This window comes from Aeromicrobium terrae, assembly GCF_008039565.1.
Lineage (GTDB): Bacteria > Actinomycetota > Actinomycetes > Propionibacteriales > Nocardioidaceae > Aeromicrobium > Aeromicrobium terrae.
In genome coordinates this window covers 1-44,375 of sequence record NZ_VDUX01000010.1, presented here as the reverse complement: position 1 = coordinate 44,375, position 44,375 = coordinate 1, and the positions used below count along the sequence as shown (strand labels likewise).

At 70.7% G+C, this 44,375-nt stretch carries 48 protein-coding genes and 1 riboswitch; of the genes, 27 read left to right on the top strand and 21 right to left on the bottom strand.

The window, feature by feature from the left end:
• Positions 1-464 precede the first annotated feature (464 nt).
• Positions 465-1,556 (bottom strand): inositol-3-phosphate synthase, encoded by a 1,092-nt coding sequence (locus FHP06_RS15710; RefSeq protein ID WP_147687831.1) that lies wholly within the window; start codon positions 1,554-1,556, stop codon positions 465-467.
• Positions 1,557-1,579: 23 nt separating this feature from the next.
• A complete protein-coding gene (locus tag FHP06_RS15705) occupies positions 1,580-2,179 on the bottom strand; it encodes a PadR family transcriptional regulator (protein WP_147687829.1) in 600 nt (199 codons plus the stop codon).
• 195 nt (positions 2,180-2,374) lie between these two features.
• Here FHP06_RS15705 and FHP06_RS15700 point away from each other — a divergent pair, with 195 nt between their 5' ends.
• On the top strand, positions 2,375-4,657 hold the full coding sequence (locus tag FHP06_RS15700; RefSeq protein WP_147687827.1) for a transglycosylase domain-containing protein: 2,283 nt from the start codon (positions 2,375-2,377) through the stop codon (positions 4,655-4,657).
• Here the strand turns inward: FHP06_RS15700 and FHP06_RS15695 are convergent.
• Both FHP06_RS15695 and FHP06_RS15690 read right to left on the bottom strand, forming a co-directional pair.
• Positions 4,644-5,681, bottom strand: coding sequence for an alanine racemase (locus FHP06_RS15695; RefSeq protein WP_147687825.1), 1,038 nt, complete (start codon positions 5,679-5,681; stop codon positions 4,644-4,646). The two genes, FHP06_RS15700 and FHP06_RS15695, sit on opposite strands and share 14 nt — an antisense overlap.
• A complete protein-coding gene (locus FHP06_RS15690) occupies positions 5,678-6,799 on the bottom strand; it encodes a lipid II:glycine glycyltransferase FemX (RefSeq protein ID WP_230973547.1) in 1,122 nt (373 codons plus the stop codon). The genes FHP06_RS15695 and FHP06_RS15690 overlap by 4 nt, the downstream gene beginning before the upstream one ends.
• A 45-nt stretch (positions 6,800-6,844) precedes the next feature.
• On the opposite strand from FHP06_RS15690, the gene FHP06_RS15685 reads away from it, so the two are divergent.
• Positions 6,845-7,735 carry a siderophore-interacting protein gene (locus FHP06_RS15685; protein WP_147687823.1) on the top strand — a complete coding sequence of 297 codons (891 nt, stop codon included), beginning with the start codon at positions 6,845-6,847 and terminating at the stop codon, positions 7,733-7,735.
• A 97-nt stretch (positions 7,736-7,832) separates the two neighbouring features.
• Positions 7,833-8,189, top strand: a complete 357-nt coding sequence (locus FHP06_RS15680) for a cupin domain-containing protein (protein WP_147687821.1) — start codon at positions 7,833-7,835, stop codon at positions 8,187-8,189.
• A 4-nt stretch (positions 8,190-8,193) separates the two neighbouring features.
• Here FHP06_RS15680 and FHP06_RS15675 read toward each other — a convergent pair whose 3' ends face one another.
• Positions 8,194-8,655 (bottom strand): HNH endonuclease, encoded by a 462-nt coding sequence (locus FHP06_RS15675; RefSeq protein WP_147687819.1) that lies wholly within the window; start codon positions 8,653-8,655, stop codon positions 8,194-8,196.
• Between the two features lie 85 nt (positions 8,656-8,740).
• Here FHP06_RS15675 and FHP06_RS16085 point away from each other — a divergent pair, with 85 nt between their 5' ends.
• Positions 8,741-8,881 carry a hypothetical protein gene (locus FHP06_RS16085; protein ID WP_187271975.1) on the top strand — a complete coding sequence of 47 codons (141 nt, stop codon included), beginning with the start codon at positions 8,741-8,743 and terminating at the stop codon, positions 8,879-8,881.
• Here the strand turns inward: FHP06_RS16085 and FHP06_RS15670 are convergent.
• Together FHP06_RS15670 and FHP06_RS15665 are read right to left on the bottom strand one after the other, a co-directional pair.
• Entirely contained in the window at positions 8,865-9,161 is a 297-nt protein-coding gene (locus tag FHP06_RS15670; protein ID WP_147687817.1) for a hypothetical protein, read from the bottom strand. The two genes, FHP06_RS16085 and FHP06_RS15670, sit on opposite strands and share 17 nt — an antisense overlap.
• Entirely contained in the window at positions 9,158-9,607 is a 450-nt protein-coding gene (locus tag FHP06_RS15665) for a MarR family winged helix-turn-helix transcriptional regulator (RefSeq protein ID WP_147687815.1), read from the bottom strand. Before FHP06_RS15665 ends, FHP06_RS15670 begins: the two co-directional genes overlap by 4 nt.
• Positions 9,608-9,688: 81 nt before the next feature.
• On the opposite strand from FHP06_RS15665, the gene FHP06_RS15660 reads away from it, so the two are divergent.
• From FHP06_RS15660 to FHP06_RS15615, 10 genes are all read left to right on the top strand, one after another.
• Entirely contained in the window at positions 9,689-11,293 is a 1,605-nt protein-coding gene (locus FHP06_RS15660) for a circularly permuted type 2 ATP-grasp protein (RefSeq protein WP_230973546.1), read from the top strand.
• Positions 11,287-12,213, top strand: coding sequence for an alpha-E domain-containing protein (locus FHP06_RS15655; RefSeq protein ID WP_147687813.1), 927 nt, complete (start codon positions 11,287-11,289; stop codon positions 12,211-12,213). Before FHP06_RS15660 ends, FHP06_RS15655 begins: the two co-directional genes overlap by 7 nt.
• Positions 12,213-13,046, top strand: a complete 834-nt coding sequence (locus FHP06_RS15650) for a transglutaminase family protein (RefSeq protein ID WP_222706513.1) — start codon at positions 12,213-12,215, stop codon at positions 13,044-13,046. The genes FHP06_RS15655 and FHP06_RS15650 overlap by 1 nt, the downstream gene beginning before the upstream one ends.
• 1 nt (position 13,047) lies before the next feature.
• Positions 13,048-14,115: an L-glyceraldehyde 3-phosphate reductase gene (gene mgrA / locus FHP06_RS15645; RefSeq protein WP_147687811.1), complete on the top strand. Its 1,068-nt coding sequence runs from the start codon at positions 13,048-13,050 to the stop codon at positions 14,113-14,115.
• A gap of 173 nt (positions 14,116-14,288) precedes the next feature.
• A complete protein-coding gene (locus FHP06_RS15640; protein WP_147687809.1) occupies positions 14,289-14,786 on the top strand; it encodes a DinB family protein in 498 nt (165 codons plus the stop codon).
• Between the two features lie 113 nt (positions 14,787-14,899).
• Positions 14,900-15,190: a 30S ribosomal protein S6 gene (gene rpsF / locus FHP06_RS15635; protein ID WP_147687835.1), complete on the top strand. Its 291-nt coding sequence runs from the start codon at positions 14,900-14,902 to the stop codon at positions 15,188-15,190.
• Positions 15,191-15,289: 99 nt separating this feature from the next.
• Complete coding sequence (locus FHP06_RS15630; protein ID WP_147687807.1) at positions 15,290-15,811, top strand: single-stranded DNA-binding protein; 522 nt, start codon at positions 15,290-15,292, stop codon at positions 15,809-15,811.
• 74 nt (positions 15,812-15,885) lie between these two features.
• Positions 15,886-16,122 carry a 30S ribosomal protein S18 gene (rpsR, locus tag FHP06_RS15625; RefSeq protein ID WP_147687806.1) on the top strand — a complete coding sequence of 79 codons (237 nt, stop codon included), beginning with the start codon at positions 15,886-15,888 and terminating at the stop codon, positions 16,120-16,122.
• 11 nt (positions 16,123-16,133) lie between these two features.
• Positions 16,134-16,580 carry a 50S ribosomal protein L9 gene (gene rplI, locus FHP06_RS15620; RefSeq protein ID WP_147687804.1) on the top strand — a complete coding sequence of 149 codons (447 nt, stop codon included), beginning with the start codon at positions 16,134-16,136 and terminating at the stop codon, positions 16,578-16,580.
• Between the two features lie 70 nt (positions 16,581-16,650).
• Complete coding sequence (locus FHP06_RS15615) at positions 16,651-18,357, top strand: ABC transporter family substrate-binding protein (protein WP_147687802.1); 1,707 nt, start codon at positions 16,651-16,653, stop codon at positions 18,355-18,357.
• Here FHP06_RS15615 and FHP06_RS15610 read toward each other — a convergent pair.
• The gene (locus tag FHP06_RS15610; protein ID WP_147687800.1) at positions 18,338-19,039 is read right to left on the bottom strand and encodes an alpha/beta hydrolase family protein; all 702 of its coding nucleotides are present in this window, start codon (positions 19,037-19,039) and stop codon (positions 18,338-18,340) included. The two genes, FHP06_RS15615 and FHP06_RS15610, sit on opposite strands and share 20 nt — an antisense overlap.
• 377 nt (positions 19,040-19,416) lie before the next feature.
• On the opposite strand from FHP06_RS15610, the gene dnaB reads away from it, so the two are divergent.
• From dnaB to FHP06_RS15595, 3 genes are all read left to right on the top strand, one after another.
• On the top strand, positions 19,417-20,832 hold the full coding sequence (gene dnaB / locus FHP06_RS15605) for a replicative DNA helicase (protein ID WP_230973545.1): 1,416 nt from the start codon (positions 19,417-19,419) through the stop codon (positions 20,830-20,832).
• A gap of 82 nt (positions 20,833-20,914) precedes the next feature.
• Positions 20,915-21,910 (top strand): RNA polymerase subunit sigma-70, encoded by a 996-nt coding sequence (locus FHP06_RS15600; RefSeq protein ID WP_147687796.1) that lies wholly within the window; start codon positions 20,915-20,917, stop codon positions 21,908-21,910.
• Positions 21,907-22,359, top strand: a complete 453-nt coding sequence (locus FHP06_RS15595) for a DUF6069 family protein (protein WP_187271973.1) — start codon at positions 21,907-21,909, stop codon at positions 22,357-22,359. The genes FHP06_RS15600 and FHP06_RS15595 overlap by 4 nt, the downstream gene beginning before the upstream one ends.
• Here the strand turns inward: FHP06_RS15595 and FHP06_RS15590 are convergent.
• Positions 22,278-23,318, bottom strand: coding sequence for a DNA polymerase IV (locus FHP06_RS15590; protein ID WP_147687794.1), 1,041 nt, complete (start codon positions 23,316-23,318; stop codon positions 22,278-22,280). The genes FHP06_RS15595 and FHP06_RS15590 overlap by 82 nt on opposite strands.
• A complete protein-coding gene (locus FHP06_RS15585) occupies positions 23,315-24,829 on the bottom strand; it encodes a hypothetical protein (protein WP_222706512.1) in 1,515 nt (504 codons plus the stop codon). Before FHP06_RS15585 ends, FHP06_RS15590 begins: the two co-directional genes overlap by 4 nt.
• Positions 24,830-24,833: 4 nt before the next feature.
• Between FHP06_RS15585 and FHP06_RS15580 the strand changes: the two genes are divergently transcribed.
• Genes FHP06_RS15580 through FHP06_RS15570 form a run of 3 tightly spaced genes read left to right on the top strand, consistent with a single transcriptional unit; the run spans position 24,834 to position 27,695 of the window.
• Positions 24,834-25,490, top strand: coding sequence for a DedA family protein (locus tag FHP06_RS15580; protein ID WP_230973544.1), 657 nt, complete (start codon positions 24,834-24,836; stop codon positions 25,488-25,490).
• Between the two features lie 24 nt (positions 25,491-25,514).
• On the top strand, positions 25,515-26,969 hold the full coding sequence (locus FHP06_RS15575; protein ID WP_147687790.1) for an NAD-dependent succinate-semialdehyde dehydrogenase: 1,455 nt from the start codon (positions 25,515-25,517) through the stop codon (positions 26,967-26,969).
• A 27-nt stretch (positions 26,970-26,996) separates the two neighbouring features.
• Positions 26,997-27,695, top strand: a complete 699-nt coding sequence (locus tag FHP06_RS15570; RefSeq protein ID WP_147687788.1) for a hypothetical protein — start codon at positions 26,997-26,999, stop codon at positions 27,693-27,695.
• Between the two features lie 167 nt (positions 27,696-27,862).
• On the opposite strand, the gene FHP06_RS15565 is transcribed toward FHP06_RS15570, so the two are convergent.
• Entirely contained in the window at positions 27,863-29,857 is a 1,995-nt protein-coding gene (locus FHP06_RS15565) for an ABC transporter ATP-binding protein (RefSeq protein ID WP_230973543.1), read from the bottom strand.
• Positions 29,858-29,955: 98 nt separating this feature from the next.
• On the opposite strand from FHP06_RS15565, the gene FHP06_RS15560 reads away from it, so the two are divergent.
• Positions 29,956-30,927: an NAD-dependent epimerase/dehydratase family protein gene (locus FHP06_RS15560; protein WP_147687784.1), complete on the top strand. Its 972-nt coding sequence runs from the start codon at positions 29,956-29,958 to the stop codon at positions 30,925-30,927.
• Between the two features lie 105 nt (positions 30,928-31,032).
• On the opposite strand, the gene FHP06_RS15555 is transcribed toward FHP06_RS15560, so the two are convergent.
• From FHP06_RS15555 to FHP06_RS15540, 4 genes are read right to left on the bottom strand one after another with little or no spacing between them, the layout of a single operon-like run.
• Positions 31,033-33,165 carry a heavy metal translocating P-type ATPase gene (locus FHP06_RS15555; protein WP_147687782.1) on the bottom strand — a complete coding sequence of 711 codons (2,133 nt, stop codon included), beginning with the start codon at positions 33,163-33,165 and terminating at the stop codon, positions 31,033-31,035.
• Positions 33,162-33,374, bottom strand: coding sequence for a heavy-metal-associated domain-containing protein (locus FHP06_RS15550; RefSeq protein WP_147687780.1), 213 nt, complete (start codon positions 33,372-33,374; stop codon positions 33,162-33,164). Before FHP06_RS15550 ends, FHP06_RS15555 begins: the two co-directional genes overlap by 4 nt.
• Positions 33,375-33,429: 55 nt before the next feature.
• The gene (locus FHP06_RS15545) at positions 33,430-33,723 is read right to left on the bottom strand and encodes a metal-sensitive transcriptional regulator (RefSeq protein ID WP_147687778.1); all 294 of its coding nucleotides are present in this window, start codon (positions 33,721-33,723) and stop codon (positions 33,430-33,432) included.
• Positions 33,720-34,235 carry a DUF305 domain-containing protein gene (locus FHP06_RS15540; RefSeq protein ID WP_147687776.1) on the bottom strand — a complete coding sequence of 172 codons (516 nt, stop codon included), beginning with the start codon at positions 34,233-34,235 and terminating at the stop codon, positions 33,720-33,722. The genes FHP06_RS15545 and FHP06_RS15540 overlap by 4 nt, the downstream gene beginning before the upstream one ends.
• A gap of 57 nt (positions 34,236-34,292) precedes the next feature.
• Here FHP06_RS15540 and FHP06_RS15535 point away from each other — a divergent pair, with 57 nt between their 5' ends.
• Positions 34,293-34,685: a PaaI family thioesterase gene (locus tag FHP06_RS15535; protein WP_147687774.1), complete on the top strand. Its 393-nt coding sequence runs from the start codon at positions 34,293-34,295 to the stop codon at positions 34,683-34,685.
• Positions 34,682-35,071 carry a RidA family protein gene (locus tag FHP06_RS15530; RefSeq protein ID WP_147687773.1) on the top strand — a complete coding sequence of 130 codons (390 nt, stop codon included), beginning with the start codon at positions 34,682-34,684 and terminating at the stop codon, positions 35,069-35,071. Before FHP06_RS15535 ends, FHP06_RS15530 begins: the two co-directional genes overlap by 4 nt.
• A gap of 120 nt (positions 35,072-35,191) precedes the next feature.
• Here FHP06_RS15530 and FHP06_RS15525 read toward each other — a convergent pair whose 3' ends face one another.
• Positions 35,192-35,584, bottom strand: a complete 393-nt coding sequence (locus tag FHP06_RS15525; protein WP_147687771.1) for a DUF1801 domain-containing protein — start codon at positions 35,582-35,584, stop codon at positions 35,192-35,194.
• 16 nt (positions 35,585-35,600) lie between these two features.
• Positions 35,601-35,689, top strand: a riboswitch (ZMP/ZTP riboswitch).
• Between the two features lie 39 nt (positions 35,690-35,728).
• Here FHP06_RS15525 and serA point away from each other — a divergent pair.
• Positions 35,729-36,973 (top strand): phosphoglycerate dehydrogenase, encoded by a 1,245-nt coding sequence (serA, locus tag FHP06_RS15520; protein ID WP_147687768.1) that lies wholly within the window; start codon positions 35,729-35,731, stop codon positions 36,971-36,973.
• 3 nt (positions 36,974-36,976) lie between these two features.
• Here the strand turns inward: serA and FHP06_RS15515 are convergent, their stop codons facing one another.
• From FHP06_RS15515 to FHP06_RS15495, 5 genes are all read right to left on the bottom strand, one after another.
• On the bottom strand, positions 36,977-37,603 hold the full coding sequence (locus tag FHP06_RS15515) for a DUF4389 domain-containing protein (protein ID WP_147687766.1): 627 nt from the start codon (positions 37,601-37,603) through the stop codon (positions 36,977-36,979).
• A gap of 41 nt (positions 37,604-37,644) precedes the next feature.
• Entirely contained in the window at positions 37,645-38,856 is a 1,212-nt protein-coding gene (locus tag FHP06_RS15510; RefSeq protein ID WP_147687764.1) for a hypothetical protein, read from the bottom strand.
• Entirely contained in the window at positions 38,843-39,652 is an 810-nt protein-coding gene (locus tag FHP06_RS15505; RefSeq protein ID WP_147687762.1) for an NAD-dependent protein deacetylase, read from the bottom strand. The genes FHP06_RS15510 and FHP06_RS15505 overlap by 14 nt, the downstream gene beginning before the upstream one ends.
• Positions 39,653-39,668: 16 nt before the next feature.
• Positions 39,669-40,199, bottom strand: coding sequence for a DUF1697 domain-containing protein (locus tag FHP06_RS15500; protein WP_147687760.1), 531 nt, complete (start codon positions 40,197-40,199; stop codon positions 39,669-39,671).
• Between the two features lie 127 nt (positions 40,200-40,326).
• Positions 40,327-40,908 carry a TetR/AcrR family transcriptional regulator gene (locus FHP06_RS15495; RefSeq protein WP_187271972.1) on the bottom strand — a complete coding sequence of 194 codons (582 nt, stop codon included), beginning with the start codon at positions 40,906-40,908 and terminating at the stop codon, positions 40,327-40,329.
• 48 nt (positions 40,909-40,956) lie between these two features.
• Here FHP06_RS15495 and FHP06_RS15490 point away from each other — a divergent pair, with 48 nt between their 5' ends.
• The 3 genes from FHP06_RS15490 (at position 40,957) to FHP06_RS15480 (ending at position 44,111) form a co-directional block, all read left to right on the top strand.
• Complete coding sequence (locus FHP06_RS15490) at positions 40,957-41,361, top strand: SCP2 sterol-binding domain-containing protein (RefSeq protein WP_147687756.1); 405 nt, start codon at positions 40,957-40,959, stop codon at positions 41,359-41,361.
• 88 nt (positions 41,362-41,449) lie between these two features.
• Positions 41,450-42,697 carry a cytochrome P450 gene (locus FHP06_RS15485; RefSeq protein ID WP_147687754.1) on the top strand — a complete coding sequence of 416 codons (1,248 nt, stop codon included), beginning with the start codon at positions 41,450-41,452 and terminating at the stop codon, positions 42,695-42,697.
• A gap of 13 nt (positions 42,698-42,710) precedes the next feature.
• Positions 42,711-44,111, top strand: a complete 1,401-nt coding sequence (locus FHP06_RS15480) for an aldehyde dehydrogenase family protein (protein ID WP_147687752.1) — start codon at positions 42,711-42,713, stop codon at positions 44,109-44,111.
• The last annotated feature ends 264 nt before the right edge of the window (positions 44,112-44,375 follow it).

Here is a 44,375-nt window from a genome sequence, read left to right as displayed (position 1 = left end):
CAGACGGCAGTGTCCATGCGGAGTCGTGATCGTGGCGGCTGGCGTCGCTTCGGTCGCAGAGCTCCCTCCCGGGCCTCCGGCCCTAGCGACCGTGGGGTCGGGTCACGCTCGAGTCGCCCGGGGGTGTTCGTGGTCGCGACCGCGGGTCGGTCATGCTCGAGTCGCCCGGGGGTGTTCGTGGTCGCGACCGCGGGTCGGGTCACGCTCGAGCCGCCCGGGGGTGTTCGTGGTCGCTAGCGGCGGAGCCGCGGGAGGGAGCGCCAGCGACCGAAGCGACAGACGGCAGTGTCCATGCGGAGTCGTGATCGTGGCGGCTGGCGTCGCTTCGGTCGCAGAGCTCCCTCCCGGGCCTCCGGCCCTAGCGACCGTGGGGTCGGGTCACGCTCGAGTCGCCCGGGGGTGTGTGGACGAACGACAGCGGCCGGATCCCAAAGGATCCGGCCGCCGTCAGTGGAGGGTGGTGCTCAGCGCTCTTCCTCGCCGCGGATGAACGCCTCGAGCTTGGCGCGACCGAGGTCGTCGGGGCGCTGCTCCGGCGGGGACTTCATCAGGTAGGACGAGGCGCTCAGGAGGGCGCCGCCGATGCCACGGTCCTTGGCGATCTTCGCCGCACGGATGGCGTCGATGATGATGCCGGCCGAGTTCGGGGAGTCCCAGACCTCGAGCTTGTACTCCAGGTTCAGCGGGACGTCGCCGAACGCGCGACCCTCGAGGCGGACGTACGCCCACTTGCGGTCGTCGAGCCACGCGACGTAGTCCGACGGGCCGATGTGCACGTTCTTGTCCTCGACCTTGCCGGCGAGCGAGCCGGTGAGGTTGGACGTGACGGCCTGGGTCTTCGAGACCTTCTTGGACTCCAGACGCTCACGCTCGAGCATGTTCTTGAAGTCCATGTTGCCGCCGACGTTCAGCTGGTAGGTGCGGTCGAGCGAGACGCCGCGGTCCTCGAACAGCTTGGCCAGCACGCGGTGCGTGATGGTGGCGCCGACCTGGCTCTTGATGTCGTCGCCGATGATCGGGACGCCGGCGTCCTCGAACTTCTTGGACCACTCCGGGTCGGAGGCGATGAACACGGGCAGGGCGTTGACGAAGGCGACGCCCGCGTCGATGGCGCACTGCGCGTAGAACTTGTCGGCCTCCTCCGAGCCCACGGGCAGGTACGAGACCAGCACGTCGGCCTGGGTGTCCTTGAGCACCTGCACGACGTCGACGGCCGGGGCGTCGGACTCCTCGATGGTCTGCAGGTAGTACTTGCCGAGACCGTCGAGCGTGTGTCCGCGCTGCACGGTGACGCCGAGCGGCGGGACGTCGGCGATCTTGATGGTGTTGTTCTCGCTGGCGGTGGTCGCCTCGGAGAGGTCGAAGCCGACCTTCTTCGCGTCGACGTCGAACGCTGCGACGAACTCGATGTCCTTGACGTGGTAGTCGCCGAACTGGACGTGCATGAGACCCGGGACGGTGCCCTCGGGGTCAGCGTCCCGGTAGTACTCGACTCCCTGGATCAGCGACGTGGCGCAGTTGCCCACGCCCACGATGGCTACACGTACCGAACCCATGGGTTCTCCTCCACTGGTGATCTTCATTGGTTAGCTGTCTTGTCGTTCTCTGTCGTGCCGGCTGCGAGCTCGTCCCCGTAACCCCCCGAGCGCTCACGGTCGATGAGCTCGGTCAGCCAGCGCACCTCGCGCTCGACCGACTCCAACCCGTGCCGCTGCAGCTCCAGCGTGTAGGAGTCCGCACGCTCACGACCCTTGAGGGCCGAGGCACGCACGTTCTCCAAGCGCTCCTCGAGGCGGCTGCGCCGGCCTTCGAGGATGCGGACTCGTGTCGGCGCGTCGGTGCGCGCGAAGAACGCGAACCGCACGCCGAAGTTCTCGTCGTCCCAGGTGGAAGGACCCGACTCCTCCATGATCCCGGCGAAGTGCTCCTTGCCCTCGGCGGTCAGCCGGTACACGATCCGGTTGCGGCGACCGCGGACGGCGACGTTCGTGTCCTCGTCGGCGACGATGAAGCCTTCCTTCACCAGCGCCTTGAGGCAGGGGTAGAGCGTGCCGTAGGACAGGACGCGTCCCCAGCCGAGCAGGGCGATCAGCTGCTTGCGCAGCTCATAACCGTGCATGGGGGCGTCGTGCAGCAGCCCGAGGACTGCCAGCTCGAGAGCCGCTCCGCGCCGTGTCATGATGGTCCTTGCTGCCGTGGGATGACGATTCGGTATATCGAAACGATACATCGTGTCGTCACGTGGACGCCACACCCTGTTTCCGTGGCGCTCGTCACGATCCCCGCGGGCGACTGAGGATGCTCTCAGGTTCGCCCGTCAAACTGCGATGATGCCGGGGCGACTTCTCGCCGGACCGACACGAAGGAAACGACCTTGACCCAGAACACGACCGCGGGGCCTCTGGGTGCCCTGAAGCGGTTCGCCGCGAAGGTCTCGGGCCACGGCCCCTGGTGGCAGAAGACGATCCGCTGGGTCGCACTCCTGGGCGTCTCCGGATCGCTCGTCGGCGCGCTCACGTTCTTCCTGCTCTACCAGTTCATCGACATCCCGAACCCGAACGCCGCCTTCCAGACGCAGACCACGAAGGTCTACTACTCCGACGGCAAGCACGTGCTCGGCACGTTCGCGATGCAGGACCGCGAGAACGTCGACATCGACGACGTCCCCGAGGTGATGAAGGCGGCCGTCATCGCGGCCGAGGACCGCACGTTCTACTCGAACCGCGGCATCGACATCAAGGGCATCATCCGCGCGGCCCGCAACAACGCGACCTCGAACACCACGCAGGGTGCGTCCACGATCACGCAGCAGTACGTGAAGATCCTGTACCTCAGCCAGGAGCAGTCGTACACGCGCAAGGTCAAGGAAGCGATCCTCTCGATCAAGATCCACAACCAGCTGAGCAAGAAGGAGATCCTGCAGGGCTACCTGAACACGATCTACTTCGGCAACGGCGCCTACGGCGTCGAGGTCGCGGCGCAGACGTACTTCGACAAGCCGGCGTCCGAGCTCAACTACCCGCAGGCCGCCGCGCTCGCCGCGATCATCAACAGCCCGTCGTACTACGACCCGTACGTCGAGGGCGGCAAGGAGCACCTCGTCGGGCGCTACAACTACGTGCTCAACGGCATGCGGCGCACCGGCGCCATCACCGCGGAGCAGGAGGCGAAGTTCCACGACAAGCTGCCGACCTTCGCCAAGAAGAAGGACATCAACCGCTTCAGCGGCACCAAGGGCTACCTGCTCGACCTGGTGCAGCGGAAGATGCGCGCGCTCGAGTTCACCGACTCCCAGATCCAGGGCGGCGGCCTCCGCATCGTCACCACCTTCGACTACAAGAAGCAGAAGGCGGCGGTGAAGGCGGTCAAGGCCGTGCAGCCGAAGGGCTTGAAGAAGCTGCACACGGCGCTGGTCTCCGTGCAGCCCGGCACCGGTGCGGTGCGCGCCATGTACGGCGGCCCCGACTACCTGAAGAGCCAGCTCAACTGGGCCACGTCCGGGGTGCAGCCGGGGTCGACGTTCAAGGCGTTCGCGGTCATCGCGGCGCTGGAGGACGGCTACAGCCTCAAGACCCAGCTCAACGGCAGCTCCCCGCTGAAGATCGGCAACGCCCTCATCGAGAACCAGGGCGACAGCGGCGGTGAGTCGTTCGGCCGGGTGTCCCTGGCACGCGCGACGCAGAAGTCGATCAACACCGCGTTCGTCGACCTCACCCGTCAGATGGGCGGCGGCAAGGACGCCGACGTCGGCGAGGGCGCGAAGAAGGTGCTCGAGGCCGCGGCGGAGGCCGGCATCCCGCAGTCCGTGGTGGACAAGATCGAGCCGTTCGCCGTCACCCCGCTCGGCTACGCGCCGGTGCCGCCGGTCGACATGGCCAACGCGTACGCCACCATCGCCGCGCAGGGCAAGAAGGCCGACTGGTACATCATCGAGAAGGTCACGGACCAGAACGGCGCCGATCTCCACCAGCACAAGAAGCAGAACGAGCGCACCATCCCCGAGGACGTCGCCGCGGACACCATCGCGGCGATGCGTGGCGTGGTCGACGGCGGCACCGGCACCCGGGGCCGCACCATCTGCCCCACCGCGGGCAAGACCGGCACGGCCACCGCGGGCGCGGACGACGACCAGCACGTCTCGTCGTCGTGGTTCGCCGGCTACACGCCGAAGCTCGCCACGGCGGTCATGTACAACAAGGGCGTCGGCAACGAGGACCTCGAGGGTTACCTCAACCCGTTCTACGGCGGCACCTACCCGGCCATGACGTTCAAGGCCTACATGGATGCCGCACTCGCGGGCTCCGACTGCGGCACGTTCCCGAAGCCGGCCAACATCAAGGCCGACAAGGGCACGATCTACAAGCCGCCGCCGCCGAAGTGCGACGCCGACGAGCTGCTCAACGACTCCAAGACGAGGTGCGTGCCGAGGCCGACCCCGACGCCGACGCCGACGATCCCGACGCCGTCCCCGACCCCGACCAGCGACTGCGGGGGACCGTTGCAGCCCGACTGCCCGACGACCCCGCCGCCGGACGACGGCAGCACCGGCGGGAAGCCGGGCAAGCCGGGGAAGCCGGGCAACGGCTGGCTCTGGGTCCTGCCGATCGGGATGCTGACGCTGGTGCCGAGGCGCGAGGACGAGCTCAGTCGAGAGTGACGGCGTCGAACGTCGTCGTGGTGTAGCGGACGGCGGCACCCACGGTGTCGCCGACCGCCGGCTCCGGCACGCCCGACGGCAGGAGCACGAGGCTGGCCTGCATGTGGGGCGGCTCGGCGAACCAGCGCTGCTTGCCGGCGACGGTGAACGGGCTCAGCATGTAGCCGGCCGCCTCCAGCCCGCCCTTGGCGATCGTCTTGCCACGCTGCACGACGCCGCCGACCGCGCGCGGCGCCTCCATGCCGAGGCCGTGGCTCGTGCCGCCGGCGATGACGAGCAGGGCGCCGTCGCGAGGCACTGGTCGCTGGCGGTAGCCGACGCGCTCGCCGCGCGAGACGTGGTGGACGTCGAGCACGGTGGCGCGGACGTCGAACGCGCCGAGGTCGCCGAGCCACAGGGCGGTGCCGATACGCGGGCGGATGTCGAGGTTCGGGCGGCGGTCGCGCAGGGCTGCAAGCTCCGCGGCCGTCAGGTGGGAGACGTAGAACGACTCGGTCTCGACCTGCGACGCACCCAGGGCGGCTGCCCAGCTCTCGGCCTCGACCAGGTTCGCACCGGTACCCGCGAGCGGCAGGTGGACGGCGAACCCCTCGACCCGGAGGTCGCCGAGCGCGGCCACGGCGGCGGCGAGCTCGTGCCGGTCGAAGCCGTGGCGGGCCATCGACGTCTCGCCCTCGATGACGACCCGGACGGCCTCGCCGCGGGCCGCCAGCGCCGCGACGTCGTCGACCCGGCCGACGGTGTGGATCACGCGCGCGTCGTAGACGGCGTCGGTGAGGAACGGGCGCCACGGCGACAGCACCATGACGTCGCCGCCGAACGCGGCGAGCGCGCCGGGCACCTCGGCGTAGGTGCCGACGGCGAGGGTGGAGCAGCCGAGCGTCGTGGCCTCGGCGGCCAGCAGGTCGCGGCCGAGGCCGTAGCCGTTGCCCTTCACGACCGGGACGAGCCCGGGCGTGGCCTCGGCGAACGTCGAGAGGTGCCGGCGCCACCGCGCCGCGTCCACGTGCAGGTCGAAGCTCATCCGCGCCTCTTCAGATACTGGGTGAACGCGAAGTAGAGCGCCCGGTTGAGCGGGAGGTCCCACTCGCCGAGGTACTCCACCGCGTCACCGCCGGTGCCGACCTTGAACTGGATGAGGCCGAGGTGCGGGTCGTCCGAGTCCAGCGTCTCGGTGATGCCGCGCATGTCGTAGACGGTGGCCCCGGCGGCCATCGCGTCGCGCATCATCTGCCACTGCACGGCGTTGGAGCCACGGACGTCGCGCTTGGCCGACGTGGAGGCGCCGTAGGAGTACCAGGCGTGCTCACCGACGCGGACCATCGTGGTGGCGGCGACGAGGTCGCCCTCGTGGTGCGCGAGGTAGAGGGTGAGCCGGTCGGACGCCTCGGCGGTGAGCGCGTCCCACATCCGCTCGAAGTAGGACAGCGGGCGCGGGGTGAAGTGGTCGCGCTCGGCGGTCTCGGCGTAGACGCGGTGGAAGGCGGCGAGATCGTCGCGGGTGCCGTGGGTGACCTCGACGCCGTTCTTCGTCGCCTTCTTGATGTTGCGCCGCCACTGCTGGTTCATCCCCGCCAGCACGTCGTCCTCGCTGCGTCCGTCCAGCGGCACCCAGAAGTTGTAGCGGGGCTGGCCGGCGGAGAACCCGCCCTCGGCGGAGTCCTGGCGCCAGCCGAGGTCGGCGAGCGTGGCGGCGACGTCGAGGGCCGTGTCGTCGCTGGCGTCGGCGGGGACCTCGCCGAGCGTGCGCAGCGCGTCGTCGGCGATGGCAGCCTTGATCGTCGCGGCGTGCCACCGTCGGGTGACCACCGGCGGACCGATCCGGATGCCGAACGCGCCCTGCTGCTTCAGGTACGCGGCCATCGGCGCGAGCCACGACTGCAGGTCGCCGTCGAGCCACCCGATGTCCGGGCCCTCAGGCAGGTAGGCGAGGTAACGCTTGAGTCGCGGCACCTGCCGGTAGAGCACGAGTCCGGCGCCGACGAGCGTTCCCTCCCGGTGCCAGCCGATGGACTCGGCGCGCCACTCGTTCTTGACCTGCCCCCAGGCGGGCGTCTGCAGGAAGCTCACCGACCGGCGTCCCTCGATGAACGCGAGGTGCTCGGGCGTGCTGATGGGCCGGACCACGAGCGCTGACGTCACCCGCTGAAGTCTACGGGCGAAGGACCAAGTTAGGCTGACCTAACCATGACCGTCCGCACCCATGCCGCCACCGTCCTCGGCCGCCGCACGCTCTCGTCGCACCTGGTCTCCATCACGCTCGGCGTGCCCGACGACTACGAGTCCACCGGCATCCCCGACGAGTACGTCCGCGTGATGATCCCGCCGACGGGCGCCGAGCTCTTCCTGCCGACGATCGACGACGACTGGACGGTCACCTACCCCGAGGGCGCCGTCGAGCCGGCCGCCCGGGTCTACACGATCTCCGACCACCGCGTCGTCGAGGGGAGCGTGCAGGTGGACGTCGACGTCGCCCTGCACGACGAGGGCATCGGCTCCGACTGGGCGCGCACGTGCCGGCCCGGCGACGCGGTCGGCATCACCGACCCGCACGGCCTCTACACGGCGTCGCCGGACACGGAGCGGCAGCTGCTGGTCTGCGACCTCACCGGTGTGCCCGCTGCGGGCCGCATCCTGCGGGGCCTGGAGGTCGGGCAGCGAGCCGAGGTCGTGGTCGTGACCACCAGCCCAGACGACGAGATCCCGCTCCCGAGCCCGGCCGACGTCACGGTGACCTGGCGGGTCGTGGACTCCGACACCGACGTGATCGGCGCCCTGACCGCGGCCGTCGTCGAGCACGACCTGCCGACCGCGGGCAGCCGGTACGTCTGGCTGGCCGGCGAGGCCAGCGCGAGCCGCGCCGTCCGCCGTCACCTGCGTCGCGAGCTCGGCTGGCCGCAGTCCGACTTCTACGCGTGCGGCTACTGGCAGCTCGACGCGGAGCGCTGGAACCGGCGTTACGAGGAGGTCGCCGACCAGCTCACGGCGGAGGCCGAGCGCGCCCGTGCCCAGGTCGGCGACGACGAGGGCGCCTACCTCGACGCCCTGGACGACATCTACGAGAACGCCGGTCTCTGAGACCCTGCACGTCACCGGTCCGTCACGCACCGACCCCTGGTGTTCCAGGGATTTCAGGGCCACGCTCGAGACATCGGGGCGTCATGCAGGAGGAATCATGACCAGTCTGTCGAGCAAGTCCTTCGACTCACCGGACGAGCAGCGCACACCGCCGAAGACGGCGGTCGACGTCGTCCGGCTGTCCGGAGCCACCGTCGCGCGCACCACGTTCCAGCCGGGCTGGAAGTGGTCGGAGTGCGTCAAGCCCGTCGTGGGCACCGACTCGTGCCAGGCCCGCCACGTCGGCGCCCTGGTGTCCGGGCAGCTCGAGGTCGCGCACGACGACGGGAGCACCGCCACCATCAGCGCGGGCACGGCGTACGTGATCGAGCCGGGTCACGACGCGTGGGTGATCGGTGACGAGCCGGCCGTCGGCTTCGAGTTCGAGAGCGCGGAGACCTACGCCAAGGGCTGAACGGTCAGGCAGGCTGCTCGGCCGCTGGTGGGTGCCAGGACCAGGCCGGTGGCGCCGACGGCTGGAGCAGCAGGGTCATGCCCGCCTCGGCCGGGGTGCGGTCGGCCTTGCGGTGGTTGCAGCGCAGGCAGGCGGCGACGGCGTTCTCCCACGTCAGCCCGCCACCTCGGCTGCGCGGCACGATGTGGTCGACGGTCTCGGCCGAGCCGCCGCAGTACGCGCACATGCGGTCGCGGGCCTTGATGGCCGACTTCGTGCACAGGTGGCCACGTCGGTGCCGCCACTTGGCCACGACGTAGCGGACGAGTCGCAGCACCTTGGGCACGGGGAACGGGCCGAACGTGCCGCCGGCCTCCTCCTCGACGACGGCGACCTCGCGGACCAGCATCTTGATGGCGTGGCGCAGGGAGACGCGCTGCAGGGGCTCGTAGCTCGCGTTGAGCACCAGGACGTAGGAATCCGCCATCGGCCGCACCTTTCTGGCGAAATCCTAGCCCTCCCAGGCATGGATCCGGGTGCGGTCGTCACGCGTGGCGTCTAGCGTCGGCGCCGTGCCCGAGACGACACCAGACGGCCACCACGTCGCGCTCGGCGAGCGCGGCGTGCCGTGGTGGGAGCAGTCGGACGAGGAGCGCGAGGCGCGGTGGAGCGCCGACGTGCCGACCGTCGACGGGGTCAGACCACCCAGATGAAGGCGGCCGCCGTCGGCGTCAGGGCGAGCGCGATCCACGCCGGCGACCAGAACGGCTTGGCCAGGATGGCCCGCACGCCGAGGTAGACGAGCACCGCCGCGACGCCGGACATGAACACCAGTGCCACGGCGTCCGAGTGCCGGTCCTGACCGACCAGCACGTGCGCGACGCCGATCAGCCCGAGCACGCCGTGGATGGTGACGGTGAAGAAGCCGATGGCGAAGACGCGGCGCTGCACGCGGATCAGCGACGGCGAGTCGGTGGTCTTCGTGGCACTCATGCGGCACTCACGGCGGCGGCTCGGTCGATGATCCCGTGCAGGACGCGGTTGACGTCGTCGAGGTCGGAGACGTCCATGCCGAACTTCTCGAGCATCGTCGTCGGGACCTGCAGCGCCCGCCGGCGGAGCCGCTTGCCGTCCTGCGTCAGCGAGACCCGCACGACGCGCTCGTCCTCCGGCGACCGGGTCCGGTCGACGAGACCGGCGCGCTCCAGGCGCTTCAGCAGCGGAGACAAGGTGCCGGCGTCGAGGTGGAGCAGCGTGCTGAGCTCGCCGACCGACACCTCGCCGTGCTGCCAGAGGGCGAGCATGACCAGGTACTGCGGGTGCGTGAGCCCGATCGGCTCCAGCACCGGGCGGTAGGCCATGACGACGGCGCGGGAGGCGACGGCGAGCGCGAAGCACAGCTGCTCGTCGAGGGCCAGGGGATCTCGGTCGGCTTCCATGCCTCAAGTGTGGCAATGTTTGGTGCCCCAAACAATGTGACGTGGGATGCACGACCAGGCCCGGTTCGGTAGACAAGGGACGTGAGCGACGCACATCTCTTCGAGGGCTACGGACCCGTGTCCGGGTTCGACGAGATGTATGAGCGCATGGGTGAGGACGCGCGATCCATGGTGACGCGCGAGAGCTACCTCGAGATCCGGGACGCGTTCCAGACGATGGGCGACGAGGAGGTCCGGCAGCGGGCCGACGCGCTGGCGTCGTCGTACCTCGACCAGGGCATCACGTTCGGCGTCGCCGGCGAGGAGCGGCCGTTCCCGCTCGACATCGTGCCGCGGCTGATCGAGGCGGAGCAGTGGCAGCAGGTCGACCACGGTGTCCGGCAGCGGGTGCGGGCGCTCGAGGCGTTCCTGGCCGACGTCTACGGGTCCGGCGAGCTGTTCGCCGACGGGGTCGTGCCGAGGTCGGTCGTCACCTCCTCCCCGCACTTCCACCGCGTCGTCGCCGGGCTCGAGCCGGCCAACGGCGTCCGCATCCATGTCTCCGGCGTCGACCTGATCCGCGACGGCGAGGGCGACTTCCGCGTGCTCGAGGACAACGTGCGATGCCCGTCCGGCGTCTCGTACGTGATGACCAACCGGCGCGCGCTCTCCGCCGCCCTGCCCGAGGTGTTCGCCGACCACCGCATCCGCCCGGTCGCCCAGTACTCGCGCGCGCTGCTCGCGGCTCTCCGGAAGGCGGCGCCCGCCGGCGTCAGCGACCCGACCGTCGTCGTGCTCACGCCGGGCGTCTACAACTCCGCGTACTTCGAGCACACGCTGCTCGCCCGCACGATGGGCGTCGAGCTCGTCGAGGGACGCGACCTGGTGTGCCGCGGCGGCCGCGTCCTCATGCGCACCACGCAGGGCCTCGAGCCGGTGCACGTCATCTACCGGCGCATCGACGACGACTGGCTCGACCCCGTCCAGTTCCGACCCGAGTCCTCGCTCGGCGTCCCCGGCATCATCAACGCCGCGCGCGCCGGCCACGTGACCATCGCCAACGCGGTGGGCAACGGCGTGGCCGACGACAAGCTGCTCTACACGTACGTGCCCGACCTGATCCGCTACTACCTGTCCGAGGAGCCGATCCTGCGCAACGTCGACACCTGGCGGCTCGGCGACGAGGACGCCCGCGAGGAGGTGCTCGACCGGCTCGACGAGCTGGTGCTCAAGCCGGTCGACGGGTCGGGTGGCAAGGGCATCGTGATCGGTCCGGCCGCCACGCAGGAAGAGCTCGACGCGCTGCGCGGCAAGATCCGCGCCGACCCGCGGGCGTGGATCGCCCAGCCAGTGGTGTCGCTCTCCACCGTCCCGACGCTGGTGGAGGACGGCATCCGCCCACGGCACGTCGACCTCCGGCCGTTCGCCGTGCACGACGGCGACGACGTCTGGGTGCTGCCTGGTGGCCTCACCCGCGTCGCGCTGCCGGAGGGCGAGCTGATCGTGAACTCCAGTCGCGGCGGCGGCTCCAAGGACACCTGGGTGCTTGCCGGCCCCACCGACGAGGCCGCGGAGGAGGCCGGCGTCCCGCGGGCGACGCCCGTCGCCGGAACTCCCCATCAGCAGAGCCCGGACCTCGACGTCTCGCCGGGGGCGGACATGCAGCAGCAACAGCAGCAGCAACAGCAGGGGCGGTCCTCATGCTGAGTCGCATCGCGGAGTCCCTGTTCTGGATCGGCCGCTACCTCGAGCGGGCCGACGACACCGCGCGCATCCTCGACGTGCAGATGCAGGTGCTCGTGGAGGACCACGGCATGGACGAGCGGACGTCGTGCGAGCAGCTGCTCAGCGTCATGGGCGTCGAGGAGTACACCGGGACGCCGAACCGCTGGATGATCCTCGACCTGCTCGCCCACAACCCCGACTCCCCGACGTCGATCGCGGCGGCCATCAGCGGCTCGCGGGAGAGCGCCCGCAGCGCGCGGGAGACGCTCTCCACCGACCTCTGGACCGCCATCAACACCACGTGGCGCGGCCTCAGCAGCGCGCGAGCCATGCGCCCGCCGCAGATGTTCAGCTGGGTGCGCGGCCGGATGGCGATGATCTCCGGCATCGCCGCGGAGACGATGACGCGCGACGACGGCTGGCAGTTCTACATCCTCGGCCGCAGCATCGAGCGCGCCGACATGACCGCCCGCCTGCTCTCCACCGCGGCGCTGGCCTCCGGGCCGCAGGTGGCGTGGCCCACCACGCTGCGCGCGTGCGGCGCGTACGAGGCGTTCATCCGCGCCTACCGCGGCACCGAGGCCGACCGGCAGGCCGCCGAGTTCCTGCTGCTCGACCGCTGGTTCCCGCGCTCCATCGTGTCGTCGTTGATGGAGGCGGAGAAGGCGCTCGGCAAGCTCGCCAACGTCGGCCCGCGCTCCGGGTTCAGCGACGAGGCGCAGCGGCTCCTCGGCCGGGCCCGCACCGAGCTGGAGTACCGGCCGCTCGACGAGCTCGTCTTCGACCTGCCGGTGGAGATGGAGCGCCTCCAGCGCAGCTGCGCCGCCGCGAGCGACGCCGTGGCCGCGCGCTACTTCGCCCAGCACGACTACTACCAGTGGACCGGAGGGGTGGTCCTCTGATGCAGCTCCGGATCAAGCACTCCACCGGCTACCGCTACGAGAAGGGTGCCGTCGCGTCGTTCAACGAGGCACGGATGACGCCGCTCACCACCCCCGCGCAGCAGGTGCTCCGCTCCCGGCTCGACATCACGCCGACGCCCTGGACGTCGGAGTTCCGCGACTACTGGGGCACCACCGTCACGGCGTTCGAGGTCACCGAGCCGCACACCGAGCTCAGCGTCGTCGCGACGTCGCTCGTCGAGACCGAGGAGGCCCGGGTCGAGCCGCAGGGACGGCCGTGGTCCGCTCTCGCGGAGGTGCAGGACGACCTGTGCGAGTACCTCGAGCTCTCCGACTGGGTGGTCCCGTCGGTGGAGCTCAAGCAGGCGACCGCGTCGTTGCGCGAGACGGCCGCGACGCCGACGGACTTCGCCCGCGCCGTCTGCACCTACCTGTACGAGCAGATCCGGTACGTCACCGGCGCCACCGAGGTCACCACCCGTGCGGCCGACGCGTGGGACGCGCGGGTCGGCGTCTGCCAGGACTTCGCCCACCTGAGCCTCGGCCTGCTGCGCGACGCCGGTATCCCCGCTCGCTACGTCTCCGGGTACCTTCATCCGGGCAGCGATCCGGCCGTCGGCGAGGAGGTCGAGGGCGAGTCGCACGCGTGGATCGAGTGGTGGGACGGTGACTGGGTCGGCTACGACCCCACCAACGACCGCCCGGTCGGTGAGCAGCACGTGGTCGTCGCCCGCGGCCGCGACTACGAGGACGTCCCGCCCCTGCGGGGCATCTACTCCACCCGTGGCGACTCCGAGCTGTTCGTCACCGTCGAGATCACGAGGATGCGCTGACATGACCGACGCCTACTACGCCCAGGACGTCCCGGAGACGCACCGTCCGTACGTCGCCGCGGCCGACCGGTACCAGAACCTCGAGTACCGCCGGGTCGGTGACAGCGGGCTGCTGCTGCCGCCGCTGTCCGTCGGGCTCTGGTACAACTTCGGCGACAACCGGCCGTTCGACACCCAGCGCGAGGTGCTGCGGCACGCGTTCGACCGGGGCATCACGCACTTCGACCTCGCCAACAACTACGGCCCCCCGTACGGCTCGGCCGAGGAGAACTTCGGGCGCATGATGCGCACGGACTTCAAGCCTTACCGCGACGAGCTGGTGCTCTCCACCAAGGCCGGCTGGGACATGTGGCCCGGCCCGTACGGCAACGCCGGCTCGCGGAAGTACATCCTGTCCAGCCTCGACGCGTCTCTGGGACGGATGAGCGTCGACTACGTGGACATCTTCTACTCGCACCGCGTCGACACCGAGACGCCGGTGGCCGAGACGATCGGCGCCCTCGACACCGCGGTGCGCCAGGGCAAGGCGCTCTACGCCGGCATCTCGTCGTACTCGCCGGAGCGCACGGCCGAGGCGGCCCGCATCGCTCGCGAGCTCGGCACGCCGCTGCTGATCCACCAGCCGGCGTACTCGATGCTGAACCGCTGGGTCGAGCGCGGTCTGCTCGCCACGCTCCGGGCGGAGGGCATGGGCTCGATCGCGTTCACCGCGCTGGCCCAGGGCCTGCTGTCCGACCGGTACCTGAACGACGAGCCGGTGCAGCGCGCCGTCAAGCGACCGACGTTCGACGAGAGCATCCTCACCGACGAGAACCGCGAGCGGCTGCGCCAGCTCGCGGCGGTCGCCGAGCGCCGCGGGCAGACCCTCTCGCAGATGGCCCTGGCCTGGGTGCTGCGGTCGGGCGGCGTCACGTCGGCCGTCATCGGGGTCTCGTCGGTGGAGCAGCTCGACGAGAACCTCAAGGCCGCCGAGAACACCGACTTCACCGACGAGGAGCTCGCCGAGATCGATCGCTGGGCCGGCGACGCCGACGGGGTGAACCTCTGGGCCTCGTCCTCCGAGGAGTAGCCGGAGGTTTACCAGGTTCAGTAGGCAAATCGACGGTCCGCGCGGACGTCACATGGCAAACACGCACACCTCACGGCAAATCTGCCGTGTGATGTGCAGGTTTACCCACTGAACCTGGTAAACCGCAGACGGCTGCGTGACCCTCCTGCGAGTCGGTGAGCGAGACTCGGGGGATGACGACACAGGAGTACACGAGCGGCGAGAAGCCCGTGGTGCTGGAGTACCTCGACCACTACCGGGCCGCGCTGCAGCGCAAGTGCGAGGACCTCGACGCAGGGCAGATGGCGCAGCGGTCGGTGCCGCCGTCCACGCTGTCCCTGCTCGGGCTGGTCCGGCACATGGCCAAGGTCGAGCACACCTGGTTCCGCGAGTGCATCGGCGGCGGGTCCACCGACACCCGCCCGTTCTGGAGCGCCGACGTCCGCGACGTCGACTTCGACGAGGCGGTCGCCGACGACGCCGTCGTCGCCGAGGCCTGGGAGGCGTGGGACCGCGAGGTCGCCTACGCCCGCGAGGTGTCCGAGGACATGGACTTCGACACCGTCGTCCACCACCACGGCGAGCCCGCCGAGATCCGGGACGTCATCGTCCACATGGTCGAGGAGTACGCCCGCCACCTCGGCCACGCCGACCTCCTCCGCGAGTGCATCGACGGCCGGACCGGCCTGTGAATTTGGACCGGGAGGACAGGCCCCGATAGACTCGCCCGGTTGCCCGAAGGGCATCTCTCTCCTGCTGCGGACCGTCCGTAGCCGTTCAGACCGAAGGAGGGCGCACGTTGTCGTTGCGTCAGTACGAAGTGATGGTCATCCTCGACCCCGACCTCGATGAGCGCACGGTCGCTCCGAGTCTCGACACCTACCTCAACGTGGTTCGCCAGGACGGCGGCTCGATCGAGGAGGTCGACGTCTGGGGCAAGCGCCGGCTGGCCTACGAGATCAACAAGAAGGCCGAGGGCATCTACGCCGTCGTCCAGCTCACCGCCGAGCCCACGACCGTCAAGGAGCTCGACCGTCAGCTCACGCTGAACGAGTCGGTCGTCCGCACCAAGGTCACGCGTCCCGACGTGAAGTAAGGACCGCGCCAGTCGTGTGGACATCTGCTCGCACATGTCCACGCCCTGCGGTTCACTGAAGACCGACCACCCAGAACGGCCCCTTCGAAAGGCACTCTCATGGCAGGCGAGACCGTCATCACCGTCATCGGAAACCTCACCGACGACCCCGAGCTGAAGTTCACCCCCTCCGGTGCGCCGGTGGCGAACTTCACCGTGGCCTCGACGCCTCGCACGTTCGACCGGCAGACCAACGAGTGGAAGGACGGCACGCCGCTGTTCATCCGGTGCTCCGTCTGGCGCCAGATCGCCGAGAACGTCGCGGAGTCCCTGCAGAAGGGCCAGCAGGTCATCGTGCACGGCGCCCTGAACATCCGGAACTACGAGCGTCAGGACGGTTCCAAGGGCACGAGCGTCGAGATGAACGTCTACGAGGTCGGCCCCTCGCTGCGGTTCGCCACGGCCAAGGTCACCAAGACCAGCCGCGGCGGCGGTGGCGGTGGCGGCGGCGACTTCGGTGGCGGCCAGGGCGGCGGCGGCAACGCCAGCGCCTGGGGCGGCCAGCAGCCGGCCGCACCGCAGCAGTCCGGCGGTAACGACGCCTGGGGTGGCGGCGGCTCCACCGAAGAGCCCCCCTTCTGACACAAATTTTCGGTGGTCGAGTAGCCGCGAGGAACGAGCGGCGTATCGAGACCACATTCCACAAGGAGTAAGCAATGCCCAAGCCCGTAGTCCGGAAGCCGAAGAAGAAGAGCAACCCGCTCGCGGCCGCCGGCGTCACCACGATCGACTACAAGGACACCGCGCTGCTGCGCAAGTTCATCTCCGACCGCGGCAAGATCCGCGCCCGCCGGGTCACCGGTGTCACCGTCCAGGAGCAGCGCCTCATCGCCAAGGCCATCAAGAACGCCCGCGAGATGGCGCTGTTGCCCTACACCTCGAGCAACCGCTGAAAGCAGGACGCATGAAGCTCATCCTCACGCACGAGGTCACGAACCTCGGTGAACCCGGCGACATCGTCGACGTCAAGGACGGCTACGGCCGCAACTTCCTGCTCCCGCGCAACTTCGCCATCCGCTGGACGAAGGGCGGGGCCAAGCAGGTCGAGTCCATCAAGGCCGCCCGCGCCGCGCACGCCGTGCACGACCTCGAGGAGGCCCAGCAGATCAAGGGCCGGCTCGAGGCCGAGGCGGTCAACGTGAGCGTCCGCGCCGGCGAGTCCGGCCGCCTGTTCGGCGCCGTCACCGTCTCCGACATCGCCGACGCGCTCGCCGCGACGGGTGTCACGGTCGACAAGCGTCGCATCGAGGTCGGCAACCCGATCAAGACGCTCGGCGCGCACGACGTCGCCGTCCGTGTCCACCCCGAGGTCCGCGCGCAGGTGCGGCTCAACGTGGTGGCCGGCAAGTAGATCCCGTTCGACACGGGGCCCGGGGGGAGTTCTTCCGGGCCCTTTGTCGTCCTCGGACACTCCCACTCCCATGCATCGACTCCGCGTCGTCTACTACATGCACCGGACCCTGTTCCGGATCGGCTTCGGCGTGCTCGCGCTCGCCGTCGTCGTGGCGGGGGTCCTGGGCGGCCGGGTGCTGCTCGACCGGATGGACGACGGTGAGGGCGGCGGACGTGTCAGCCGGGCCCTGCCGGCCACGGCATGGGTGAAGGCCCCTCCGGCCCAGGTGCGGGACGGCGGCACGCTCCGGCTGGCAGTCGCGTCGCTGCCGAGCAACTTCAACCCGGTGCAGGCCGACGGCGCCACCCCCGACGCCGCGACGCTGCTGGGTCCCACCACGGGTGGAGCGGTCCGGATCACCGCCGACGGCGGCTGGACCGTCGACCGCGACTACGCGCGCTCGGTGCGCGTCGTCGAGGAGGACCCGCTGACGGTCGAGGTCGAGCTCAACACGAAGGCGGTCTGGGAGGGCGGATCCTCCATCACGGCCGCCGACATGGTCGCGTTCTGGCGAGCGATGAGCGGCCAGGTCCCCGGTCTGCAGGTGGCGAGCACCGACGGGTGGGACGACATCGAGTCCGTCGAGCCCGACGGCGACTTCCGGTACACGATCACGTTCGACGAGCAGCGGTCCGACTGGCCGAAGTACGTGTACCCGCGCCTGGCCGAGAACGTGTCGACGTCGCCCCAGCTGTTCAACGAGGGCTTCCGCGACAAGGCGGTCTCGTCGAACGGTCCGTTCACGGTGTCGTCCATCGACGAGAAGACCGGCACGGTCGAGGAGACCCGCAACCCGAAGTGGTGGGGCGCCAAGCCGAAGCTGGAGCGGATCGTCTGGCGCATCGCCACGCCGCAGGTGCAGGCGGCGGCGTTCGTGGCCGGCGAGCTCGACGTCGTGCGCGTCGACTCCTCCACGTACCGGTCGGTCACGGGCAAGGGGTCGGTGCAGCGCGCCTCCGGCAGCGAGTGGACGCACCTCACGCTCAACGGCGGGCGCGGCCCGCTGCGTGACGTCGACGTCCGTCGAGCCGTGGCGAAGGCCTTGGACCGGCCGGCCGCCGCGGCGTCGGTGGGAGCCGGTGTGAACGCTCCGGGGCTGCCGATGCTGAGCCACGTGCTCCTGCCGGTCCAGCCCGGGTACCCGGAAGGGAAGGCTCCGAAGCCCGACCGCAAGGGGGCGGAGGCGCTCCTGCTGAAGGCCGGCTACACGTTCGAGAACGGCAAGGCGCTCAAGAAGGGCCGCCCGCTCACCCTGACGATGCCCGTCCCGTCCGAGACGCCCACGGCCACGGCCCGGGCTCGTCGGATCGTCACCGACCTGGCCAAGATCGGCATCACCGTGGAGACGCCGACCGTCGACGGGGAGACCTTCTTCGCCGGCACCGTCGTGCCGCTCGACTTCGACCTGGTCACGTTCACGTGGTCGGGCTCGCCGTTCCCGGTCGAGACCGCCGAGCCCCGGTTCCGCCCGATCGACTCGCCCCAGAACTACACGGGAGTCACGCCCAAGTCGCTCAACCCGCTGTGGTCCGACGCCTCGGAGGAGCTGGACCGGGAGAAGCAGGCCGCGCTCGTGAAGAAGCTCGACGGCCGCCTCGACGACGCCGCGGTCGTCCTGCCGCTCGCGGTCGTGCCCACGGTGATGGTGGTGCGGCCCGGCGTGGTCAACTACGGCGCCGCGACGTTCGAGCAGCCCGACTACACACGGGCCGGCTTCAGCGCGACGCGCGACTGAGCGCCGCCGCCGCGATCCGGTCGGCCACGTCCTGCACCACGCGGCGGGTGGCGTCGTCGTCGGCCGGCGAGCAGACGTCGGTGGCCGCGTCGTAGGTGGTGCCGACGATGCCCCAGTGGTCGGTGGGCAGCTCGACGAGCTCGACCGGCCAGTCCTGCTGCTCCAGCTGCTGGGCGAACGCGCGAGCACCCGCCACGGGCGCGATGTCGTCGGCGACGCCGTGGAGGAGGGTGAAGGGCGGGCGGTCGACGTCGCGCGGCACCTCGGCCGGGATCGGTCCGCCCGAGATCGGCTCGTCACCGCGGTAGCCACCGTTGCCGAGGCCGACGACGTGAGCCACGCCCACGCCGAGCCGGTCGGTGGCGAAGGTGACGCCGACGGCCGCGGCCCCGCCGAGCGACCAGCCGACGAGGGTGAGCGCGTCCGGGTCCGCCCCGTCGCGCTCCATCAGGTCACGAGTGAACCGCAGCGACGCCAGCAGCTCGGACCGTCCGCCGTCGCGCTCCTCGGAGCTCCAGTCGGGCACCACGACGGTGAGGCCGTGCTCGGCGACGAGCGCCCCGAGCGTGACGAGCGCGGGCCGCTGGTTCGGCCCGCGACCGTGCCAGACCAGCACGTGGCCGCGGGTGCCGCCCGGGTGGACGTCGACGGCCCGGCCGGGCGCGTACTCGAGGGTGTCCATGCGTCCAGACAACCACCCGGGCCCTCGGAACGCCTGTGGAAACCGGTCGAGAAGTCGACACGTCGATCCCGCGGCGTCCGCCCGCTGAGATCATCGCGAACTTTCTTGGCTCCACATCATGTGGAGCGCATCTCCGCAGGTCAGAACCCATGTGGCCAAGTCGGAACGATGTCTGTCCACAGCTGGGTCCACGTGCTGTGCACATCCTGGCCGGGGTTTTCCACGGGCCGACCCAGCGTTGCACACACCCCTTGTGCACCGGCGTCTTCAGCCCAGGCCCCGAGCGGACCTAGTGTCGTGCGTCGGGCGTACGTCGCCAGGGGGAAATGTCAGTCAGGACGCCTAGCGTCCTGTGCATGGAGAGGAGGACCGAGCTCGTGAGTGTCGCGGATCTCTACGCGGCGGGCGCCGAGCCCGACCACGACGGCTCGGCCCGGGTTCCTCCGCAGGACCTGGCGGCGGAGCAGAGCGTCCTCGGCGCCATGCTCCTGTCGAAGCAGGCCATCGACCCGGCCTCCGACGTCCTCCAGGGCCGCGACTTCTACCGCCCCGCGCACGAGACCATCTTCGACACCATCGTCGACCTCGCCTCGCGCGGCGAGCCGGCCGACGCCATCACCGTCGCCGCCGAGCTCCAGCGCCAGGGCGAGCTGGCTCGGGTCGGCGGTGCGCCATACCTCCACACGCTGGTGGCGGGCGTCCCCATCGCGTCCAACGCCGACTTCTACGCCGAGATCGTCCGCGAGAAGGCCATCCTGCGCCGCCTCATCGAGGTCGGGCAGAAGATCGCCGGGTACGGCTGGTCCGAGCAGGGCGAGATCGCCGAGATCGTCGACCGCGCCCACGCCGAGGTGCTCGACGTCGACGGCTCGTCGGCCGGCGAGGACTACCGCGTCATCGGCGAGCTCCTCCCGGAGACCATCCAGGAGATCGACGCCATCCAGACCCGCGTCGGCGAGCTCGCCGGCCTGGAGTCCGGCTTCCCGGACCTGGACCGCCTCACCACCGGCTTCCGGCCCGGCCAGATGATCGTCGTCGCCGCCCGACCCGGCGTCGGCAAGTCCACGCTCGGCCTCGACTTCTGCCGCGCCGCCTCCATCAAGCAGGACGTCCCGTCCGCCATCTTCAGCCTGGAGATGACGGGCGCCGAGATCGCCATGCGTCTGCTCTCGGCCGAGGCCAAGGTCAACATCCACCACATGCGCAGCAGCGGCGGCATGTCCGACGCCGACTGGTCGAGCGTCAGCCGCGTGATGGCCAAGGTGAACAGCGCGCCCATCACCATCGACGACTCGCCCAACATGACCATGCCGGAGATCCGGTCCAAGGCCCGGCGGATCAAGAAGCAGCACGGGCTCGGCCTGCTGGTCATCGACTACCTCCAGCTGATGACGTCGGGCAAGCGGGTGGAGAACCGCCAGGTCGAGGTCTCGGAGTTCTCCCGCCAGATCAAGCTGCTCGCCAAGGAGCTCGAGGTCCCCGTGGTGGCCATCAGCCAGCTGAACCGTGGTTCGGAGCAGCGCACCGACAAGCGGCCGCAGCTCTCCGACCTCCGCGAGTCCGGATCCATCGAGCAGGACGCCGACATCGTGCTGCTGCTCAACCGGCCCGACATGCACGACGGCGGCGAGTCCGAGCGACCCGGCGAGGCCGACCTCATCCTGGCCAAGAACCGCTCCGGCCCCACCAGCGTCGTCACCACGGTGTTCCAGGGCCACTACTCGCGCTTCATGCCCATGACGCGCCAGTCCGACGCCTCCGCCGGTGCCGCCGCCGGCGACTTCTACGGCTGAGTCCCCGCGCCGCGTCCGGCGCAGTGATGAGTTTCCCCGCTCGTCGCCGTCATACCTGTGACGGCGACGAAAGGATCACGCGATGATGACGGACACGCGGCGGGAGGAGCTGGTCGTGGGCGACCTGGGCACGGTCGACGAGCCGACCTTTGCCGGACTGGCCGACCGCCACCGGCGCGAGCTGCACGTGCACTGCTACCGGATGCTCGGCTCGTTCGAGGACGCCGAGGACGCCGTGCAGGAGACGCTTCTGCGTGCGTGGCGGAAGCGGGCCACCTTCGAGGGTCGGTCGACGTTCCGGGCCTGGCTCTACCGCATCGCCACGAACACCTGTCTCGACCTGCTCGCCACGCGTCGACCGCAGCCCGCGTCCGGCGGTGAGGTGCCGTGGCTCCAGCCGTACCCGGACCGGCTGCTCGACGAGCTGCCGGCGGACGAGGCCGACGAGCCGGAGAGCGTCGCCGTCGCGCGAGAGACCATCGAGCTCGCGTACCTGGCCGCGGTCCAGCACCTCGCTCCGCGACCGCGGGCCGTGCTGATCCTGCGCGACGTCGTCGGCTGGCCGGCGAAGGACGTCGCGGAGCTGCTCGGTGACTCGGTGAACTCGGTGAACAGCGCCCTGCAGCGAGCCCGGGCCGGGCTCCGGGAGCACCTGCCGACCGAGCGGCAGGACTGGACCGACGGTGACGAAGGTGCCGAGGCGCGCGAGCTGGTGCGCCGGTTCACCGACGCCACGGTGGCCACCGACCTGGACCGCATCACGTCGATGCTGCGGCACGACGTGCGCAGCGCGATGCCGCCGACGCCGGGGGTCCGGCTCGGCCGCGACGCCGTCCTGGCCGACTGGGTCGCGGACGGATTCACCAGCCTCGAGGGGCTTCGCGGCGTTCCGACCGCGGTGAACCGGCAGCCGGCGGTCGCCTTCTACCTGTGGAGCGAGCAGGAGAACGCGTTCACGGCGCTGACCCTCGACGTGCTGCGGATCGTCGGCGGCGCGATCACCGACGTCACGATCTTCGGTGCCGACCGGTTCCCGTCGCTCGGGCTGCCCGAGCGCCTGGTCGAGGAGCGGGCATGAGGACCACGATCCGCACCGGCGTGCTGGCCACGGTCGCCGCGATGGCGGCCACCGCCCTCGGCGCGGCGCTGGCCCGTGGTGCCGGTGTGGGCTTCGTGATCTCCGACGCCGGCGACTCGATCCCGGTGTCCGGCGTGGCCTTCGTGACCGGCGTCTTCTCGCTCGTCGGTGTGGCGATCGCCGCGGCGCTCCGGCGGTGGAGCGCCAGGCCGGCGACGCTCTTCGTCCGGGTCGCCGCGGCACTGACGGCGCTCTCGCTCGTGCCGCCGGTCCTGGCGCCGGCCGACGCGGGCACGACCGGCACCCTCGTCGTGCTGCACCTCGTGGCGGCGGCGGTGATGATCCCGCCGCTGGCCCGCAGCCTCGGTCAGTACCCGCCCTCGGGCGGCACCATCTCGCTGCGGATGCCGAGCAGGCGCACCGGCCGGTCGTCCTCCAGCCGGTCGTAGAGGGCGAGCGCGGTCGCGGCGATCACGGCGGGGTCCGACGTCGGCTCGGACAGCTTCCGCGACCGGTTCACGGTGAAGAACGGCTTGAACCGGATCTTCAGGTGCACCCGCATGCAGGCGCGGCCCTCGCGGCGCAGGTCCTCGACCACCGCGTCGGCGAGCTCGCGCAGCGCCGGTTCCACCTCGTCGCGGCCGACCAGGTCCTGCTGGTACGTCGTCTCGCGGCCGTGCGCCCGCGCCACCCACGGGGTGTCGTCGACGGTCCGGCGTCCCTCGCCACGCCCGAGCCGTCCGATGTGCGGTCCGGTGGTCGGACCGAACTCCGCCGCGAGCGCCTCGTCGTCGGCCGCCGCCAGGTCGCGCACCGTGGCGTAGCCGAGGTCGGCGAGCCGGTCGCGGATGCGCGGGCCGATGCCCCAGACGGCGTCCGTCGGCAGGTCGCCCAGGAGGTCGAGCCAGGTGTCCGCCGTGAGCACGTAGACGCCGCGCGGCTTGCCGTAGTCGGTCGCCACCTTCGCCCGGACGAGGGTGTCGCCGACGCCGACGGAGCAGTGCAGCGACGTCGCCGCGAGCACGGCCGCCTGGATGTCGTGCGCGTACGCGACCGGGTCGTCGGTGTCGACGCCGACGAACGCCTCGTCCCAGCCGAGCACCTCCACCACGGCGCCGGGCATGGCCTTCAGCGTCGCCATGACCTGCGCGGACGCCGCTTCGTAGACGGGCCGGTCGACCGGCAGCAGGATCGCGCCGGGGCACTTGCGCATCGCGATCTTGAGCGCCATGCCGGAGCGGACGCCGAACTCACGGGCCTCGTACGACGCGGTGGAGACGACGGCCCGCTCGTTCGGGTCGCCGCGCCCGCCGACGATCACGGGCTTGCCGGCCAGCTCGGGGTTCCGCAGGATCTCGACGGCGGCCAGGAACTGGTCGAGATCGACGTGCAGGACCCAGGGGCTCATTGGTACGTGATCAGGTCGGGTCGAGGGCGGACCGCCCAGGTCTTGCGGGGTGAGCGGATGGGCTTGTCCTCGTCGTAGAAGTTCTTCCAGCCGAACGCGACCCCGTCGGGGAGACCGCGGCGGATCGCCTTCCAGGTGCCCATCTTCTCGCCCTGGGTGCCCTGGCCGTCGACGTGCACGACGGTGGCGAGCTCGGGATGCGTGGTCACGAGTCGCGAGCGGTTCCGGATCATCGAGGTGGAGAACTGGTGCAGCACGAACGCCTTCTGCGGCAGGCGGTACTTCCGGGTGAGCCGGGCCAGCCAGTCGCTGGTGCGGTTCACCTCACCGATCGACACCGACCCGATCTGCTGCAGCGGCTTCTGCTCCTTCTTCAACCGCCACTCCGGATCGAGGGCCAGGCCGACGTGCGGCTCGCGCAGGAGCGACCGGTACCGCTTGGCCTGCTTCAGGAAGTCGCTGCGACCCGGCTGCAGGTCGAGGATCACGTACATGCCGGCCTTGCGGGCGGCGTCGACCCACGGCCTGAGCGTCTTCACCGACGCCTCCGCCGAGTAGTCCTTGTCCCTGCCCGCGCCGGCGGACGCGATGGTGGCGATGAGCTCGAACGTCGGGACCACGGGCCGGTCGGTGTACCGCGCGTACCGGGACGCGACGACCTTGGCGCGGCGCACCGACTTCGTGACGCCCTGCTCGCCGAGCACGCCGAGCGCCGCGGAACCGGGGTGCCCATACAGCGCGACGAGGTGCCGGTTCCGGAACAGCAGGTATCCGCCGCCGGGCTGGGTGGCGCCGTCCCGGACGACCGAGAGCGTGTAGCCGAGGCTGCGGGCGAACGGTGTGCCGAGCGCGATGACCGGAGTCCGCGGCCGGTCGCGCAGCACCTGCGCGGCGCGCGGTGCCGACCGTGGATCGGCGTCCGGGACGGGCAGCACGGTCGCCCCGGCGTTCCGCGCGGTGGTCACGGCCGCGAGGTTCGCGGTGACCGAGCGGGTGAGCACGATGACGTCGTTGGCCTGCGGTGACGGCACGCGATGGGCGCGCCGGGCGCTCTCGACCGCGGCGTCGACGGCCGAGCTGGTGGCGCCGACCGCGACGCTGTCCGACAGCTTCCGGACGGCGCCGACGGCCAGGACGCGGCGGGCCTGCAGCCGAGCGATCTCCTCGGCGGTGTCGGGACCGTCCAGCAGCATCGGGGCGCGAAGCTGCTCCGCGGCCCTGGCCGCGAGGCCCTGGGCGGCCGGGTCGGCGGACGGTGCGACCACGACGACGGGCGCGCTGCGGTACAGGCGCCGGCTGGTGCCGAGAGCCGACCCGACGGGTGAGGAGGCGGGGACCACGTCGAGCGCCTTGGCCGGAGTCGCGAACGGCGAGGCGCCGCGCCGGACGGGCTCGCGGGCGTCGTCGGTCGAGGAGGTGAATCCGACCGAGGCGCCGACCACCAGGAGGGCACAGGCGGCGGCCATCAGGGTGAGCACGGTCGGGCGATTGCCGTGGCCGGTTACGCTCATGGCCGTGACCATACTGGCCGACCTGGCCGCCGAGACGTCGGCCGTGCCGACCGACGGGCTGACCGGTCTGGTCGCCGACCTGATGGGCGACCTCGGCCTCTTCGGCGCCGGTCTGGTGCTCGCCGTCGAGACGTTCTTCCCGTTCCTGCCGAGCGAGGTCGCCCTCCCGCTAGCGGGCTTCACGGCCAGCATCCCGGGCAACTTCGGGCTCGTCGCGGTGATCGTCGCGACGACGATCGGCAGCGTCGTCGGCGCCCTCGCCCTGTACGCGTTCTCCCGGGCGTTCGGCCGCGACCGCACCCGGGCCCTTCTCCTGAAGGCTCCGCTGGTCACCGCCCGCGACATCGACAAGGGCGAGGCGTGGTTCGCCCGCAACGCCTCGGCCGCGGTCTTCTTCGGCCGGATGGTGCCGGCGGTGCGCAGCCTCGTGTCCGTGCCGGCCGGCGTCGAGGCGATGGGCGTCGCCCGGTTCACGCTCTGGACCGCGGCGGGCAGCCTGATCTGGAACACCATCTGGATCGTCGCGGGCTACCAGCTCGGCTCCAACTGGGAGAAGGTCGAGGAGTACGCGAACATCCTCAAGTACCTGCTCGTCGTGGTCGTCGTCGCGGCGGTCGCCTGGTTCGTCTGGACCCACCTCAAGGCACGACGGGCCGCCTGACAGGGCCGGTTATACGCTCGCACGATGAGCGAGAAGTCAGTCGTCGACGGGGTCCATCCGCAGCTGTTCATCGGGGGTGCGTGGCGTGACGCCGAGGGCGGCGCGACGTTCCCGGTGCACGATCCGTCCACCGGCGAGGTGCTCGTGGAGGTCGCCGACGCGTCCGTCGCGGACGGCACGGCGGCCCTCGACGCGGCCGTCGCCGCGCAGGCCGACTGGGCCGCGACCCCGCCCCGCGACCGTGGCGAGATCCTCCGGTCGGCGTTCGAGTCCGTCACCGAGCGGGCCGACGAGCTCGCGCTGCTGATGACGCTTGAGATGGGCAAGACCATCACGGAGAGCAAGGCCGAGATCACCTACGGCGCCGAGTTCTTCCGCTGGTTCTCCGAGGAGGCCGTGCGCATCGCCGGCCGCTACTCGACCGCCCCCAACGGCGCCACGCGGCTGCTGACGCTGAAGCAACCGGTCGGCCCGTGCCTGATGATCACGCCCTGGAACTTCCCCCTGGCCATGGGCACGCGCAAGATCGGACCGGCCATCGCGGCGGGCTGCACGATGGTCGTGAAGCCGGCCGGGCTGACGCCGCTCACGATGCTCTGGCTCGCGCAGGTGCTCGCCGACGCGGGGCTCCCGGACGGCGTGCTGAACGTCGTCACCACGTCGCGCACCGGTGACGTGATGGAGCCGCTGATCCGCGACCCGCGGCTGCGGAAGCTGACGTTCACCGGCTCCACCGAGGTGGGCCGCACGCTCGTCGAGCAGAGCGCGGAGGGGCTGCTGCGTGTCTCGATGGAGCTCGGCGGCAACGCCCCGTTCCTGGTGTTCGACGACGCCGACGTCGACGCGGCTGTCGACGGCGCGATGCTCGCGAAGATGCGCAACATCGGCGAGGCGTGCACGGCCGCGAACCGGTTCATCGTGCACGAGGCGGTGGCCGAGGAGTTCGGACAGAAGCTCGCCGACCGGATGGGCGGGCTGACCGTCGGGCGCGGCACCGAGGACGGCGTGGACGTCGGCCCGCTCGTTGAGGAGAAGCAGCGTGACAAGGTGGCCGAGCTCGTCGACGACGCCGTGGGCAAGGGCGCGGAGGTCCTCACCGGAGGCTCGGCCGTCGAGGGCGACGGCTGGTTCTACCAGCCCACCGTCCTGACCGGCATCGCCGAGGACGCCCGCCTTCGTCGTGAGGAGATCTTCGGCCCGGTCGCACCGATCATCACGTTCCGCGACGAGGACGAGGCACTGGAGCTGGCCAACGACACCGAGTTCGGGCTCGTCGCCTACGCCTACACGCGCGACGTCTCCCGCGTCGTCCGCGTCTACGAGAAGATCCAGACCGGGATGATCGGCATCAACCAGGGCATCGTCTCCAACCCGGCCGCCCCGTTCGGCGGCGTGAAGGCCTCCGGCTTCGGCCGCGAGGGCGGTGCCGAGGGCATCGAGGAGTACCTGGAGACCAAGTACGTCGGTCTCGCCCTGTGACGATGAGCCACTAGGTACATTCATCCGGTGCGTCTCCGTCTGCTCGTCCTCGCCCTGCTGGCCCCGTTGGTGCTGGCTGCCTGCGCGGGAGACCCCCCGGTGACCCCGACCAAGGACCCCGGACCCCTGGACACGGCGTCGTCGCCGTCGCCGCGACCGACGGCGAAGGACTCGCCGGCCTGCGAGCTGCTCACGTCCGCCGAGCGGAAGTCGATCGCCGGCGCGAAGGTCGACGTCGTGGCGCCGGGCAACGCCCCGCGCGGCGGGTACCAGTGCAAGTGGGTGAAGTCGCTGCAGGCACCCACCCCCACGCTCATCGCGGTGGTGGTCACGTCGGCGCAGCAGTGGTCCAAGAGCGTCCCGCAGCAGGTCGACCGGGCCATCGCCGCCGGCGCCGCCAAGAAGAAGACGTTCCTGAAGCGGCTGCTCGCCGCCAAGAAGAAGGTGCGGCACGGCACGGACAAGATCACCGACCGGGAGGCCTGCGACATGTTCTCCCTGATGTCGGAGATCTACGGTCGCAAGAAGGGCACGTACGAGGTCGTCTCCTTCCCCGCGTACGGCACGCAGCTGTCGGTCAACGCACGCAGCTGCCGGAAGGGTCGCTACATCTCCTTCACCTACACCGAGGGCAAGCTCCAGCCGTCGGGCCCGCTGAGCTTCGCGGCGCTGCGGCTGCTCCACATCACCGAGGCCCGCGCGGCCAAGCTGGCAGCTCGGAATTAAAGAGACCCGGTGGTCGAGTGCGCCCGCGAGCGCCAGCGAGCTGGGCGTGTATCGAGACCACTCCCGGAGCGAGTTTGATCACCCACTAGGTCTCGATACGCCGGGCGCCTCCGGCGCGCACACTCGACCTGGCCGCACGTTCGCGCGCTGAGCGCGCTCGGCGCGTCTCAGAAGGACACGTCGGCGCGACGGTCGTCGTGGCGGCGGTCGCAGACCAGTGAGCCGTCGGAGTACCGGACGCCGTCGGTGAACCGGGCCTCGATCTGGCCCGAGCCGAACTGCTCGACGTAGAGCCGCGCGTAGAGCCCGCCGGCCTCGAGCAGCTCGTCGTGGCTGCCGCTCTCCACCACCATGCCGTCGTCGATGCCGAAGATGACGTCGGCGGAGCGGATGGTGGACAGCCGGTGGGCGATGGCGATGGTGGTGCGGTCGCGGGTGGCGCGCTCGAGTGCCTCCTGCACCAGTCGCTCGGTCTCGGTGTCGAGCGCCGACGTGGCCTCGTCGAGGATCAGGATGCGCGGGTCCATCAGCAGGACGCGGGCGATGGCGAGGCGTTGCTTCTCGCCGCCGGACAGCCGGTAGCCGCGCTCGCCGGTGATGGTCTCGTAGCCGTCGGCGAACCCGAGGATGCGGTCGTGGATGTTCGCGTCGCGTGCGGCTTGCTCGATCTCCGCCGCCGTGGCGTCGGGCTTGGCGTAGGCGATGTTGTCGCGGATGGTGCCGTGGAACAGGTATGGCTCCTGGGTGACCATGCCGACCGCCTCGGCCACCGAGCCGAGCGTCAGGTCGCGGACGTCGTGGCCGTCGATGAGCACCGCGCCCTCGGTGACGTCGTAGAACCGCGGCACCAGGTACGTCATGGTGGTCTTGCCCGCACCGGACGGGCCGACGATCGCGGCCAGCTGTCCGGGCTCGACCCGCAGGCTCACTCCGCGCAGCGCCCAGCCCTCGCTCGGCGCCGCGTCCTCGTCGCGCTCGATCCGCACGCCGGAGTCCCCGAACCGGTCGCGGTTGACGGTGCCGGACAAGGCCCGCGGCTCGGGGTACTGGAACCAGACGTCGCGGAACTCGATGGCACCGTGCAGGTCGGCGTCGTCGATGCGGACCGCACCGGGCTTCTCGGTGATGGCCGGCTCGAGGTCGAGGTACTCGAAGATCCGACGGAACAGCGCGAGCGACGTCTGGACGTCGAGGCTCACGCGCATCAGCTGGAGCAGCGGCATCTGCAGCCGGGCCTGCAGCGTGGTGAACGCGACGAGCGTGCCGGCCGTCAGCGTGGCCGAGCCGCCGGTGATCATCAGGCCGGCGGCGAGGTAGAGCACGGCCGGCGTGATGGCGAAGAACGCCTGCACGGTGGCGAAGAACGCGCGGCCGGTCATCGCCTGCTCGACCTGCAGGCGGGTCTGCTGCCGATTGGCCTCGCGGTACCGCTCGACCTCGGCGTCGGCGCGGTTGAAGACCTTGGAGAGCAGGATGCCGGAGACGCTGAGCGCCTCCTCGGTGATGGCCGTCATCTCCGACAGCGACTCCTGCGTCTTGCGCGCGAGGCGCTGCCGACGTCGCCCGACGCGCAGCTGGATGGCGATGAACACCGGCATCAGGATCAGGGTCAGGATCGTGAGCTGCCAGGACAGGACCACCATCGCGATGAACGCCGCCGTGACCGTGACGGTGTTCTGCAGGATCGACGTTGCGGTGTCGGTGAGCACGGTGCGCACGCCGGCGACGTCGTTGGCCAGCCGCGACTGGATGTTGCCGGTCTTGGTGGCGGTGAAGAACGCCAGCTCCATCGTCTGCAGGTGCGCGAACAGATCGCCGCGGAGGTCGGCCATCGCGGAGTTGCCGACGGTGGACGTCAGCCAGTTCTGGGCGATGCCGATGAGGGCCGCCACGATCGGGATGACGCACAGCCCGACGACCAGCCAGGCGAGCAGGTCCATCCGCGGGTCGCCGGACTTCGGGAACAGGGCGTCGTCGAACACCGCCTTGGTGAGGAACGGTGCGAGCGAGTTCAGGATCGCGGCCGAGACGACGGCGACCGCGACGAGCACGAGCTTGCTGCGGTAGGGGTGGAGCAGCCCGGCGATGCGGCCGAGCACCGGCTCGTCGAGCTCAGCGTCGGCGGGGCCGAGGTGAGTGACGACGGGGCTGCTGCGGGGCACGTCCTCGATGCTATGCGGCATCACCCACCCCCACCCGGTTCGTGCGCTGTGGGCGAACGGGCCTGGCGGGTCGCTCGGATGGGTGCTTGCGTGGGGGCATGACGTCCTTCCTGGTCCTCGGCGGAACGGCGTGGCTCGGGCGGGAGGTGGCGCGCGAGGCCGCGGCGCGCGGGCACGACGTCACGTGCCTGGCCCGGGGCGAGTCGGGCGACGCCCCACCCGGCGTGCGGTTCGTCCGCGGCGACCGCGACGACCCACTGGCCTACGACGACCTCACCCAGCAGCGGTGGGACGCCGTCGTCGACGTCACCCGTCAGCCCGGCCATGCGCGCAGCGCGGTGCTCACCCTCGGCGACCTCGCCGGTCACTGGACGTTCGTGTCCACCGGCAACGTCTACGCCGACCTGTCCGTCCCGCTGGTGGAGGACGCCGCCCTGCTCGAGCCGCTGGCCGACGACGTCGCGACACCCGAGCTCTACGGCGAGGGCAAGGTCGCGTGCGAGCAGGCCGTGACGGCGTTGCCGAACCACCTGGTGCTCCGCGCCGGGCTGCTCGGCGGGCCGGGCGACCCGTCGGACCGGCTCGGCTACTGGGTCGCTCGCTTCGCGCGGGACCCCGGCCCCGCGCTCGTGCCGGACGTCCCGGACCTGCCCGTCCAGGTGCTCGACGTCCGTGACCTCGCCACGTTCATCGTCGACGCGGCGCTGCGCGGGGTGACCGGCGTGATGAACACGGCCGGCACGCCGCTGCCGTTCGCCGAGGTGCTCGCGATGTCGGCGGGCGCCGCGGGCCACGACGGCTCGACCCGGCCGGCGGCGGCGGACTGGCTGGCCGAGCACGACGTCCAGCCCTGGATGGGCCCGCGGTCGCTGTCGCTGTGGATCCCCGACGACGCCCTGGGCATGGTCGAGATGGACACGTCCCGCGCCGCCGGTGCCGGCCTGGCCCGGCGGCCGCTCGCCGAGACGCTGGCCGACATCATGGCGGACGAGCGGGCCCGCGGCCTCGACCGCGAGCGCCGCGCCGGCCTCACCGCGGCCGATGAGGCGGAGCTGCTCGCCGCCCTGTGATCTCGATACACCGCCTCGTTCCTCGGCGGCACTCGATCACCGGATGCTCGGTGATCGAGTGCCGAGCGAGCGCCAGCGAGTGAGGCGTATCGAGATCACACGTCGTCAGTGGAACCGGCGCAGGCGGAGGCTGTTGGTGACGACGAAGACCGAGCTGAACGCCATGGTCAGGCCGGCGATCATCGGGTTGAGGAAGCCCAGGGCGGCCAGCGGGATGGCGGCGACGTTGTAGGCGAAGGCCCAGAACAGGTTGCCCTGGATGGTGCGCAGCGTCGCGCGGGACAGCCGGACGGCGTCGACGGCGGTGGCGAGGTCGCCGTGCACGAGCGTCAGGTCGGACGCGGCCATCGCGACGTCGGCGCCGGTGCCCATCGCGATGCCGAGGTCGGCCGCGGCGAGCGCCGCCGCATCGTTGACGCCGTCGCCGACCATCGCCACGACGCGACCCTCGTCGCGCAGCTTCTCGACCGTGCGGAGCTTGTCCTCCGGCGTCACCTCGGCCTCGACCCGCCCGATGCCGACCTCGCGCGCCACGTCCTCGGCGACCTCGCGACGGTCGCCGGTCAGCAGCACCGGCTCCAGCCCGAGCGCCCGGAGGTCGCGGACGGCACCGGCTGAGCTCTCCTTCACCGTGTCCGCGACGGTGATGGTGCCGAGCGGCTGCCCGTCCGCCTCCACCGCGACGACGGTCCCGATGCTTGCCGCGCCCTCGGTCCTTGAGCTCGTCGAAAGGACGTGACCCACCCACGACGGCCGCCCCGCCCGGACGACCCGGCCGTCGACGACGCCCCGCACGCCCTGGCCGGCGACGTTCTCGAACTCGGTGACGGCACCCGGCTCGGTGAGCGTCGCGATCGCCCGCGCGACCGGGTGCTCCGACGCGTGCTCGAGCGTCGCGGCGACGTGCCGCAGGTCGTCCTCGTCGACCCCGTCGGCGGGGGTGACGTCGGTGACGGCCATCTGCCCGGTGGTGACGGTGCCGGTCTTGTCGAGCACGACGGTGTCGATGCGCCGCGTCGACTCCAGCACCTGCGGGCCCTTGATCAGGATGCCGAGCTGGGCGCCCCGGCCGGTGCCGACCATCAGGGCGGTCGGCGTGGCGAGCCCGAGCGCGCACGGGCAGGCGATGATCAGCACGGCCACGGCCGCGGTGAAGGCCTCGGTCGTGGAGCTGGTCGAAAGCACCCACCCGACGAACGTCAGGACGGCCAGCACGATGACGGCCGGCACGAACCACGCGGAGACGCGGTCGGCCAGGCGCTGGACCTCGGCCTTGCCCTCCTGGGCCTCCTCGACGAGCCGCACCAGCTGGGCGAGCCGGGTGTCGGCGCCGACGGCGGTGGCGCGGACGACCAGCCGGCCGTCGAGGTTCACGGTGGCGCCGGTGACCTCGGAACCCGGACCCTTCTCGACCGGCAGGGACTCACCGGTGAGCATCGACTCGTCGACGCCGGACCGGCCCTCGACCACGACGCCGTCGGTGGCGATCCGCTCGCCCGGACGCACGGTGAACTCCTCGCCGAGCGCGACGTCGACCACCGGCTGCAGGTCCATCAGGGCGCGGAGCGCGGCGCTCGACTGCTTCTTCGCGCGCGCCTCCAGGAAGTGGCCGGCGAGGATGAACGTGGTGACCGCGGACGCGACCTCGAGGTAGATCTCGTCGCCGCCCACCCCGGCGGCCGTCCACGTCCACTCCATCCGCATCATCCGGTCCCCGGCGTCGCCGACGAACAGCGCCCACAACGACCACAGGTACGCGGCGCCGACGCCGACGCTGATCAGCGTGTCCATCGTGGCGGCGCCGTGCCGGGCGTTGAGCGCGGCCGACCAGTGGAACGGGTACGCGCCCCACAGCACGACCGGCGTGGCCAGCGCGAGCACGACCCACTGCCAGTAGTCGAACTGGGCCGCCGGCACCATCGACAGCACGAGCACCGGAACGGTCAGCACCGCCGAGACGACCAGCCGTCGCCGGATCGAGCGGAGGCCGTGCAGGCCGCCATGCTCGTCCGCGGGCTGCTCGTGGGGGAGCGTCGCGGAGTAGCCGGTCTTGGCGACGGTGTCGACGATCGTCTGCGGGTCGAGGCCCGCGGGCAGCTCGACCGTGGCCTTCTCGGTCGCGTAGTTCACCGTGGCGGTGACACCGTCGAGCCGGTTGAGCTTCTTCTCGATGCGCGCGGCGCACGACGTGCACGACATCCCCTGCACGTCGAGCCGCAGCACCGTGGGAGCGGTCATGTCAGGGCGTAGCCGGCCTCGTCGACCGCCTCCGCCACGGAGTCGCGCGAGACCGGGGCCTCGCTCGTGACCGTGACGGTGGACGTGCCGCCGGCGACGAGGTCGACGTCGACGGACGTGACGCCGTCGAGCGCGCCGACCTCCTCGCTCACCGCGTGGACGCAGTGCTCGCAGGTCATGCCGGTGACGGAAAAGGTCTCGGTGGTCATGAAGGTCCTTTCGAAGGTGGTTCCTGAGCCTGTCGAAGGGCTCAAGGAACGAAGGTCAGGATCGGACGAGTCGGGCGATGGCGTCGGAGGCCTCGCGCACCTTCACGTCGGCCTCGTCACCCCCGGTGCGGGCGGCGTCGACGACGCAGTGGGCGAGGTGCTCGTCGAGCAGCTTCAGGGCGACGGACTCGAGCGCCCGGGTCGTCGCGGAGACCTGGGTGAGGACGTCGATGCAGTACGTGTCCTCCTCGACCATGCGGGACAGGCCGCGGACCTGGCCCTCGATGCGTCGGAGCCGGGCGAGGACGGCGACCTTGTCGTCGCTGTAGCCGGGGTTGGGATCGCTCATCGCAGGAGCTCCTTCATCAGGTCGATCTCCCGCACCTGTGTGCGGGTGATGTCGTGGGCGAGGTCGATGGCCTCGGAGTTCTCGCCGTCGCGCATCTCGCGCTCGGCCATGGTCACGGCGCCCTCGTGGTGCTGGATCATCGACTTCAGCCACAGCCGGTCGAACTCGGTTCCGGTGGCGGCGGCGAGCTGGTTCATGCGGAAGTCGCTCATCATCGAGTCCTCCCGCATGTGGGCCATCCCGTGGCCCGGCGGGTCGGGGGGGTCCCAGTCGTCGAGCCAGGCCTTCAGCGTGCGGATCTCCGGCCGCTGGTTCTTCGCGACCTGTGCCGCCAGGTCCCGGACCTCCGCGCTCGCCCCGGCGTCGTCGACCAGGTCGGCCATCGCCAGGGCCTGCTCGTGGTGCGGGACCATCTGCTGGGCGAAGTCGATGTCGGCCTCGTTGTGGTCGGTGTCGCCCCCGCACCCGGCCAGGAGCAGCACCGCAGCCAGGAGTGGAGCGAGCAACCTCATGACCCGGACGGTACCCCCTAGGGGTATGAATCTCAAGGCCGCTCCTAGAGTCGGCCCATGACACAGCAACCCGGGCTCGACGGAGTCCTCGGCGTGGAGCACATCGAGGCCGGCCCCGACAAGGTCGTCGCGCGGTTCACGATCGGCGAGCAGCACCTGCAGCCCTTCGGCATCCCGCACGGCGGCGTCTACTGCTCGGTGCACGAGTCGACGGCGAGCTCTGCGGCCTACATCTGGCTGCAGGAGCGCGACCCCGAGAGCGTCGTCGTCGGCACGAACAACATCTGCGACTTCCTGCGTCAGGCCAAGCTCGGCGACGTCATCGACGTCACCGCCACGCCCATCCAGCGCGGCCGCACGCAGCAGCTGTGGCGCGTGGAGTCCCACGACCAGGACGGCCGGCTGATCGCCCAGGGCCAGGTCCGGCTGGCCAACATCAAGCCGCGATGACCCGCCGCCACGCCCGCTCGGGCTCGCCGTTCGAGGACTCCATCGGCTTCAGCCGGGCCGTCCGGGTGGGCGAGACGGTCGCCGTCTCCGGCACTGCTCCGGTCTGGCCGGACGGCCACGTCGACCCGGACCCCGCCGTCCAGGCGCGTCGCTGCTGGGAGATCGCCCTCGACGCCCTGGCCGAGCTCGGCGGGACACCCGCCGACGTCGTCCGCACCCGCCAGCTCATCATCGATGCCGCCGACGCCGACGCGATCGGCGCCGTGCACGGGGAGACCTTCGGCGACGTCCGCCCGGCCAGCACCATGGTCGTCGTCGCCGGCCTGCTCGACCCGCGCTGGAAGGTCGAGGTCGAGCTCGACGCCGTGGTCTCCGTTGAACGGTGACCTAGCGTCCATCGACCCGTTGGAGCGGTGACTTGGCGTCCACTGCGACCCTCGAGGTGGACGCCTACACACCGCCCCAGGGCGACGTCAGCGTGTCGGTGGCTCCGCGTCCACCGGCGGTCAGGGCTGCTTGAGCTTCCGCCAGCCACCCGCGCGGTTGTCGGCGATCAGCTGACGGAAGAACGCCAGCAAGGGCTCGCGGCGGATCTCGTCGCCCTCGCGGAAGCCGATGGTCCGCGCGGTCTGGTTGTCGTGCCCGGCGGTGATCAGCCCGTCCGGGTCGGGGACGATGCCGCCGTCGTAGACGAAGACGTTCACGTGGTCCTTGGCGGCGAGGAAGGCCGCGACGTTCCCGTCGAGAACGAAGTAGGGCTGGACGGTGCGCTTGATCGTCTCCGTCAGCTCCGGGTCGGCCTCGTGCAGGATCTCCCGCACCTGCTCGAAGATCTCCTGCTGCCAGTCCGGGAGCTTCTCCAGGTACTCGTCGACCCTCGGGTCCCGCCGGTCTCCCATGCGTCCGTAGACTAGTGACGTCGGGAGCGACTGGCGTTGAGGTGGATACCACCGGGAAGCCCCGACGGACCGAGATCAACGGGACCGTTCGCCTGGGCCCCTCCGAGAATTCCCGCACGGAGGCCCACCATGACCATGATGACCATGACCCCAGCCACGCCGTTCCCCACCGAGGCGATCGACGACGCCGACGTCCGCGTGCTGCTGCTGGAGAACATCCACACCGACGGCGCCGAGTTCCTGCGCGGCAAGGGCTACCAGGTCGAGCAGGTCGACCGCGCGCTCGGCGAGGACGAGCTGATCGAGGCGATCCAGGGCGTCCACCTGCTCGGCATCCGGTCCACCACGTACATCACCGAGAAGGTCCTCGACGCCGCTCCGGACCTGCTCGCCATCGGCGCCTTCTGCATCGGCACCAACCAGATCGACCTGCCGGCCACGTCACGCCGCGGCGTCGCCGTCTTCAACGCGCCGTACTCCAACACCCGCTCGGTGGTGGAGCTCGCGATCGCGGAGATCATCTCGCTGGCCCGCCGCCTGCACGAGAAGTCCACCGACATGCACGCCGGCATCTGGAACAAGTCGGCCGCCGGCAGCCACGAGGTGCGCGGCCGCACGCTCGGCATCGTCGGCTACGGCAACATCGGCAGCCAGCTGTCGGTGCTCGCCGAGGCGCTCGGCTTCAAGGTGATCTTCTACGACATCGACGACAAGCTCGCCCTCGGCAACGCGCGCCGCTGCGCCACGCTCGAGGAGCTGCTCGCCGAGGCCGACGTCGTCACGTTGCACGTCGACGGCCGGCCGGGCAACGCGGGCCTGTTCGGCGACGCGGAGATGTCGCTGATGAAGCCGCGCTCGCTGTTCCTCAACCTCTCCCGCGGCATCGCCGTCGACCCGGCCGCGCTGCGGGCGCACATCGAGTCCGGCCACATCGCCGGCGCCGCGGTCGACGTCTTCCCGGTCGAGCCCAAGCGTCAGGGCGACCCGTTCGAGTCCGAGCTCCGCGGCCTCAAGAACGTCATCCTCACCCCGCACGTCGGCGGCAGCACCGAGGAGGCGCAGCAGGACATCGGGCGCTTCGTCGCGTCCAAGCTGCGCTCGTACACCGCGTTCGGCAGCACGTCGCTCAGCGTGAACCTGCCCGAGATCAACCTCGCGGCCGACACCACGCGGCACCGCCTGGCGCACGTGCACCTCAACGCCCCCGGCGTCCTCGCCACGATCAACGGGCTGATGGGCGACCACGGCGTCAACATCGAGGCGCAGTCGCTCGCGACCCGCGGCGAGCACGGCTACGTCATCACCGACGTCGCCGAGGCCGTCGCACCTGAGGTGCTCGCCGAGCTGGCGCAGCTTCCCGAGACGGTCCGGCTGCGCCAGCTCTCCTGAGCCCTACTGGGTGCTGAACGGCGGGTACTCGTCGGTCAGCAGGTAGACGTAGCTGACGAGCCTGGTGTTCCAGCGCGAGACGCCGATGACGAACCGGCCCATGCCCTCGGGCCAGCGGCCGAGGATGATCACGGCGAACCAGCCGACGAAGACGACGACGCCGACGGCGATGCCCACCAGCGCGAGCACGATGAACTGCGGGATCGCCAGCAGCAGGCGGAAGAAGATGGTGAGCCGGTTGCGTCCCTCGGTCGACGGGACGACGTCGATGCGGACACGGGGGTCCGTTCCCGGGTCGTCGAACGACGTGTCGAAGGCGAACGGCGGATACTCCTCGCGCAGCCAGAACAGGTAGGTGCCGACCCGTGCGGAGTAGCGGACGTACATGATGATCGGCTTCTGCAGGCCCTCCGGCACCGTGCCGGTGATCACGCCGACGATCCAGCTGACGACGGCGAGGAGCTCGGCCACGATGCCGAGCACGTAGAGCACGATGATGTGCGGGATGGCGAGCAGCCAGTGCACCAACGGTCGCCAGCGCGCGATCTTCTCGGGCGTGTCGAACGTGTAGGTGATCGGGTAGCCCGACGCAGGCGTGCCTGCGGCGGGGGTGACGGTCTCATCGGTCATGGGCTGAAAGTACCGCTGAATCCGGGCTTCGGGTGCGTTCTTCAACCGTTGGCGTCGTCGTCGCCGGAGAGCACCTGCTTGGCCTTGCGGCGCAGGCGAGCGCGGCCGAGCCGGACGACGTGGCGGGTGGGCACGGGACGCACGGGCAGCTCGTCGGGGTCGCGGTACGGCTCGGTCATCCCGCTGGCGTGCAGCACGCCCATCGCCGCGGCGGCGGCCAGCCGGGTGGACACCTCGGTGGGCGCCACGCCGTCGCCGGCCTCGGGGGTGGTGGCCAGGTCGGCGAGGTCGCCGACGACGCGCACTCCTGACGCGGCGATGGCGCCGGCCATCTCCGCCCCGATGCCCGCCGCCTCGTCGAGGGCCCACTGCTGTGCCCGGACCTTCGGCTCCGACGCGTCGCGGGGGCGGGCCTGCAGGTAGCGCGCGGCGCCGAGTCGCATCGCCTGCAGATGCATGTGCTTGGGCAGCTTCGCCTTCGTGAACTGCCGGTTGAACTCGCGGATGAGCTCGACCTCGGACCAGGACAGCGACCGGTTCGCCAGGTCGTCCTCCGCCGACAGGGTCCCCTCGGCGGCGCCGGTCAGCTGCTCGAAGACCCGGAGGAGGTGGTCGGGACGGCGTCGGTCGGCGACGACGACGGTGACGTGGTCCGTCCCCACCGCGGCGGCCCACCGCTCCACCAGCCGGTCGTGCCGGTGCCGCCACCAGAACGTCGGGGTCAAGCGCGTGGTGTCGGCCTCGTGGAGCATCGCGGTGAGCCAGGTGTCCAGGTCCGCGCGCAGGCCGCTCTGCACGTACTGCTGCCACTGCGACGCGAGCAGTCCGGCGATCGGCCGCAGCGTGACGACGACGTGGAGGCCGGACGAGCCAGATCTTTCCGCCCACGGCCCGGAACCCCCGCCCAGGTCGTCGACCGCCCGTTCGATCGCGGCGGGCCGGGCGTCGGCGAAGAACTCGCTGCTGACGACCACGCACCGCGCGCGACTGCGTCGGACCTCCCGGGCGAACGACTTCCACGGCCGCAGCGTCTTCGCGGAGCCGACGACGTCGCGATCCGTGTAGGCGTCGACGAGCGTCTGCACCTGCACCATCGGCTGGCTGTCGGCGCCGGCGTAGGCGATGCCCTGCCGGGCGAGTGCCGGCCGCGACGTGTGGAACGCGTGCTGCACCGACGTGGTACCGGTCTTGTGCGGGCCGACGTGGAGGAGCCGGGTGCCGTCGGGGACGCACAGGTCGTCAGACGGGGGCACCCGTCGTCACCTCCGTGCCCGACCAGGCCGCGAGCGTCTCGGCACACCCGGCGTCGAGCTTCACGTCCGCGAGGTCGTCGCCGCGCGTGGCGCCGCGGTTGACGATGACGACCGGGATCCCGTTGGCTCGCGCCCGACGGACGAACCGCAGGCCGGACATCACCTGCAACGACGAGCCGAACACCACCAGTGCCTCGGCCGCCTCGGTCAGGGCGTAGCAGCGCTCGACCCGGTCCTTCGGCACGTTCTCGCCGAAGAAGACGACGTCCGGCTTGAGCCGCCCGCCGCAGCTCGAGCAGCCGGCGACCGCGAAGCCCGACGTGTCGTCGAGCTCGACGTCGCCGTCCGGGCGCATCGTCGCGTGCTGGTCGGCCCAGCCGGGGTTGAGGACGGACAGCCGGGCCTGGAGCTCGTCGCGGGTGGACAGCTCACGGCAGTCGAGGCAGATGACGCGGTCGACGCGCCCGTGCAGGTCGATGACGTCGCGGTGCCCGGCCTTCTCGTGCAGCCCGTCGACGTTCTGCGTGATCAGCCCGCTGAGCCGTCCGGCCGCCTCGAGCTCGACGAGCGCGTGGTGCGTGGCGTTCGGCTGTGCCTCGGACATCCGGCTCCAGCCGACGTGCGCCCGCGCCCAGTACCGCTGCTGAGTCTCGGGGCCGGAGACGAGCTCCTGATAGGTCATCGGCGTGCGGACCGGCGCACCCGGCCCGCGGTAGTCCGGGATCCCCGAGTCGGTGGACACGCCCGCGCCCGTCAGAACCAGCCAGCGGCGATCGGTCAGGACGGGGGGAATCACCCGTCCAGACTAGGACTCACGCGGAAATCAGCCCGATGAGCTTCTCGACGGTGTTGAGGTTGCGGGCGGTGGCCGGCTCGCCGAGGGCCTTGAGGATCGTGTTCGTCTTCATCTGCTCGTGGCCGGCGCCGTCCGCGTAGCGGATGTGGAGGTCGCGGCCGATGACCTCCCAGTGGTCGTCGCCGGTCTCGAACGTCCGGGCCTTCTCGATCGCGGCCTTCGTCGGCTCCTTCGCCATGAACGAGACGTACGAGAACTTGGCCTGGACCACCTCGAACGGGTGGGCGTCGAGGGCCTCCTGCAGCTCGGCGCGCGTGCGCGAGACCACCTCGCGGAAGAACCCGTACCGCTTCTCGATGGCCTGCTCGAGCCCGCGCTCGAAGGCGTCGAGGTCCTTCGGCGGGGTGGCGATCAGGTTGCCCGACGCGATGTAGGTGGAGACGTGGGTGGCGCCCAGGTCGGCGGCGATCTCCCGCAGCTCGGCCATCGGGAGCTTGGCCCCGCCCACGTTGACGGCTCTCAGGAGGAAGACTCGCGGCTCGCTCATGAGGCGATTCTTCCCCCGGACGTGCAAAACCCGGCCGGGAGGGAGCCACGGGCCGGGTTTGCGAAGCAAATGGCGGGAGGGAGTTGGTGCCACCTGCACTCACTACAACGAGTTCTAGTCGAGGGGGTTACGGAGGTGACGAGAAAGTTTTTCCGGACTCGTCCGCCATCGCGAGCGCCATCGCCCGGAACTGCTCCAGGGACCACTCCAGCGTGGCGACGTCGTGGACGCCGGTGGACTGCTCATAGCCGATGAGCAGGTACAACGCGGCGCGCGCGAGCACCGCGGCCCGCTCCGGATCGCCGATCAGCGCCTCGAACGCCTCCTGCACCGCGTCCAGGCGCTCGCGGTCGACATCCTCCTGCACCGCCGCGACCGCCGGGTCGATGCCCGCCCACACCCGGATCGCCGCCTCCGCGGAGTGCGGAAGGCTGATGCCGGCCTGCATCAGCAGGTCGATGCGCTCGTTGATGTCGCCCTCGCTGCGGGCCAGCTCGCTGGTGCGGGTGGTGCGCTCGGTGTGCCAGTGGTCGATGAGACGTGTGGTGTAGTCCTGCCACGACTCGAACGAGTGGTAGAACGCGCCGGTGGTGACGCCGAGCCGGGCGCACAGCGGCGCGAGCTTCAGCCCGCCGTAGCCGTCCTCCGCGAGGATCTGCAGGCCCGCGACGTAGTAGCGGTCCTGCAGGGCGTCGTTCGTGGTCGGCACGAGCACATCGTATAGACAAGACCGGGTTTCCATAAGTAGACTTATGGAATGTCGTTCCGTGATTCCGGCGAAGTCGTCCACTACATCGGTGGCATCTTCGAGACCGCCTTCCAGGACCCCGAGCTCGCTCCCAAGCTCAAGGCCGCCGACGTCGTGCTGCTGTTCGAGTTCTCCGATCCCGACACCCGCCTCGTCGTCGACATGGCGAACGGCGCGGTCAGCGAGGAGGTCGGCGACCTCCAGGTCGGCGCCACCATGGCGATGTCCGCGGACGTCGGCAACGCGTACTGGCAGGGCAAGGAGAACCTGCCGCTCGCGATGGCCAAGGGAAAGATCAAGGTCAGCGGCAACGTCGCCTCGCTGCTTCGCCTGGCTCCGCTGAGCAAGAAGCTGTACCCCGTCTACGTCGACCGCCTCAAGCAGGACGGTCGCGACGACCTGGTCGTCGCGTAGTTCTCCCCATGAAACCGCTCGCAAGCTGCCTGTATCGCGTCAGAACCCGCGAGAGCTCGCGCTTTCACGGGGACCCCAGGAGGAACGGATGACCGTCGCCACGGACCGCGCGTTCCACCCGCTCCGCGTCACCGACCTCGACTTCTGGGGTCGCACGTTCGACGAGCGCGAGGAGGTGTTCCGCACGCTCCGCGACGAGGCGCCGGTCAGCTGGCACCCGCCGATGGAGGGCGGGATCATGCCGTCCGAGCAGGAGGGCGTCTGGGTCGTCACCCGCCACGAGGACGTCCGCGCGGTCAGCCGCGACCCCGAGACGTTCTGCTCCGGCCAGGGCGTGCAGTGGGAGGACGTCCCCGACGACCTGCTCAGCGCGTCGCACTCGTTCCTGGCCGAGGACGCCCCGCGCCACGGAGCGCTGCGGGCGCTGGTGAGCGCCGCGTTCACCCGCAAGCAGGTGCAGCTCATCGAGCAGCAGATCAAGGCGCAGGCGCAGCGAATCGTCGACGACCTCCTCGACGCCGGCGAGGGCGACTTCGTCGAGCTCGTCTCCAAGCGCCTCCCGATGTGGACCGTCTACGAGATGATGGGCCTCGACCCGGCCGTGCGCGACGAGGCCGCGCACCTCGCCGACCAGATGGTCGGGTTCAACGACCTCGACGTCCTCGACGGCCGCGAGCCGGGCGAGGTCCTCAACGAGGCGCTCGTCGGTCTGCTGATGATGGGCCTGGAGTTCGCCGACCACCGCCGCAACCACCCGGCCGAGGACCTGATGACGAACCTCGTCCAGGCCGAGGTCGACGGGCAGCGGCTCACCGACGACGAGATCGCCGCGTTCTTCGTCCTCATCTCCGTCGCAGGCAACGACACGACGCGCAACACCATCAGCCTCGGCGCGCGGGCGCTGCAGGACTTCCCGGAGCAGCGCGCGCTCCTGCGCGACGACTTCGACGGCGTCATCGGCACCGCCACCGACGAGCTGCTGCGCTGGGCGTCGCCGGTCATGACGTTCCGGCGCACCGTCACCCGCGACACCGAGCTGCGCGGCGTCCCGATCGCCGAGGGCGACTGGGTCGCGATGATGTACACGTCGGCCAACCGCGACGAGCGCGTCTTCGACCGCCCCTACGAGCTCGACCTGCTGCGCAAGCCCAACCCGCACGTCGGGTTCGGCGGCGGCGGGCCGCACTTCTGCCTCGGGAACTTCGTCGCGAAGTTCCAGATCCGCGAGATCTTCTCCCAGCTGCTCACGCGTGCGCCGAACCTGGACCTGGGCGAGCCGGAGCACCTCGTGGGAAACTTCGTGCGGGGGGTCAAGCGCATGCCCTGCACGGTCTGACCGGAGGAACACCATGACCACGACCGAGATCAACCCCGCGTCCACCGAGGCCGAGCGCCTCGAGGACCTGATGGCGAGCCTGCGCGCCGTGCACGCGTCAGGCCGCACCAAGTCGATCGAGTGGCGCCTCAAGCAGATCGAGGGCATCGAGCGACTCGTCACCGAGCGCGAGGCCGACATCGCGGCTGCGCTGAAGGCCGACCTCGGTCGCAGCGCCGAGGAGGCGTGGCTCGCGGACGTGAACCCGAGCCTCGGCGAGGCCGTCTACGCGCGCAAGCACCTGAAGAAGTGGATGCGCCGGCGTCGTTCCGGCCTGCCGCTCAACCAGCGCCCGAGCAAGGCCTGGGTGCAGTACGAGCCGCTGGGCGTCGTCTTGGTCATCTCGCCGTGGAACTACCCGATCTACCTCGCGCTGAGCCCGCTCGTCGCCGCCGTGGCGGCCGGCAACTGCGTGGTCGTCAAGCCGTCCGAGCTCGCGCCGGCCTGCTCCGCGCTGATGGCCGACCTGCTGCCGAAGTACCTCGACCCCGAGGCCGTCGTGGTCGTCGAAGGCGACGGCGCCACGTCGCAGAACCTGCTGGCGCTCGGCTTCGACCACGTCCTGTTCACCGGCGGCACCGAGATCGGCCGCAAGATCATGGCCGGCGCGGCGCCGACGCTCACGCCGGTCACGCTCGAGCTGGGCGGCAAGAGCCCGGTCGTCATCGCCGCCGACGCCGACATCGAGGTGGCCGCCCGTCGCATCGCCTGGGTGAAGCTGCTCAACTCCGGCCAGACGTGCATCGCGCCGGACTACATCCTGGTCGAGGAGCCCGTGCGGCAGAAGTTCGTCGACACGCTGCTCTCGACGCTCAAGGAGTTCCGCTCCGAGGCGCCCGACGCCGGTCTGCCGATCGTCAACGAGCGCCAGCATCAGCGGCTCGCCAGCTACCTCGAGGCCACGAAGGGCACGGTCGTCGCCGGCGGAGAGGTGTCGGCGGCCGACTGCACGATCCAGCCCACCGTCATCGTCGACCCCGACCCCGACGAGCCGGCCATGACCGACGAGATCTTCGGCCCGATCCTGCCGATCATCCCGGTGAGCAACCTCGACGAGGCGGTCCGGTTCATCAACGGCCGGCCGAAGCCGCTCGCCCTGTACGGCTTCACGAAGTCCAAAGCGACGCGCGACCGCCTGGCCGACGTCCCCGCCGGCGGCACCGTGTTCAACCACATCGCGATGCACGTCCTCGTGCCGCAGCTGCCGTTCGGCGGCGTCGGCGACAGCGGCACCGGCGCGTACCACGGCGAGTGGGGCTTCCAGACGTTCAGCCATCGCAAGGCCGTGCTCGCCAAGCCGTCCAAGCCGGACCCGAAGTTCGTCTACCCGCCCTACACCGACCGCGCCCTCAAGCTGATGCGCCGCCTGTTCTGACCGACGTCCCTGTCATTGAGTGCCCGCGAGCTCTGCGAGCGGGTGTTTCGAGATCACCCTTGCTGGTGGTCTCGATACACCCCCAGCTCGCTGGCGCTCGCGGGGGCACTCGACCACCGGAGCGGCTCGGTGATCGAGTGCCTGCGAGGTCTGCGAGCGGGTGTTTCGAGATCACCGTTGCTGGTGGTCTCGATACACCCCCAGCTTGCTGGCGCTCGCGGGGGCACTCGACCACCGGAGCGGCTCGGTGATCGTGTGCCTGCG

Coding starts and splice junctions, on each gene's coding strand:
- FHP06_RS15550 (WP_147687780.1), bottom strand. CDS start 33,374: ATGACCACCGAGACCTTTTCCGTCACCGGCATGACCTGCGAGCACTGC.
- serA (WP_147687768.1), top strand. CDS start 35,729: ATGACCCCAGCCACGCCGTTCCCCACCGAGGCGATCGACGACGCCGAC.
- FHP06_RS15515 (WP_147687766.1), bottom strand. CDS start 37,603: ATGACCGATGAGACCGTCACCCCCGCCGCAGGCACGCCTGCGTCGGGC.
- FHP06_RS15640 (WP_147687809.1), top strand. CDS start 14,289: ATGACGACACAGGAGTACACGAGCGGCGAGAAGCCCGTGGTGCTGGAG.
- FHP06_RS15490 (WP_147687756.1), top strand. CDS start 40,957: ATGTCGTTCCGTGATTCCGGCGAAGTCGTCCACTACATCGGTGGCATC.
- FHP06_RS15680 (WP_147687821.1), top strand. CDS start 7,833: ATGACCAGTCTGTCGAGCAAGTCCTTCGACTCACCGGACGAGCAGCGC.
- FHP06_RS15500 (WP_147687760.1), bottom strand. CDS start 40,199: ATGAGCGAGCCGCGAGTCTTCCTCCTGAGAGCCGTCAACGTGGGCGGG.
- FHP06_RS15535 (WP_147687774.1), top strand. CDS start 34,293: ATGACACAGCAACCCGGGCTCGACGGAGTCCTCGGCGTGGAGCACATC.
- FHP06_RS15630 (WP_147687807.1), top strand. CDS start 15,290: ATGGCAGGCGAGACCGTCATCACCGTCATCGGAAACCTCACCGACGAC.
- FHP06_RS15705 (WP_147687829.1), bottom strand. CDS start 2,179: ATGACACGGCGCGGAGCGGCTCTCGAGCTGGCAGTCCTCGGGCTGCTG.
- FHP06_RS15590 (WP_147687794.1), bottom strand. CDS start 23,318: ATGAGCCCCTGGGTCCTGCACGTCGATCTCGACCAGTTCCTGGCCGCC.
- rpsR (WP_147687806.1), top strand. CDS start 15,886: ATGCCCAAGCCCGTAGTCCGGAAGCCGAAGAAGAAGAGCAACCCGCTC.
- FHP06_RS15485 (WP_147687754.1), top strand. CDS start 41,450: ATGACCGTCGCCACGGACCGCGCGTTCCACCCGCTCCGCGTCACCGAC.
- FHP06_RS15670 (WP_147687817.1), bottom strand. CDS start 9,161: ATGAGTGCCACGAAGACCACCGACTCGCCGTCGCTGATCCGCGTGCAG.
- FHP06_RS15615 (WP_147687802.1), top strand. CDS start 16,651: ATGCATCGACTCCGCGTCGTCTACTACATGCACCGGACCCTGTTCCGG.
- FHP06_RS15710 (WP_147687831.1), bottom strand. CDS start 1,556: ATGGGTTCGGTACGTGTAGCCATCGTGGGCGTGGGCAACTGCGCCACG.
- FHP06_RS15530 (WP_147687773.1), top strand. CDS start 34,682: ATGACCCGCCGCCACGCCCGCTCGGGCTCGCCGTTCGAGGACTCCATC.
- rplI (WP_147687804.1), top strand. CDS start 16,134: ATGAAGCTCATCCTCACGCACGAGGTCACGAACCTCGGTGAACCCGGC.
- mgrA (WP_147687811.1), top strand. CDS start 13,048: ATGACCGACGCCTACTACGCCCAGGACGTCCCGGAGACGCACCGTCCG.
- FHP06_RS15655 (WP_147687813.1), top strand. CDS start 11,287: ATGCTGAGTCGCATCGCGGAGTCCCTGTTCTGGATCGGCCGCTACCTC.
- FHP06_RS15540 (WP_147687776.1), bottom strand. CDS start 34,235: ATGAGGTTGCTCGCTCCACTCCTGGCTGCGGTGCTGCTCCTGGCCGGG.
- FHP06_RS15675 (WP_147687819.1), bottom strand. CDS start 8,655: ATGGCGGATTCCTACGTCCTGGTGCTCAACGCGAGCTACGAGCCCCTG.
- FHP06_RS15600 (WP_147687796.1), top strand. CDS start 20,915: ATGATGACGGACACGCGGCGGGAGGAGCTGGTCGTGGGCGACCTGGGC.
- FHP06_RS15610 (WP_147687800.1), bottom strand. CDS start 19,039: ATGGACACCCTCGAGTACGCGCCCGGCCGGGCCGTCGACGTCCACCCG.
- FHP06_RS15595 (WP_187271973.1), top strand. CDS start 21,907: ATGAGGACCACGATCCGCACCGGCGTGCTGGCCACGGTCGCCGCGATG.
- FHP06_RS15685 (WP_147687823.1), top strand. CDS start 6,845: ATGACCGTCCGCACCCATGCCGCCACCGTCCTCGGCCGCCGCACGCTC.
- FHP06_RS15650 (WP_222706513.1), top strand. CDS start 12,213: ATGCAGCTCCGGATCAAGCACTCCACCGGCTACCGCTACGAGAAGGGT.
- FHP06_RS15480 (WP_147687752.1), top strand. CDS start 42,711: ATGACCACGACCGAGATCAACCCCGCGTCCACCGAGGCCGAGCGCCTC.
- FHP06_RS15545 (WP_147687778.1), bottom strand. CDS start 33,723: ATGAGCGATCCCAACCCCGGCTACAGCGACGACAAGGTCGCCGTCCTC.
- FHP06_RS15665 (WP_147687815.1), bottom strand. CDS start 9,607: ATGGAAGCCGACCGAGATCCCCTGGCCCTCGACGAGCAGCTGTGCTTC.
- FHP06_RS15560 (WP_147687784.1), top strand. CDS start 29,956: ATGACGTCCTTCCTGGTCCTCGGCGGAACGGCGTGGCTCGGGCGGGAG.
- FHP06_RS15525 (WP_147687771.1), bottom strand. CDS start 35,584: ATGGGAGACCGGCGGGACCCGAGGGTCGACGAGTACCTGGAGAAGCTC.
- FHP06_RS15695 (WP_147687825.1), bottom strand. CDS start 5,681: ATGAGCTTCGACCTGCACGTGGACGCGGCGCGGTGGCGCCGGCACCTC.
- FHP06_RS15555 (WP_147687782.1), bottom strand. CDS start 33,165: ATGACCGCTCCCACGGTGCTGCGGCTCGACGTGCAGGGGATGTCGTGC.
- FHP06_RS15575 (WP_147687790.1), top strand. CDS start 25,515: ATGAGCGAGAAGTCAGTCGTCGACGGGGTCCATCCGCAGCTGTTCATC.
- FHP06_RS15585 (WP_222706512.1), bottom strand. CDS start 24,829: ATGAGCGTAACCGGCCACGGCAATCGCCCGACCGTGCTCACCCTGATG.